General features: G+C 44.4%; 58 protein-coding genes (1 of these 58 running past the window's edge). All 58 read left to right on the forward strand.

The window, feature by feature from the left end:
• Positions 1-190: 190 nt before the first annotated feature.
• Complete coding sequence (rnhB, locus tag ACTSEZ_RS04910; RefSeq protein ID WP_369733093.1) at positions 191-976, forward strand: ribonuclease HII; 786 nt, start codon at positions 191-193, stop codon at positions 974-976.
• 215 nt (positions 977-1,191) lie between these two features.
• Positions 1,192-2,352: an ADP-forming succinate--CoA ligase subunit beta gene (gene sucC, locus ACTSEZ_RS04915; RefSeq protein ID WP_369733094.1), complete on the forward strand. Its 1,161-nt coding sequence runs from the start codon at positions 1,192-1,194 to the stop codon at positions 2,350-2,352.
• Between the two features lie 18 nt (positions 2,353-2,370).
• Positions 2,371-3,273 (forward strand): succinate--CoA ligase subunit alpha, encoded by a 903-nt coding sequence (gene sucD, locus ACTSEZ_RS04920; protein ID WP_029281365.1) that lies wholly within the window; start codon positions 2,371-2,373, stop codon positions 3,271-3,273.
• A 139-nt stretch (positions 3,274-3,412) separates the two neighbouring features.
• Complete coding sequence (dprA, locus tag ACTSEZ_RS04925) at positions 3,413-4,306, forward strand: DNA-processing protein DprA (RefSeq protein ID WP_369733095.1); 894 nt, start codon at positions 3,413-3,415, stop codon at positions 4,304-4,306.
• A 218-nt stretch (positions 4,307-4,524) separates the two neighbouring features.
• The gene (topA, locus tag ACTSEZ_RS04930) at positions 4,525-6,600 is read left to right on the forward strand and encodes a type I DNA topoisomerase (protein WP_369733096.1); all 2,076 of its coding nucleotides are present in this window, start codon (positions 4,525-4,527) and stop codon (positions 6,598-6,600) included.
• A gap of 53 nt (positions 6,601-6,653) precedes the next feature.
• On the forward strand, positions 6,654-7,958 hold the full coding sequence (gene trmFO / locus ACTSEZ_RS04935; RefSeq protein WP_369733097.1) for an FADH(2)-oxidizing methylenetetrahydrofolate--tRNA-(uracil(54)-C(5))-methyltransferase TrmFO: 1,305 nt from the start codon (positions 6,654-6,656) through the stop codon (positions 7,956-7,958).
• 66 nt (positions 7,959-8,024) lie between these two features.
• Positions 8,025-8,933 (forward strand): tyrosine recombinase XerC, encoded by a 909-nt coding sequence (gene xerC, locus ACTSEZ_RS04940; RefSeq protein ID WP_369733098.1) that lies wholly within the window; start codon positions 8,025-8,027, stop codon positions 8,931-8,933.
• Positions 8,934-8,984: 51 nt separating this feature from the next.
• Positions 8,985-9,527, forward strand: coding sequence for an ATP-dependent protease subunit HslV (hslV, locus tag ACTSEZ_RS04945; protein ID WP_369733099.1), 543 nt, complete (start codon positions 8,985-8,987; stop codon positions 9,525-9,527).
• Between the two features lie 18 nt (positions 9,528-9,545).
• Positions 9,546-10,946: an ATP-dependent protease ATPase subunit HslU gene (gene hslU, locus ACTSEZ_RS04950; RefSeq protein ID WP_369733100.1), complete on the forward strand. Its 1,401-nt coding sequence runs from the start codon at positions 9,546-9,548 to the stop codon at positions 10,944-10,946.
• Positions 10,947-10,973: 27 nt separating this feature from the next.
• Positions 10,974-11,753 (forward strand): GTP-sensing pleiotropic transcriptional regulator CodY, encoded by a 780-nt coding sequence (codY, locus tag ACTSEZ_RS04955; RefSeq protein ID WP_369733101.1) that lies wholly within the window; start codon positions 10,974-10,976, stop codon positions 11,751-11,753.
• Between the two features lie 284 nt (positions 11,754-12,037).
• Positions 12,038-12,430, forward strand: coding sequence for a flagellar basal body rod protein FlgB (flgB, locus tag ACTSEZ_RS04960; RefSeq protein ID WP_369733102.1), 393 nt, complete (start codon positions 12,038-12,040; stop codon positions 12,428-12,430).
• A complete protein-coding gene (flgC, locus tag ACTSEZ_RS04965; protein ID WP_369733103.1) occupies positions 12,430-12,879 on the forward strand; it encodes a flagellar basal body rod protein FlgC in 450 nt (149 codons plus the stop codon). The genes flgB and flgC overlap by 1 nt, the downstream gene beginning before the upstream one ends.
• A gap of 8 nt (positions 12,880-12,887) precedes the next feature.
• Positions 12,888-13,181: a flagellar hook-basal body complex protein FliE gene (gene fliE, locus ACTSEZ_RS04970; protein WP_369733104.1), complete on the forward strand. Its 294-nt coding sequence runs from the start codon at positions 12,888-12,890 to the stop codon at positions 13,179-13,181.
• Positions 13,182-13,248: 67 nt separating this feature from the next.
• Positions 13,249-14,841 (forward strand): flagellar basal-body MS-ring/collar protein FliF, encoded by a 1,593-nt coding sequence (gene fliF / locus ACTSEZ_RS04975; RefSeq protein WP_369733105.1) that lies wholly within the window; start codon positions 13,249-13,251, stop codon positions 14,839-14,841.
• 14 nt (positions 14,842-14,855) lie between these two features.
• On the forward strand, positions 14,856-15,869 hold the full coding sequence (fliG, locus tag ACTSEZ_RS04980) for a flagellar motor switch protein FliG (RefSeq protein WP_369733106.1): 1,014 nt from the start codon (positions 14,856-14,858) through the stop codon (positions 15,867-15,869).
• Complete coding sequence (fliH, locus tag ACTSEZ_RS04985) at positions 15,862-16,593, forward strand: flagellar assembly protein FliH (RefSeq protein ID WP_369733107.1); 732 nt, start codon at positions 15,862-15,864, stop codon at positions 16,591-16,593. The genes fliG and fliH overlap by 8 nt, the downstream gene beginning before the upstream one ends.
• Before the next feature lie 4 nt (positions 16,594-16,597).
• The gene (gene fliI, locus ACTSEZ_RS04990; protein WP_369733108.1) at positions 16,598-17,920 is read left to right on the forward strand and encodes a flagellar protein export ATPase FliI; all 1,323 of its coding nucleotides are present in this window, start codon (positions 16,598-16,600) and stop codon (positions 17,918-17,920) included.
• Positions 17,917-18,360, forward strand: coding sequence for a flagellar export protein FliJ (gene fliJ, locus ACTSEZ_RS04995; protein WP_369733109.1), 444 nt, complete (start codon positions 17,917-17,919; stop codon positions 18,358-18,360). The genes fliI and fliJ overlap by 4 nt, the downstream gene beginning before the upstream one ends.
• A gap of 13 nt (positions 18,361-18,373) precedes the next feature.
• The gene (locus ACTSEZ_RS05000; protein ID WP_369733110.1) at positions 18,374-18,943 is read left to right on the forward strand and encodes a MotE family protein; all 570 of its coding nucleotides are present in this window, start codon (positions 18,374-18,376) and stop codon (positions 18,941-18,943) included.
• Positions 18,944-18,969: 26 nt separating this feature from the next.
• Positions 18,970-20,904: a flagellar hook-length control protein FliK gene (locus ACTSEZ_RS05005; RefSeq protein ID WP_369733111.1), complete on the forward strand. Its 1,935-nt coding sequence runs from the start codon at positions 18,970-18,972 to the stop codon at positions 20,902-20,904.
• A 13-nt stretch (positions 20,905-20,917) separates the two neighbouring features.
• Complete coding sequence (flgD, locus tag ACTSEZ_RS05010; RefSeq protein ID WP_029565606.1) at positions 20,918-21,352, forward strand: flagellar hook assembly protein FlgD; 435 nt, start codon at positions 20,918-20,920, stop codon at positions 21,350-21,352.
• A 47-nt stretch (positions 21,353-21,399) separates the two neighbouring features.
• A complete protein-coding gene (gene flgG / locus ACTSEZ_RS05015) occupies positions 21,400-22,323 on the forward strand; it encodes a flagellar basal body rod protein FlgG (RefSeq protein ID WP_369733112.1) in 924 nt (307 codons plus the stop codon).
• A gap of 32 nt (positions 22,324-22,355) precedes the next feature.
• Positions 22,356-22,577, forward strand: coding sequence for a flagellar FlbD family protein (locus ACTSEZ_RS05020; RefSeq protein WP_369733113.1), 222 nt, complete (start codon positions 22,356-22,358; stop codon positions 22,575-22,577).
• Positions 22,570-23,001 (forward strand): flagellar basal body-associated protein FliL, encoded by a 432-nt coding sequence (gene fliL, locus ACTSEZ_RS05025; protein WP_029281318.1) that lies wholly within the window; start codon positions 22,570-22,572, stop codon positions 22,999-23,001. Before ACTSEZ_RS05020 ends, fliL begins: the two co-directional genes overlap by 8 nt.
• Before the next feature lie 35 nt (positions 23,002-23,036).
• Positions 23,037-24,035 carry a flagellar motor switch protein FliM gene (gene fliM / locus ACTSEZ_RS05030; RefSeq protein WP_369733114.1) on the forward strand — a complete coding sequence of 333 codons (999 nt, stop codon included), beginning with the start codon at positions 23,037-23,039 and terminating at the stop codon, positions 24,033-24,035.
• Positions 24,028-25,125: a flagellar motor switch phosphatase FliY gene (gene fliY / locus ACTSEZ_RS05035; protein ID WP_369733115.1), complete on the forward strand. Its 1,098-nt coding sequence runs from the start codon at positions 24,028-24,030 to the stop codon at positions 25,123-25,125. The genes fliM and fliY overlap by 8 nt, the downstream gene beginning before the upstream one ends.
• A gap of 19 nt (positions 25,126-25,144) precedes the next feature.
• Entirely contained in the window at positions 25,145-25,507 is a 363-nt protein-coding gene (cheY, locus tag ACTSEZ_RS05040) for a chemotaxis protein CheY (RefSeq protein ID WP_369733116.1), read from the forward strand.
• Positions 25,508-25,524: 17 nt separating this feature from the next.
• A complete protein-coding gene (locus ACTSEZ_RS05045) occupies positions 25,525-26,148 on the forward strand; it encodes a flagellar biosynthetic protein FliO (RefSeq protein ID WP_369733117.1) in 624 nt (207 codons plus the stop codon).
• Positions 26,145-26,810 carry a flagellar type III secretion system pore protein FliP gene (gene fliP / locus ACTSEZ_RS05050; protein ID WP_369733118.1) on the forward strand — a complete coding sequence of 222 codons (666 nt, stop codon included), beginning with the start codon at positions 26,145-26,147 and terminating at the stop codon, positions 26,808-26,810. The genes ACTSEZ_RS05045 and fliP overlap by 4 nt, the downstream gene beginning before the upstream one ends.
• A 14-nt stretch (positions 26,811-26,824) precedes the next feature.
• Positions 26,825-27,094 carry a flagellar biosynthesis protein FliQ gene (gene fliQ, locus ACTSEZ_RS05055; protein WP_369733119.1) on the forward strand — a complete coding sequence of 90 codons (270 nt, stop codon included), beginning with the start codon at positions 26,825-26,827 and terminating at the stop codon, positions 27,092-27,094.
• 4 nt (positions 27,095-27,098) lie between these two features.
• Positions 27,099-27,872, forward strand: coding sequence for a flagellar biosynthetic protein FliR (gene fliR / locus ACTSEZ_RS05060; protein WP_369733120.1), 774 nt, complete (start codon positions 27,099-27,101; stop codon positions 27,870-27,872).
• Between the two features lies 1 nt (position 27,873).
• Positions 27,874-28,956, forward strand: a complete 1,083-nt coding sequence (flhB, locus tag ACTSEZ_RS05065; RefSeq protein WP_369733121.1) for a flagellar biosynthesis protein FlhB — start codon at positions 27,874-27,876, stop codon at positions 28,954-28,956.
• Between the two features lie 42 nt (positions 28,957-28,998).
• Positions 28,999-31,032, forward strand: coding sequence for a flagellar biosynthesis protein FlhA (gene flhA / locus ACTSEZ_RS05070; RefSeq protein ID WP_369733122.1), 2,034 nt, complete (start codon positions 28,999-29,001; stop codon positions 31,030-31,032).
• On the forward strand, positions 31,029-32,099 hold the full coding sequence (gene flhF, locus ACTSEZ_RS05075; protein ID WP_369733123.1) for a flagellar biosynthesis GTPase FlhF: 1,071 nt from the start codon (positions 31,029-31,031) through the stop codon (positions 32,097-32,099). The genes flhA and flhF overlap by 4 nt, the downstream gene beginning before the upstream one ends.
• 3 nt (positions 32,100-32,102) lie before the next feature.
• The gene (locus tag ACTSEZ_RS05080; protein ID WP_369733124.1) at positions 32,103-32,966 is read left to right on the forward strand and encodes a MinD/ParA family protein; all 864 of its coding nucleotides are present in this window, start codon (positions 32,103-32,105) and stop codon (positions 32,964-32,966) included.
• The gene (locus ACTSEZ_RS05085) at positions 32,967-34,013 is read left to right on the forward strand and encodes a protein-glutamate methylesterase/protein-glutamine glutaminase (protein ID WP_369733125.1); all 1,047 of its coding nucleotides are present in this window, start codon (positions 32,967-32,969) and stop codon (positions 34,011-34,013) included.
• Between the two features lie 37 nt (positions 34,014-34,050).
• Positions 34,051-36,012, forward strand: coding sequence for a chemotaxis protein CheW (locus ACTSEZ_RS05090; protein WP_369733126.1), 1,962 nt, complete (start codon positions 34,051-34,053; stop codon positions 36,010-36,012).
• 41 nt (positions 36,013-36,053) lie between these two features.
• Entirely contained in the window at positions 36,054-36,506 is a 453-nt protein-coding gene (locus tag ACTSEZ_RS05095; RefSeq protein WP_369734052.1) for a chemotaxis protein CheW, read from the forward strand.
• A gap of 21 nt (positions 36,507-36,527) precedes the next feature.
• Positions 36,528-37,022: a chemotaxis protein CheD gene (locus ACTSEZ_RS05100; protein ID WP_369733127.1), complete on the forward strand. Its 495-nt coding sequence runs from the start codon at positions 36,528-36,530 to the stop codon at positions 37,020-37,022.
• A gap of 36 nt (positions 37,023-37,058) precedes the next feature.
• On the forward strand, positions 37,059-37,826 hold the full coding sequence (locus ACTSEZ_RS05105; protein ID WP_029281286.1) for a FliA/WhiG family RNA polymerase sigma factor: 768 nt from the start codon (positions 37,059-37,061) through the stop codon (positions 37,824-37,826).
• Between the two features lie 50 nt (positions 37,827-37,876).
• Complete coding sequence (locus ACTSEZ_RS05110) at positions 37,877-38,314, forward strand: DUF6115 domain-containing protein (RefSeq protein ID WP_369733128.1); 438 nt, start codon at positions 37,877-37,879, stop codon at positions 38,312-38,314.
• Positions 38,315-38,464: 150 nt separating this feature from the next.
• Positions 38,465-39,163 (forward strand): 30S ribosomal protein S2, encoded by a 699-nt coding sequence (gene rpsB, locus ACTSEZ_RS05115; RefSeq protein WP_029281282.1) that lies wholly within the window; start codon positions 38,465-38,467, stop codon positions 39,161-39,163.
• A 161-nt stretch (positions 39,164-39,324) separates the two neighbouring features.
• Positions 39,325-40,206: a translation elongation factor Ts gene (gene tsf, locus ACTSEZ_RS05120; protein WP_369733129.1), complete on the forward strand. Its 882-nt coding sequence runs from the start codon at positions 39,325-39,327 to the stop codon at positions 40,204-40,206.
• A 173-nt stretch (positions 40,207-40,379) separates the two neighbouring features.
• Positions 40,380-41,102 carry a UMP kinase gene (pyrH, locus tag ACTSEZ_RS05125; RefSeq protein WP_203290172.1) on the forward strand — a complete coding sequence of 241 codons (723 nt, stop codon included), beginning with the start codon at positions 40,380-40,382 and terminating at the stop codon, positions 41,100-41,102.
• 2 nt (positions 41,103-41,104) lie between these two features.
• Positions 41,105-41,662, forward strand: a complete 558-nt coding sequence (gene frr / locus ACTSEZ_RS05130) for a ribosome recycling factor (protein ID WP_029281276.1) — start codon at positions 41,105-41,107, stop codon at positions 41,660-41,662.
• Positions 41,663-41,792: 130 nt separating this feature from the next.
• Entirely contained in the window at positions 41,793-42,566 is a 774-nt protein-coding gene (gene uppS / locus ACTSEZ_RS05135) for an undecaprenyl pyrophosphate synthase (RefSeq protein WP_369733130.1), read from the forward strand.
• Positions 42,567-42,688: 122 nt separating this feature from the next.
• Positions 42,689-43,834 carry a 1-deoxy-D-xylulose-5-phosphate reductoisomerase gene (dxr, locus tag ACTSEZ_RS05140; protein ID WP_369733131.1) on the forward strand — a complete coding sequence of 382 codons (1,146 nt, stop codon included), beginning with the start codon at positions 42,689-42,691 and terminating at the stop codon, positions 43,832-43,834.
• Positions 43,835-43,849: 15 nt separating this feature from the next.
• Positions 43,850-45,112 carry an RIP metalloprotease RseP gene (gene rseP, locus ACTSEZ_RS05145; RefSeq protein ID WP_369733132.1) on the forward strand — a complete coding sequence of 421 codons (1,263 nt, stop codon included), beginning with the start codon at positions 43,850-43,852 and terminating at the stop codon, positions 45,110-45,112.
• 57 nt (positions 45,113-45,169) lie between these two features.
• On the forward strand, positions 45,170-46,873 hold the full coding sequence (locus ACTSEZ_RS05150) for a proline--tRNA ligase (protein ID WP_369733133.1): 1,704 nt from the start codon (positions 45,170-45,172) through the stop codon (positions 46,871-46,873).
• 130 nt (positions 46,874-47,003) lie between these two features.
• Entirely contained in the window at positions 47,004-51,311 is a 4,308-nt protein-coding gene (locus ACTSEZ_RS05155; protein ID WP_369733134.1) for a PolC-type DNA polymerase III, read from the forward strand.
• A 312-nt stretch (positions 51,312-51,623) separates the two neighbouring features.
• On the forward strand, positions 51,624-52,097 hold the full coding sequence (gene rimP / locus ACTSEZ_RS05160) for a ribosome maturation factor RimP (RefSeq protein ID WP_029281263.1): 474 nt from the start codon (positions 51,624-51,626) through the stop codon (positions 52,095-52,097).
• A gap of 69 nt (positions 52,098-52,166) precedes the next feature.
• Positions 52,167-53,300 (forward strand): transcription termination factor NusA, encoded by a 1,134-nt coding sequence (nusA, locus tag ACTSEZ_RS05165; RefSeq protein ID WP_369733135.1) that lies wholly within the window; start codon positions 52,167-52,169, stop codon positions 53,298-53,300.
• A gap of 13 nt (positions 53,301-53,313) precedes the next feature.
• The gene (rnpM, locus tag ACTSEZ_RS05170; RefSeq protein ID WP_029281259.1) at positions 53,314-53,589 is read left to right on the forward strand and encodes an RNase P modulator RnpM; all 276 of its coding nucleotides are present in this window, start codon (positions 53,314-53,316) and stop codon (positions 53,587-53,589) included.
• Complete coding sequence (locus tag ACTSEZ_RS05175; protein WP_369733136.1) at positions 53,589-53,891, forward strand: YlxQ family RNA-binding protein; 303 nt, start codon at positions 53,589-53,591, stop codon at positions 53,889-53,891. Before rnpM ends, ACTSEZ_RS05175 begins: the two co-directional genes overlap by 1 nt.
• A gap of 18 nt (positions 53,892-53,909) precedes the next feature.
• On the forward strand, positions 53,910-56,066 hold the full coding sequence (infB, locus tag ACTSEZ_RS05180) for a translation initiation factor IF-2 (RefSeq protein ID WP_369733137.1): 2,157 nt from the start codon (positions 53,910-53,912) through the stop codon (positions 56,064-56,066).
• Complete coding sequence (locus tag ACTSEZ_RS05185) at positions 56,063-56,341, forward strand: DUF503 domain-containing protein (protein ID WP_369733138.1); 279 nt, start codon at positions 56,063-56,065, stop codon at positions 56,339-56,341. Before infB ends, ACTSEZ_RS05185 begins: the two co-directional genes overlap by 4 nt.
• 19 nt (positions 56,342-56,360) lie before the next feature.
• Positions 56,361-56,717, forward strand: coding sequence for a 30S ribosome-binding factor RbfA (rbfA, locus tag ACTSEZ_RS05190; RefSeq protein ID WP_369733139.1), 357 nt, complete (start codon positions 56,361-56,363; stop codon positions 56,715-56,717).
• Between the two features lie 66 nt (positions 56,718-56,783).
• Positions 56,784-57,671 carry the 5' portion of a tRNA pseudouridine(55) synthase TruB gene (gene truB / locus ACTSEZ_RS05195; RefSeq protein WP_369733140.1) on the forward strand. The gene runs 24 nt beyond the window's last position, so the window shows 888 of its 912 coding nt (coding positions 1-888); it begins with the start codon at positions 56,784-56,786; its stop codon lies beyond the right edge, outside the window.

Below are 57,671 nucleotides of genomic sequence, written 5' to 3' on the forward strand. Positions count from 1 at the left end.
CGCTTCTCTTATTAAAGACGTTCAAAAAACGGTGTGCGGGAGGAACCTTGACAGTTTCGTTCATATCAGGAGGCTCCCGGGGCTCCCCGCGGAAAGCAAGTGACTGGAGCGCAAGGGAACGGGTATCAGAGCAAAACTTGCAACAACAATCATTCAATTTAAGAATACATAGAGAAATGGCAGTGAAACCATGAAAAAGCTGACAACGGAAGAAATCCGCTTAAAGCTTGCTGCAATAAGCAGCCCTGTTGATCCGTTTTTGCTTCAGTGCAGAAACGATGAGCGGAAAAGCGTAATAAAGCTTGCTGACAAGTGGACGAGAGACTATGAACAGCAGCTTGAAAAAAAGCAGAAGTTTGAAGAGATGACGATTTTCGAGAAGAAAGCAAGAGGAGAGGGCTATCACCTTCTTTGCGGGATCGATGAAGTAGGCAGAGGACCTCTGGCAGGACCGGTTGTCGCAGCTGCGGTGATCCTCCCGGAATCCTTTTACCTTCCCGGCCTGACAGATTCAAAAAAACTGACGGCTGCCAAAAGAGAATCCTTCTACGAATTCATCATAAAGGAAGCGATTGCTTTCGGAATCGGAATTGTATCACCGGCTGACATCGACAGGCTGAATATCTACCAGGCAACAAAGGAGGCAATGGTGCAGGCTGTGAAAGGGCTCCCAGTGGCCCCTGAGTACCTTCTCATTGATGCGATGGAGCTTTCCCTTCCCATTCCCCAGGAATCGCTAATTAAGGGAGATGCACGCAGTGTGAGCATTGCAGCGGCATCTGTCCTTGCGAAAGTAACCAGGGACAGGATGATGATGCAGCTTGCTGCCGAGTATCCGCAATATGGATTTGAACAGAATATGGGGTATGGAACAAAGCAGCACCTTGAAGCTTTGAATTTGTTCGGCGTGACAGAATGCCACAGAAGAAGTTTTTCTCCTGTGAAAGAGATGGCTGCAGAAGAAACGGTCAGCTGAAAGGACAAAGTCCGGCCTGCCCGCATGGAATAAGGGGACGGACTTTGCCGATTGATCACAAAATTTTATATTACTAGAAAAATAATTTTAGAGAAAAAATCAGAAAAAAATGAAGGATTCGACGAATTTCTGCAGAATAGTAGACAAGGAATCAACTATTTTATAAAATGAAAGCGCAGTCTATTTTTTTCGTACATAAGTTAGGAGGATGGGAAATGAATATCCATGAGTATCAAGGAAAAGAAATCCTTAGAAAATATGGAGTAGCAGTACCAAACGGCAAAGTGGCCTTTACAGTTGAAGAAGCTGTAGAAGCAGCAAAAGAACTGGGTACAGACGTAACAGTAGTTAAAGCACAGATTCATGCAGGCGGCCGCGGAAAAGCAGGCGGGGTAAAAGTTGCAAAGAATATTGGCGAAGTAGAAACTTATGCGAAAGAAATTCTCGGTAAAACACTGGTGACACACCAGACAGGTCCTGAAGGCAAAGAAGTAAAACGCTTACTTATCGAAGAGGGCTGCGATATTAAGAAAGAATATTATATCGGCCTTGTTCTTGACCGCGCTACATCTCGCGTTGTCCTGATGGCATCTGAAGAAGGCGGCACAGAAATCGAGGAAGTGGCAGAAGCAACTCCTGAGAAAATTTTCAAAGAAGTGATTGATCCTGCTGTAGGACTGCAGGCATACCAGGCCCGCAGAATCGCTTTTAATATTAATATTCAAAAAGAATTAGTCGGACAGGCTGTTAAATTTATGATGAGCCTGTACAATGCATTTGTTGAAAAAGACTGCTCTATTGCTGAAATCAATCCGCTTGTTGTAACAGGGGACGGCAAAGTAATGGCGCTTGATGCAAAATTGAACTTTGACTCAAATGCTCTTTACCGCAGAAAAGATATCCTTGAATACCGCGATCTTGACGAAGAAGATGCAAAAGAAATCGAAGCATCCAAATATGACCTGAGCTATATTTCCCTTGATGGAAATATCGGCTGTATGGTAAACGGCGCCGGCCTTGCTATGGCAACAATGGATATTATTAAATATTACGGCGGCGAACCGGCGAACTTCCTGGATGTCGGGGGCGGCGCGACAGCTGAAAAAGTAACGGAAGCATTTAAAATCATCCTTTCCGATCAAAATGTAAAAGGAATTTTCGTCAACATTTTCGGCGGAATTATGAAATGCGACATCATTGCACAGGGTGTAGTTGAAGCGACGAAACAGGTCGGCCTGCAAATTCCGCTGGTTGTCCGTTTGGAAGGAACAAATGTAGAGATCGGCAAGCAAATCTTGAACGAATCCGGTTTGAATATCACTTCTGCTGAATCTATGGCAGACGGCGCACAAAAAATCGTATCTTTAGTAGGGTAAGAAAGGCGGGGGACTGAAATGAGCGTATTTATTAACAAAGATACTAAGGTAATTGTACAGGGGATTACAGGATCTACGGCATTATTTCATACAAAGCAAATGCTTGAATACGGCACGAATATTGTAGGCGGGGTTACACCTGGAAAAGGCAATACGGAAGCTGAAGGAGTTCCTGTTTTTAACACAGTGGAAGATGCGGTAAAAGCAACAGGCGCAACAGCTTCTGTTATCTACGTGCCGGCACCGTTTGCTGCAGATGCCATCATGGAGGCGGTTGATGCTGAACTTGATCTTGCTATCTGCATCACTGAGCATATTCCGGTTCTTGACATGGTAAAAGTAAAACGTTACATGGAAGGAAAGAAAACCCGTCTTGTCGGCCCGAACTGCCCTGGCGTTATTACGCCTGATGAGTGTAAAATCGGCATTATGCCAGGCTACATTCATACGAAAGGCCACGTTGGCGTTGTATCCCGTTCAGGAACATTAACGTATGAAGCAGTACATCAGCTTACACAGGCAGGAATCGGCCAGTCTACAGCGGTAGGCATCGGCGGAGACCCGGTAAACGGCACAAACTTCATCGATGTTTTAAAGGCATTCAATGAAGATGAAGACACATATGCTGTGATTATGATTGGCGAAATCGGCGGAACAGCAGAAGAAGAAGCTGCTCTCTGGATCAAAGAAAACATGACAAAGCCTGTAGTGGGCTTTATCGGCGGACAAACTGCACCTCCCGGCAAACGCATGGGGCATGCCGGAGCCATCATTTCGGGCGGAAAAGGCACAGCCGCTGAGAAAATCAAAACGATGAATGAGTGCGGCATCAAAGTTGCTGATACTCCATCCGTTATGGGTGAAACACTTATTGAAGCACTTAAAGAAAACAACCTGCTTGAAAAGTGCAAAACACATTAATAAATCTATCGGGAACGGCGTTCACGCTGTTCCCTTCTTTACCATGTACCCCCGTTGCTCCTCCCATTCCTCCATTCGTCAAATCATGACAAAAACACTTATAATTAAAACTATATATAATAGTAGAAAGGGAACTAAAATGCACATAAAAGAGAAAGAACTTCTCCATTTATCCCATTGCAGAGGCATCACCCATGCGGCGCTGCTGAAGTGGCTGAAACTTGACCCTCCTATATCCGTCTACTCTCTAAACAGCAGTGAGCTGCAGCGGGCTTTCAGGCTGTCAGATGCCCTTATGCCCCATTTTCTCACTGACTTCTATTCATTTGATTGGGATGCCGCCATCTCACGCTTAAAAGCGAGTGATATTAAAGTCATATCACTTTGCCATGAAAACTACCCGCAGCTTTTGAAGGAAATCCACGATCCCCCTCCCGTTCTCTTCTGCAAAGGCAACACAGCCCTGCTTTCTTCCGGAAAAATGATCAGCATTGTCGGAACAAGAAACCCCACAAATTACGGCACCCATTCTTTAAAACGTGTGACAGATCCCCTTATATCTGCAGGCTGGACTGTCGTCAGCGGCCTGGCAAAAGGGATAGATGCTCTGGCCCACCAGAGAGCAATCGAAAGACAGGCTCCAACGATAGGTGTAATCGGAGGGGGACTTCATCATTTTTATCCGAAAGAAAATCTGCCTCTTTTCAACGAGATGACTGAACATCAATTAGTTCTCTCAGAGCATCCTCCAGACACCAAACCGCAAAAATGGCACTTTCCGATGCGCAACCGCATTATCAGCGGGCTGAGTCTTGGAACCGTTGTGATTCAGGCGAAATCAAAAAGCGGATCACTGATTACAGCAAGCACCGCACTCGACCAGGGCAGGCAGGTGTTTGCTGTGCCTGGATCCATTTTTGATGCAGCATCTGCAGGCGCCAATCAGCTGATTAAGCAGGGAGCGTACCTGGCAGAAGACGGACTGGATGTCCTGAATGACCTCTCCGTCCAGGTTGTATGGGCTGAAAATTAAGCCATCAATCCAAATACTGTTTGACAAACCGCATCACTATATTTAATAATAGTGGAGATTTAACCTGTTTAAGCAAGATTTTGATTATTGCCGGTATAAGCGCAGGCTCTTTTGGGCAGAATCGTCCCTTGAACATATAAAATGACACTAGTGGAAAAGAACTTGATGATGAAACTTGAAAATAAAGAGAGAGAATACCTCTTTTAGGAGGATGATGTATGTCGGATTTTTTAGTGATTGTTGAATCGCCTGCAAAAGCGAAGACAATCGAACGATATTTAGGGAAAAAATATAAGGTGAAGGCTTCAATGGGGCATGTCCGCGATCTGCCGAGAAGTCAGATTGGCGTTGACACTGAAGGGAATTTCGAACCGAAGTACATTACGATAAGGGGTAAAGGACCGGTTTTAAAAGAACTTAAAACAGCAGCGAAAAAAGCAAAAAAAGTCTATCTCGCAGCTGACCCCGACCGTGAAGGGGAAGCCATTGCATGGCACCTCGCACACAGTCTGGATGTAGATGTTCTTTCAGACTGCAGGGTTGTCTTTAATGAAATTACAAAAGATGCCATCAAGGAATCTTTTAAGCATCCCCGTCCAATTAACATGGATCTTGTGGATGCACAGCAGGCAAGAAGGATACTTGACCGCCTTGTCGGTTATAAAATCAGTCCGATTCTTTGGAAGAAAGTGAAAAAAGGACTGAGCGCAGGAAGAGTTCAATCTGTTGCAGTCCGCCTGATCATAGACCGCGAAAAAGAAATCAAAGCATTTATTCCGGAAGAGTACTGGACAATCGGCAGCCATTTCCTCAAAGGGAAAGACGAGTTCGAGGGAGCTTTTTACGGAATAAACGGTAAGAAGACAGAGCTGAATACAGAAGATGATGTGAAAGAAATTCAGAAAAAATTAAACGGCAACGAATTCTCCGTTACAAATGTGACAAAGAAGGAAAGAAAGCGCAATCCTGCGGTACCGTTTACAACTTCCACTCTTCAGCAGGAAGCAGCCCGCAAACTGAATTTCAGAGCTAAGAAGACAATGATGATCGCCCAGCAGCTTTATGAAGGAATGGACCTTGGAAAAGAAGGGACAGTCGGTCTGATTACATATATGCGTACAGATTCAACCCGCATATCTGAAACAGCCCAGCAGGAAGCCATGTCGTATATTGAGCAGAAGTACGGTCCTGAGTACAACAATCCTGCTAAAAAAGCCGCAAAGAAAAAGGCAAACACGCAGGATGCACATGAAGCGATTCGACCGACTTCAACGCTTAAAGATCCTGCTTCACTTAAAGAATATTTAAGCCGCGATCAGCTCCGGTTATACAAACTCATTTGGGAGCGCTTTGTTTCAAGCCAGATGGCACCGGCTGTTCTCGATACGATGAGCGTGGATCTTACAAATAATGACGTGACGTTCAGAGCAAACGGAAGCAAAGTGAAGTTTCCAGGATTCATGAAGGTGTATGTTGAAGGAAATGATGACGGCGTCGAAGAGAAAGACCGCATGCTTCCTGATCTTCAAACAGGAGATACGGTTTATTCAAAAGATATCGAACCGGCTCAGCATTTCACTCAGCCGCCTCCAAGGTACACAGAAGCCCGGCTTGTTAAAACGCTTGAAGAACTGGGAATAGGACGTCCGTCAACCTATGCGCCGACGCTTGATACCATTCAAAAGCGCGGATATGTAGCGCTGGATAACAAACGGTTTATACCGACAGAGCTCGGTGAAATTGTGCTTGAACTGATTATGGAGTTCTTCCCTGAAATCATTAATGTCGAGTTTACCGCCAAAATGGAGAACAGCCTGGATGAAATAGAAGACGGCCAGGTGCAATGGGTCAACATTATCGACGATTTTTATAAAGACTTTGCCAAACGGATTGAAGTGGCAGAAAATGAAATGGAAGAAATCGAAATAAAGGATGAGCCAGCAGGAATTGACTGTGAGGAATGCGGCAGCCCAATGGTCTTCAAAATGGGCCGTTACGGAAAGTTCATGGCGTGTTCGAATTTCCCGGATTGCCGGAACACAAAGCCGATTGTTAAAGAAATCGGTGTTCCGTGTCCGAAATGCGAAAAAGGAAACATTGTGGAAAGAAAGTCGAAGAAACGCCGTATTTTCTACGGCTGCGACCAGTTTCCTGAATGTGATTTCCTTTCATGGGATAAACCGATTGCAAGATCGTGTCCAAAGTGTGATAATATGCTAGTTGAGAAAAAACTCAAAAAAGGCATACAAGTACAATGTGTGCATTGTGATTATAAAGAAGAGCAGCAAAAGTAAAGGTGAGTGATCCTGCTCACCTTCTTTATTTGCTTAAAGCTGGAGGGTTCAACATGAATGAAAAAACAGTAAATGTCATTGGAGCAGGCCTTGCCGGAAGTGAAGCGGCCTGGCAGCTTGCGAGCCGCGGAATTTCCGTCAACCTATACGAAATGAGACCTGTGAAGCAGACGCCTGCCCATCATACAGATAAATTCGCCGAGCTTGTCTGCAGCAATTCACTGCGGGCAAACGGGCTGACAAATGCAGTCGGTGTACTTAAAGAAGAAATGAGAATGTTTGATTCTGTGATTATTAAATCTGCCGACGACTGCGCAGTGCCTGCAGGTGGCGCTCTTGCTGTAGACAGACATGAATTTGCCGGACTTGTAACAGAGAGGGTTAAAGGACACCCGAACGTTACAGTTATTACGGATGAAGTAACAGAAATCCCTGAAGGTCCTACAATCATTGCAACAGGGCCGCTGACATCAAAAGCACTTTCTGAGCAGCTGAAGCAGCTTACAGGCGAAGAATACCTCTATTTCTACGATGCAGCAGCTCCAATTCTTGAAAAAGACAGCATCGATATGGACAAAGTCTACCTGAAATCACGGTATGACAAAGGAGAGGCAGCCTACCTTAACTGTCCGATGACAGAGGAAGAGTTTGACCGTTTTTATGATGCATTGATTGAAGCGGAAACAGTTCCGCTGAAAGAATTTGAGAAAGAAATTTTCTTTGAAGGCTGCATGCCGATTGAGGTCATGGCAAAGCGCGGAAAAAAAACGATGCTTTTTGGACCAATGAAGCCGGTGGGCCTTGAAGATCCGAAAACAGGCAAGCGTCCATATGCTGTTGTTCAGCTTAGACAGGATGATGCTGCGGGCACTCTTTACAATATTGTTGGTTTTCAGACACATTTAAAATGGGGCCCTCAAAAAGAAGTGCTTAAGTTGATCCCTGGACTTGAAAACGCAGAGATTGTCAGATACGGCGTTATGCACCGCAACACATTCATCAACTCCCCAAAAATGTTGAAGCCGACGTATCAGTATAAAGAGCGGGAGGATCTGTTTTTTGCAGGGCAGATGACAGGTGTAGAAGGATATGTAGAATCCGCCGCATCAGGACTTTTAGCAGGCATCAACGCTGCTAAATACGTACTTGGAGAAGAACTCCTCGTGCTTCCTCATGAAACAGCAATGGGTAGCATGGCGCGCTATATTACAACAGCAAATCCGGATAATTTCCAGCCTATGAATGCAAACTTCGGCATTTTTGCAGAGCTTCCGGAACGCATCCGCAACAAGAAAGAGCGCTATGAAAAGTATGCAAACAGAGCGCTAGAAACAATTCAAAAAATTTCGAAAAAATAAGAGAAATAATTTGCAAGGGCTGCTGAATGTGTGATACCATTTAGTAGCCCTTGTGAGGTGTTATGCATGGAAAATGTTAAGAATTCTTTAAAGTTGTTCGTAGAATATTTACAGATTGAGAAAAACTATTCACAATATACAATTGTGAATTATGTTTCCGATATAGAAGATTTTTTTGTCTTTATGCAGGAGCAGTCACTAACTGATCTCCGTCTCATTACATATTCCGATACACGATTGTACTTAACTCAGCTTCATCAAAAAAATTTTGCCAGAAAAACGATTTCACGGAAGATTTCTTCTCTCAGAAGCTTTTACAGATTTCTGAACCGCGAAAAGCTCACTGATGAAAATCCGTTTTCAAGCGTTTCTCTGCCTAAAAAAGAGCACAGGCTGCCGCAATATCTGTTTGAAGAGGAGCTTCAGCTTCTCTTTGAACATTCAGATCTTTCAGCTCCTGCAGGCCAAAGAAACCAGGCGCTTCTCGAAATGCTCTACGGAACGGGTATACGGGTAAGCGAGCTCTGCATGATTAAATTGTCTGACCTTGATCTCCATATCGGCACTGTGCTCGTAAATGGAAAAGGCGGCAAACAGAGGTATGTTCCATTCGGAAGCTTTGCGCAGGATGCCGTAGAATTGTACATAGGTTCAGGCAGGAAAACACTGATGGAAAAAAGAAAACAGTCAGAGCACCATGAGCTTCTGTTTGTCAACCAGCGGGGCGGACCGCTCACGGCAACCGGCGTAAGGCATATTTTGAACGAGCTGATTCATAAAACCTCTCTGACGATGAAGATTACTCCTCATATGTTCAGGCATACGTTTGCCACGCATCTGTTAAATCAGGGAGCCGATATGCGGAGTGTCCAGGAGCTTTTGGGTCATGCGCATCTGTCTTCAACACAGGTTTATACGCATGTGTCGAAAGATCATCTGCGCAAGATCTATATGAATCATCATCCGCGCGCTTAAAGCTGGCTGCCGGAAAGTGCAGTACATAAAAATGATGTTGGAGGTGGCAGGATGTCTCAATTTCACGCAACAACGATCTTTGCTGTTCAGCATAACGGCAAGTGTGCAATGGCAGGCGACGGCCAGGTGACGTTTGGAAATGCGGTCGTTATGAAGCATACAGCCAAAAAAGTAAGAAAGCTTTTTAACGGCAAGGTAATTGCCGGCTTTGCGGGATCAGTAGCAGATGCCTTTACCTTGTTTGAAATGTTTGAGGGAAAGCTTGAGGAATACAATGGAAATCTGCAGCGTGCAGCTGTTGAGCTTGCAAAAGAATGGAGAAGCGATAAAGTCCTCAGAAAGCTTGAAGCTATGCTGATTGTCATGAATGAGGAAGATCTGCTTCTCATTTCAGGTACAGGTGAGGTTATTGAGCCTGATGACGGCATTCTTGCCATCGGTTCCGGAGGGAATTATGCCCTCTCAGCAGGAAGAGCGCTCAAACGCTACTCCGGGGAAACACTTTCAGCAAAAGAAATCGCCCAGGCTGCTCTTCAAATGGCAGGCGAAATCTGTGTTTATACAAACCTGAATATCATAGTCGAAGAACTATAAAGAGGGGAGTCCTGATCAATGAAAGAATTAACGCCAAGACAAACGGTTGAAAAACTGGATCAGTATATCGTTGGACAAAAGGACGCTAAGAAAGCTGTAGCAGTCGCACTGAGAAACCGCTACCGCAGAAGCAGACTGTCTGAAAATCTCCGCGATGAAGTTGTTCCGAAAAATATTCTGATGATTGGGCCGACGGGTGTCGGAAAAACCGAGATCGCAAGAAGAATTGCCAAACTTACAGGTGCTCCGTTCATTAAAGTGGAAGCGACCAAATTCACAGAAGTCGGATATGTGGGGCGTGATGTCGAATCGATGGTCCGTGACCTCGCCGAAACATCTGTGAGACTCGTAAAAGAAGAGAAAATGAATGAAGTAAAAGCACTTGCAGAAGAAAATGCCAACAAGCGGCTTGTCGAGCTTCTTGTTCCGGGAAAAAAGAAGCAGACTTCGTATAAGAACCCTCTGGAAATGCTTTTCGGCGGCGCTCAGGGACAGACTCAGGAGCAGGATGACTATTCTTCTGAAGAGCAGTCAACAGAAGAGAAAAGACGTAAAATGGCTCACCAGCTTGCACTTGGAGAGCTTGAAGATCATCACGTGACGGTTGAAGTTGAAGAGCAGAATGCGTCCATGTTTGATATGCTCCAGGGTTCGGGTATGGAACAAATGGGTATGAATATGCAGGATGCATTAAGCAGCTTTATGCCTAAAAAGAAGAAAAAACGCAGGCTTACTGTGCGTGAAGCAAGAAAAGTGCTGACGGGCGAAGAAGCACAGAAACTGATAGACATGGATGACGTTACGCAGGAAGCTGTGATGCGTGCCGAGCAGATGGGCATTATTTTCATCGATGAAATCGACAAAATTGCCAAAAAGAATCAGGGCGGAGGATCGGCAGATGTATCACGCGAAGGTGTACAGCGCGACATCCTTCCAATCGTTGAGGGCTCTACTGTTGTGACGAAATACGGCTCTGTGAAAACAGATCATGTCCTATTCATTGCAGCTGGTGCATTTCATATAGCAAAACCGTCTGACCTTATACCTGAGCTTCAGGGCAGATTTCCAATCCGCGTCGAGCTGACAAAGCTGACAGTTGAAGATTTCGTCCGTATTCTGACAGAACCAGATAATGCGCTTCTTAAACAATACACAGCATTATTGGAAACGGAAGGTATACAACTTGAATTTTCTGACGATGCTATTCGTAAGATTGCAGAAGTGGCATTTCAGGTGAATCAGGACACAGATAACATTGGTGCCAGAAGGCTTCACACAATTCTTGAGAGACTGCTTGAAGATCTTTCATTTGAAGCACCGGATATCACAATGGACAAAATTACAATAACCCCTCAATACGTTGAGGATAAACTGAGCAAAATTGCTAAAAACAAAGATTTAAGTCAATTCATCTTATAATTACATATTTCCAGGAGGAACAAACTAATGGCTTTATTGCAAAAAACAAGAAAAATCAACGCGATGCTTCAAAAGGCAGCCGGAAAACCGGTTAACTTTAAAGAAATGTCGGAAACACTCAGCGACGTTATTGAAGCAAACATTTTCGTGGTCAGCCGCCGCGGCAAACTTTTAGGCTTTGCCATCAATCAGCAGATTGAAAATGAGCGCATGATCCAAATGCTTGAGGACCGTCAGTTCCCTGAAGAATACACTAAGAATCTTTTCAACATCAACGAAACATCATCAAACCTTGATGTTTTCAGTGAATACACTGCTTTCCCTGTTGAAAACCGTGAATTGTTTAAGAATGGCTTAACAACAATTGTTCCGATTATTGGCGGAGGAGAGCGTCTTGGCACACTTATTCTTGCGAGACTTCAGGAACAGTTTGAAGATGATGACCTGATCCTTGCCGAATACGGCGCAACTGTTGTCGGAATGGAAATTCTTCGCGAGAAAGCGGAGGAAATCGAGGACGAAGCAAGAAGCAAAGCAGTTGTACAAATGGCAATCAGCTCATTGTCATACAGTGAGCTTGAAGCAATTGAACATATTTTTGAAGAACTTAACGGAACCGAAGGGCTGCTTGTTGCAAGTAAAATTGCTGACAGAGTCGGCATCACAAGATCAGTTATCGTAAATGCACTGCGCAAACTTGAAAGTGCAGGTGTTATTGAATCTCGTTCCCTTGGAATGAAAGGAACATACATTAAAGTTCTTAATGACAAGTTCCTCTTTGAACTTGAAAAATTAAAAACGAATTAATAAATTCTTTACAAAAAAGCACTTCTAAGCGAAGTGCTTTTTTGTTTTGGAAAAATTTATAATTTTGCATGTGAACAAAATCCTATTACGAAGAACCTCCGCTGTTAAATAGTGTTAATTAACTAGGTATAATTAACCTATTTTAAAATAGATACAAAATCCGACCTTTTTTTACATAACCTTCATAGACTTTAAGCCTATTATTTCTTACAATTGCAGTATGCATTTAACATAATTCGACAATATACCATTCGAAAGGTATGAGTCTTTTGTGAGGGGACAAAATGAATTTTTTTTCTGGAACGATTCATTCTCTGGAACAGGCAGTCAATCGGACAGCTCTCCAGCAAAAAATGATCAGTCACAATATAGCCAATACCGATACTCCCGGTTATAAAGCGAAGGGAATCAGCTTTAAGGAGTCACTTGATTCAGAGCGGACAAAGTTTGAAGCAATCAGGACAGATGCACGCCATCTTTCTTTTGGCAGGGGTCATGAAGCCTATAATGTGATACAAAAAAACGGATCTGCCTATCACGCAAACGGAAACAATGTCGACATAGATAGAGAAATGTCAGAACTTGCTGAAAATCAAATCTACTATAATGCGGTTATTGAACGCCTTGGAAGCAAGTTCAATTCTCTTAAAACCGTCATAAAAGGAGGCAACGGATAATGAGTATATTCAGTCAGCTCAATACAACAGCATCTGCCTTGACGGCGCAGAGACTCAGAATGGATGTGATTTCATCCAATATGGCTAATATAGACACAGCCAGGGCAGAACTGGTCGACGGGAAATGGCAGCCGTACCGCAGAAAAACCGTTGCTTTACAGCAGGATGGAAGTTCTTTTCTCGCTCATCTTCATCAGGCGCAGGGGAAACCTGATTCACTGAACGGAGTTAAAGTTTCCGGAATCAGAGAAGATCAAAGCCCGTTTAAACTGGTTTTTGACCCGGAACATCCAGATGCAAACGATCAGGGCTATGTACAGATGCCAAATGTGGACCCGCTGAAGGAAATGGTTGATCTGATCAGCAGCACCCGGTCATATGAAGCAAACGTCACAGTCTTTAATGCATCCAAAGAGATGCTGATGAAAACACTCCAGCTAGGAAAGTAGGATAACAAATGATACAGGCAATTACCTCACTTCAGCCGCTTCAAACAGCTTCACCTGCAGCACAGCTGCAGCAGACTCAGGAAATCGGCTTTTCCGAAATGCTTAAGCAGTCAATCAATCAGGTGAATGCGATGCAGGTAAAATCAGACGGAATGACAGCAGCGCTTGCAGAGGGTAAAAATGTGCAGCTGCAGGATGTCATGATAACAGCCGAAAAAGCGAGCGTGGCCATGCTGACAGCCATTGAAATCAGAAACAAAGCTGTTGAAGCCTATCAGGAAGCAATGAGAATGCAAATCTAATCATACATAACCAGCAATGTAGCCGGTCTGCTGCACGCAAGCTGTCTTTATCGGGGGATTTCAACGAATGAATCAAAAAGTAACAGAATTCAGAATGAAAACCAGACAATTTTGGAATGAAAGGTCAAAAGCGCAAAAAGGTTTTATGATTGGCGGTGCGGCAGCTTTGCTGCTTTTTGCGGTGATTGCAGGCTATATGGCAGCAAATCCGCGGCTTGTGCCGCTGTACAGGGACTTATCACCCAATGAGACAGGCCAGATCAAAGAAACGCTTGACTCACAGGGCATACAATCAAAAATTACGGACAATGGCTCGACCATCATGGTGCCTGCCGAAATGACCGACACGCTGAAAGTGGAGCTTGCAGCAGAGGGCATACCAAACAGCGGGGTCATTGATTATTCCTTTTTCGGACAGAACATTGGATTTGGGATGACCGATAATGAATTTGATGTTTTAAAACTGAAGGCGACTCAGACAGAGCTTTCGAACCTGATGAAGGGGATAGAGGGGGTTGATGATGCAAAGGTCATGATCAATCTTCCGAAAGAATCAGTTTTTGTCAGTGAGGACAACGGTACAGCCACTGCATCTATTGTGCTCAATACAAAGCCTGGAGTTCAGCTCGATCAGGCCAACGTGAATGCTTTGTACCATTTAGTATCAAAGAGTGTTCCGGGATTATCCACTGATAATATCGTCATCATGGATCAGAATTTTGAGTATTTTGATTTGAAAAGTGATGAAAATATGCCGCTTACAGAAAACATTAGTTCTCAGCACGAACTGAAGTCGAAGATTGAAAAAGACATACAGCGGCAAGTTCAGAAAATGCTCGGAACGATGATGGGCCAGGATAAAGTTGTGGTTTCGGTCACTGCAGATCTTGATTTCACTCAGGAAAAGCGGGAAGAAAATCTTGTCGAAGCAGCTGATGAAGAGAACAATGAAGGTTTGGCCGTGAGCGTTGAACGGATTACAGAAACCTACAGCGGAGAGGGTGCCGGTGCAGGCGGAGTAACCGGGACGGGAGAAGATGATGTTCCAGGATATGAAGCCGTTCAGGGCGAAGGTTCAGGAGATTATGAAAAAGTAGAAGAACGAATCAATAATGAAGTCAATCGTGTAAAAAGAGAAATTACAGAAAGTCCATACAGAATCAGGGATCTGGGCATACAGGTCATGGTTGAACCGCCTGCTGCAGATGACCCAGCCTCTCTGCCTGCACAAAGCATCGCAGACATCCAGCAGCTTCTTGGATCAATTGTCCGGACCTCCATCGACAAGGATCCTCAGGCTGAGCCATTAACTGCTGAACAAATAGAGGAAAAGATTTCTGTATCTGTTCAGCCATTTGCCGGAAAACAGACAATCGATGCTGAAACGGCCCGTTCAATCCCGTTATGGCTATATATCGCAGGAGGCGTAATGCTCCTTGTCATTGCGATTCTGCTGGTTTTACTGTTTAGAAGAAATAGAAAAGAACCAGCCGAACCGGAAGAAGAGGAAATTTTCTATCAGGAGAAAATGATTCTTCCTGATGTAAATGATGCACCTGATAGCGAAGGGGATGTCCGAAGAAAGCAGCTTGAAAAAATGGCGCGGGATAAACCGGAGGACTTTGCCAAACTGCTCAGATCATGGCTGACGGAAGAATAGGAGGTTACTCATAAATGGTTAAACGAGCAAACAAACTGACAGGCAGGCAAAAAGCCGCCCTCCTTCTGATTTCTCTAGGTCCTGACGCAGCCGCATCGGTTTACAAGCATCTTTCTGAAGAAGAAATTGAAAAGCTTACATTAGAGATTTCGAGTGTGAGAAATGTAGATTCTCAGAATAAAGAAGGAATCATTGAAGAGTTCCATCAAATCGCAATGGCGCAGGAATTCATTTCCCAGGGCGGCATCTCATATGCGAAACAAATTCTTGAAAAAGCGCTTGGAGAAGAGCGGGCTTCAAGCATTATCCACCGGCTTACATCTTCCTTGCAGGTAAAGCCGTTTGATTTTGCGAGAAAAGCTGATCCGGCCCAAATCTTTAATTTTATTCAGGGAGAGCACCCCCAAACGATTGCGCTCATACTTTCCTACCTTGATCCGGTACAGTCAGGACAGATCCTGTCAGGTCTGCCGCATCAGCAGCAGGCAGATATTGCAATAAGGATTGCCAAAATGGACAGGACCTCACCGGAAATCATCAATGAAGTGGAACAGGTCCTTGAGAGAAAGCTGTCTTCTGCTGTCACACAGGATTATACGCAGACAGGCGGAGTGGAAGCGGTAGTTGAAGTGCTGAACGGTGTTGACCGCAGTACAGAAAAGACCATCCTTGATTCTCTTGAAATTAAGGATCCTGAGCTTGCAGAAGAAATCAAAAAACGGATGTTTGTTTTTGAGGATATTGTCACACTCGACAGCAGGGCAATTCAGCGCGTCATCAGAGATGTAGAAAACGAAGATCTGATGCTGTCGCTTAAAGTCGCAAGCGAAGAAGTGAAGGAAATTGTGTTCAAGAACATGTCCAAGAGAATGGCAGACACGTTTAAAGAAGAAATGGAGTTTATGGGTCCAGTCAGACTTCGGGATGTAGAAGAAGCACAATCACGCATTGTCTCTGTTATCCGCAGACTTGAGGATGCTGGAGAAATCGTCATTGCCCGCGGGGGGGGGGATGATATCATTGTCTAATTTAATTAAATCAGACCGAGCCGCTGCAGAACAGGGCAAAAAAGCCATAATTCTAAGAACGGTCCTGTCCGCACCAGCTGAGAAAATAAATCCCGAGATGGTCATGCATCAGGCAAAAGCAGACGCTGATCAACTGCTGGAACATGCCAGAGTTCAGGCAGACAGAATTCTAAAGCAGGCGCAAGACGAGCAGGAAAAATGGATCAGTGAAAAAAAACAGCAAGAACTAGAGGCAAGAGAGGAAGGGTTTCAAGCCGGTTTTGAGGCGGGCAGACAGGAATCCCTGCATCAATACAGCTCTTTTCTCTCAGAGGCAAAAACCATTGTGGATCAGGCAAAAGAGGATTACATAGAAAAAGTGTCCCAATCAGAAGAGACCATTATTAATCTGGCTGTGAAGCTTTCTGAAAAAATCTTATTCATCAAGCTTGAAGAGCATCCTGCCTGCTTTGCCGAATTAGTTAAAAAAGCTTTGCATGAAGTCAGAGAACATTCGGAAATAAAAGTGTTCGTTAACCCTCTTTATTACAGCCGGCTTCTCAAGCAAAAAAGCGAGCTTGAAGATGTGCTGCTTTCCAGGGCTGATCTGTTCATTTATCCTGACGAAAGTCTTCAGGAAGGAAGCTGCGTAATTGAATCTCCTGCCGGCACAATGGATGCCGGCGTTGATGCACAGCTGAATCAGCTGAAAAAAAGCATGCTTCAGCTGATTGGGGAGGATTGACGGTTTGAACGCAGCAGACTTGCTTCTAAAGATAGATTCAATGGATTCATTTAAAAGATATGGAAAAGTAAGCAAGGTAATCGGGCTGATGATTGAATCAAAAGGTCCGGAAAGCTCAATTGGCGACCTTTGCTACATTCATGCGGGTGCTTCTAAGGAAATGAAAATAGCTGCAGAAGTAGTGGGTTTCAGAGATGAATATGTCCTGTTGATGCCGTTTGAGCATGTGAATCAAATCTCACCCGGAAGCCTTGTTGAAGCAACAAACGAGCCTCTGAAGATCAAAGCGGGAATGGGGCTGATCGGCCAGACAGTTGACGCATTCGGTCTTCCCTTTAATCAATCGCCGCTGCCAAAAGGCCTGACGCCAATATCAGCTGAACGAAATCCGCCAAACCCTATGAACCGTCCGCCAATTAATGAGACGATGGAAGTTGGGGTCAGAGTCATTGACAGTCTATTGACAGTAGGAAAAGGACAGCGAGTCGGTATTTTTGCAGGAAGCGGTGTAGGAAAAAGCACGCTTCTCGGAATGATTGCAAGAAACACAAAAGCAGACCTGAATGTCATTGCCCTCATAGGCGAGCGCGGGCGGGAAGTTCGTGAATTTATTGAAAAAGACCTTGGTGAAGAAGGACTCAAAAGGTCCATTATTGTGGCGGCTACATCTGATCAGCCTGCCCTGATGAGACTGAAGGCTTCATATACAGCTACTGCAATCGCAGAATATTTTAGAGATAAAGGGTTAAATGTGATGCTGATGATGGATTCTGTCACCCGTGTTGCCATGGCGCAAAGGGAAATTGGGCTTGCAGCTGGAGAGCCTCCGACCACAAAAGGTTACACGCCGAGTGTCTTTGCCGTCCTCCCGAAGCTTCTTGAACGGACCGGAACAAATGAACATGGCTCCATTACCGCTTTTTATACTGTATTGGTTGACGGGGATGATCTGAATGAGCCGATTTCAGACACGGTAAGAGGAATTCTTGACGGCCACATCGTTCTTGACAGAAATCTTGCAAATAAAGGGCAATTTCCTGCAGTCAATGTGCTGAAAAGCATCAGCCGTGTGATGAGCCAGATTGTTCCTGCTAAACAAAAGAAAAACGCTTCAAAGCTAAGGGATCTGCTTGCTGTCTATTTAAACTCTGAGGACTTAATTAACATAGGCGCATACAAGCGCGGAACCAGCAGAGAAATTGACGAAGCGATCAGGTATTATCCGAAGATCCTTTCTTTTCTGAAGCAGGATGTGCACGAAAAAATCTCATTTGAACAAAGTGCGGAATACCTGCAATCACTGATTGAAATAGGAGATAACACGTGAAAAACGCTTACAGGTTTCAAAAAATTCTTGAACTTAAAGAAATGGAAAAAGATCAGTCTCTTGAAGCTTATCAGTTATCGGTAGCAGACTTTGAGAAGGCTGCTGAAAAGCTTTATACATGCCTGAAGAAAAAAGAAGTGCTTGAAGAAAAAACGCTCTTTCAGCTGAATTCGGGCATGCCGGTTAAGGAAATCCGGCACTTTCAGCAGTTTGTATCAAATCTTGAAAAAACAATTTCACACTATCAGAATCTCACAGCAGCAGCAAGAGAGAGAATGAATGAAAAGCAGCAAGTTCTCACAGAAAAAAATATAGAAGTAAAAAAGTATGAAAAAATGAAAGAAAAACACCGCGAAGTCTATGTGCGCTGGGTGAAAGACACTGAAATCAAGAGGATGGACGATCTTTCTGTCCAGTCTTATGCCGTGCGGGGGAATTAGGTGAAAAGCGAAAGTGAAAAACGATGAAAAAGAAACTGGAAAGTTCCAATGGCTGCTCTTTGTTGTCATCATCCCTTTCTTTTTTACGGTAACCTTCATTGCGGTCATTTTAACTGTTGCGGGAATTGACGTAACTGGAAAACTAAAAGAAACTGCCGCGCTGCTGCCGGGGATTCCGGCAGAACAGAAAACATCCGGTCATGCAGAGTCTTCTGCAGAAAAGGAACTCAAGGAAGAAAATGAGCTTCAAAAATCGGAAATAAAACGACAGCAGCAGGATATAGCTGCCCTTGAAAATGACAGGGACTTAAAAGAGAAAGAGATTCAGCGGCTGAGCCAGGAAATTAGATCCATGGAAGAACAGCTGAAAGCGGCAGCAGCCGAAGGGGAAAAAGGACGGGACATCGCCAAACTTTACGATAAAATGACAAGCAAAAAAGCCGCGGCGATCATTCCGCTGCTTTCTGATGAAGAAGCAATAAAGATTCTAAAAGCTATTGGTGATGATCAAGTTATTTCTGTTTTGGAAAAAATGAGTCCGGAAGACGCCGCTAGATATACAAATATGCTTTCAGATTCCTAGTTTGCAAGAGACAAGGGGGATGCAGGTTGAAAATTACGTTTTCCGCAGGGCCGGTTTCGGTCATGAACATTGACGGCAAGACGGGTTCAGGGGTTCAGGTTTCTTTTTCATCTTTACTGCTCGGTTCTGCCGGGGCGGCAGGAAGTACTGAGACAGGCGGACAAATTGACTCGTTTTACGAGAAAACTGAATACGCGGATCCCGAATTGGCAGATGCATTCAAAGAGCTTATCAAAGAACTGGCAGTAAATGAAGCCGTCATGCCAGAAGGAACTGTAAATGGCCTGCAGACGCTTACGCCGGCTGCGGAACACACGATTTCTGAACAGACTAAAACCGGGTTAGGCAGGTTTTTGATAAAAGAAACAGAAACTGCGGCTGAGCAGGCTGATTATCCTGAAAAAACAGCAGTAAAGGTTCAAAGCGGAGCAGGTGAAATCATTGGACCTGAAAGCAAGGAAGGTTTTGCAGGAGGGCATGCTCCAAAACATCAAGCTGAAACAGGCGGGATAACAAAAAGATTAATTAGTACGAAACCCGCTTCAGAAGTTGATAAAAAACATGAGGTTCAAATGATTGATGCATTTCAAATTGAAACGCAAAAAGCAATCATTGCACACACCGTGCAACAGATTGAAAACACCAGTGAAGCATACTTAAAAAAACAGGGAGGTTTTCCTGCAGGCAGGACTAACACTCCTCCACCTGATGGTAGAGATAAGGATGTTGACCAGCTAAAGTCTCAATTAATAAAGAGCATCAGCCACCCAGGGGATATCATGGACGTATTCAGCGGTAAAGCACTTCGAACATTTTCTGCAGGCGGTACATCAATTGATGAATCATCTGAAGCTGAAACTTTTAATGACAAGATCTTAGCTGCCATTAAGCAAGCAATAAACGAGGTTTTGAAAGCAGGACCTTCACAAAAAAACAGTCTGATCATTGAGAACATGAACCTTAACAATCAGCCGGACAGAACCATTGTAAACAAGAATGCAATTGATAAACTTACGGCTATTTTAAAGCCTCTGCACCGTATTTTTTCTGCAGGCGGAGAACAGGGTCTTGCCCGACTTATTGAAGAGATAAGTGCTGCAGTAAGGACAGACTCGGATAGAACGATATCTTCACTGAAAAATCTGCAGTCTCAACTCGAAGGGGATCAACTCCTTCAAGTCCTTCAAAAAGCCAGTTATACAGAACAGCCTGCCATCGGCCGTCTTCCGCTGAAAAAAGAAATAGAAGCAGGCGGGGGAAAACAGGAGGCTGTCCATCAGCTTCTGAGTAAAGGCTATTTCAGACCGACTGCAGCTGAAGGCAGCAATGGGACCAGGCCGCAGGCTCCTGATTCCATAGGTAATTTTCAGGCAGACCTCAAACAATTGGAGGTAAATGTGACGGAGAATCACATGCGCAGTCCAGGCTTAACGGAAATGAAGAATGAATGGCAGCAATTGTTCAACAAGGACGGGAACAGTACTGTGCATCAGCCTGCACCTGGACTTACAGAGGTAAAGCTGAGTGCTTCCCCTGAACTAAAAGAGCATCAGGACGAGCCGGTTAAACGGGAATTTTCAGCCCAGATCACCGAGGTGTTTAAAAGAGCAAAGCCTGCTTTTGCATTAAACGGATTTTCCCAAATGACAATCAGACTTGCACCTGAGCATCTTGGCCTTCTGACAGTAAAGCTTCAAAGACTGAACGGGGAAACGACGGCAAAAATTATTACCTCAACCTCTTCTGCAAAAGAGCTTGTAGAACATAGCATTCAGCATCTCAAAGCAGCCCTTCCTGCGTTTCAAATTGCTGTAGACAGATTTGATATATACGGGGAGCAGCCAGACTCGTTCCGCGATCGCGATCAAGACGAAAGGCAGCCGGAAAAAGAACAGGGTGAGGAAAAAGACCGCCCTGAAGAGCCGGATTCATTTAAAGATCATCTGAACATGCTTACATAAAAGGAGATAAACAATGGCTCAAAATACGATTGACTCGGGACTTTTCCTTTCTTCAACTGCAGCAGTCAGAACTGGAGGGAAATCAAGTCTCGGAAAAGATGATTTCCTGAAAATACTCATTGCACAGCTGCAAAACCAGGATCCTCTAAATCCAATGGAAGACAAAGAATTTATATCTCAAATGGCAAGCTTTTCATCACTGGAGCAGATGACCAACTTGAATACACAAATGAGCAGCTTCATACAGGTTCAGGTGAATGACGGCATCTTGAAATACTCTGAGATGATCGGGAAGCAGATTGACTGGAAAACAGAAGACGGTGAAGCAAAAACAGGAATTGTTAAATCCATTAAACAATCGGGACCGGATATTATTCTTGAGATGCAAAACGGAGACGAAGTGCCAAGTGCTTTCGTCACAAAAGTAACGGAAGCATCCGCTTCCTAAAGCGTGCAAATAGGTCAAAACGATAAAAAACCAGGGAGAGATTATATATGTTGCGTTCATTGTACTCAGGAGTAAGCGGAATGAAAAACTTCCAAACAAAGCTTGATGTGATCGGAAATAACATCGCAAACGTCAATACGTACGGATTCAAAAAAGGCCGTGTGACTTACAAAGATCTAATGAGCCAGCAAATGGCAGGTGCAAGTGCTTCAACTGCCAACACAAGCGGCATGAACGCTAAGCAGGTTGGTCTTGGATCGGCACTTAGTTCAATTGATACGATTCACACCGGGGGAGCTAACCAATCAACAGGACGGACTCTTGACCTTGCGCTTGCAGGTGACGGATTTTTTGCGGTTGGGACGATTAAGGGAAGTGTTGATTTTACTACAAATAGGATTACCGGACCTATTGAAGATGCTGTTGATTTAAGTTACACAAGAGCAGGTAACTTCTACCTTGATGATCAGGGTTACCTTGTTACTGCAGACGGATACTACTTAATTGGTGAAGCAGGTCAAAAAACAAATACTGGCTTTGGAACAGGTACAAGTAATTCTGCAGGACTTATTCAAATTCCTTTGGATGCAAAGAGCTTCAATATTGGCCCTGACGGAACTGTTTCTTTTGTTGATTCAGGTGGTCAATTACGAGTCAGCGGCCAAATACGTGTAGCGAATTTTGCGAACGACGGAGGGCTTGAAAAAGTTGGTGGAAATCTTTATAAAGAGTCAAGCAACTCAGGAACTATCGATAAAAATAGCAATAATACATGGGAATTAGCTGAACTTGATATCCCTGGCCAAAACGGTTCAGCAACAATCATGACTGGATTTTTGGAAATGTCCAACGTAGATCTCGCAGAGGAATTTACAGACATGATCGTTGCACAGCGCGGTTTCCAGTCCAATACAAAAGTGATCACCACTTCAGATGAAATACTTCAGGAACTGATGAACTTAAAACGATAGGTTAGGGGGCAGGGGGCTGTACCCCGAATAATTTGATTTTACTGACAAGATTAAACGGCAAACCGTTTAGACTGAATGCCATTTATATGGAACAGATAGAGTCCTTTCCCGATACAACCATCACACTGACAAATGGAAAGAAATTTGTAGTGAAGGAATCTGAAGCAGAGGTTGCAGAGAGAATCAAGAAGTTTTACCGGGAGATTCATATCATGCATGCAGCTGCTTCTGCGGAGGTGAAGGAAGATGAATAAAAAACTAATGACGATCATGCTTGTCATTATTACGTCGATCACGCTTGTAGGGGTGACAGCACTTGTTATCGTAACAAATTTCATGGGTACTGCTGAAGCAAAAGAAAAAGGACCATCCATTGATGATGTCATTGCTCAATCATATGATCTTCCCGAAATCACGACCAATCTCTCAAGCGATAATATTGTCCGGCTTTCCTTTAAGCTTGAAACGGACAGCAAAAAAGCGAAGGAAGAGCTTGAAAAAAGAGAATTTCAAGTAAGAGATATCATTATTTCTGAGCTTTCAAGCATAACAGCTGAAGAACTCGATGGAAAAGAAGGCATGAACGCATTTAAAAAGACGGTACAAAAACAAGTGAATGAATTACTGCAAAAGGGCGAAATCAAGAAGGTATACACAACCTCCTATATTATCCAGTAATCTTGCAAACATTCTGTGCAGAGGAGGTGTGAATGATGTCAAGCGAGATACTGTCCCAGAGTGAAATAGATGCCCTGCTGTCTGCAATCTCTTCTGGAGAGATGGATGCAGATGAACTGAAAAAAGAAGAAACGGAAAAGAAAGTAAAAGTTTACGATTTTAAAAGAGCGCTGCGCTTTTCAAAAGACCAAATCAGAAGCTTAACTAGAATTCATGAAAATTTTGCAAGGCTTTTGACGACGTATTTTTCCGCTCAGCTCCGCACGTACGTTCAAATTACCGCCGGAGCCGTTGACCAGCTGCCTTATGAAGAATTTATCCGTTCAATCCCAAAGATGACTGTTTTAAACGTATTTGAAGCAAGGCCGCTGAATGGCAGAGTCCTAATGGAAGTAAACCGGAACATCGCCTATGCCATGATGGACAGGTTGATGGGCGGCCATGGTACTGGAATAAGCCACTCGACTTCATTGACTGAGATTGAGACGAAAATTATGACAAACCTGTTTGAAAAATCTCTCGATAATTACAGAGAGGCCTGGGGCTCTGTGTATGATATTGAACCAGCGGGTATGAAGCTTGAGGTTAATCCGCAGTTTCTCCAATTGGTATCGCCAAATGAAACTGTCGTTGTTATCTCATTAAACACGCAGATTGGCGATACCAGCGGGATGATAAATATTTGCATACCTCATGTCGTTCTTGAGCCGATCATGCCAAGGCTGAGCGTTCATTTTTGGATGCAATCCGAGCGGAAAGAGCCAAAAGAAGCTGAAGTGAACGCTCTTGAGAAGAAAATTCATGGTGCTGAACTTGAGGTAACAGCGGAGCTCGGACAATCAGAGATAACCGTACAGGAGTTTTTGGATATTTCGGCAGGAGATGTCATTCAGCTTGAAACGTCAATAGATCAGCCTTTAATCATTAAAATTGGAGACCAGCCAAAATTCACCGGGCAACCCGGAAAATTAAAGCGCAAATCGGCTGTGCAAGTATTGGGACAATACCAAGGGGGGCAAAAAGAAAGTGAGTAACGGGATGTTATCTCAGGATGAAATCGATGCCCTGCTGAATGGCAGCGGGAGCAGCGACTACGATTCTGACAATTTAATAGAAGATTACCTTACATTAATGGAGCAGGACACAATTGGCGAAATCGGAAATATTTCGTTTGGAAGTTCTGCAACAGCGCTGTCGACTCTTCTTCAGCAAAAAGTGGATATCACAACACCGACAGTGTCAGTCATTCAAAGACAAAAGCTTGCGGATGAATTTCCGCATCCATATGTCGCGATCGAAGTGAATTACACAGAAGGCTTTACAGGAAGCAACTTGCTTGTGATTAAACAGAGTGATGCAGCCATCATCGCTGATTTAATGATCGGCGGAAATGGTGAAATTACGGATACTGAGCTAAACGACATCATGATCAGCGCTGTGCAGGAAGCTATGAATCAGATGATGGGTTCTGCAGCTACATCTATGTCGACGATTTTTAATAAAAAAGTCGATATATCTCCTCCATCCATTGAATTGCTGGATTTAAAAGGCGGAGAAGGGACTGGAGCGCTTCCCCAGGATGATCCTTTTTTGAAGGTTGCATTCAGAATCAAAGTAGGAACTCTGATCGATTCCGAAATCATGCAGCTGCTTCCCCTCCATTTTGCTAAGGGGCTTGTAGATGAACTGATGAATCCCCCAGAACCGGCAGCAGCAATTGAGACGATGCCTAATACGGCTTATCAGCAGGCTCCAGCTCAAAAGCCTGTTCAGGAGGAACAAATCCAGTACAAACCTAGTCCAGTGGAAGTAAAACCAGCAGAATTTTCTTCATTTGACGGGGGGGCTGCTCCTAAAAACGACATGAAAAATCTTGATATGCTGCTTGATATTCCGCTTAAAGTAACGGTTGAACTTGGCAGAACGAAGCGTTCAGTGAAAGAGATTCTTGAACTGTCCGCAGGGTCTATTATTGAACTTGATAAACTTGCAGGAGAGCCTGTAGATATACTGATCAACAATAAAATTGTTGCACAGGGAGAAGTTGTAGTAATCGAGGAAAACTTCGGAGTGAGGGTGACAGATATCCTTAGCCAGTCCGAACGCTTGCACAGATTAAAGTAATTTTTAGGGAGAGACGAACATGGCACATAAAATTATGATTGTGGATGACGCAGCTTTTATGAGAATGATGATCAAAGATATTTTGACAAAGAACGGGTTTGATGTTGTTGCAGAGGCTTCTGACGGGGCGCAGGCAGTAGAAAAATACAAAGAACACCATCCTGATCTTGTCACAATGGATATCACAATGCCCGAGATGGACGGAATAACGGCTTTAAAAGAAATTAAAAAAATGAATCCTCATGCGCGGGTTATCATGTGTTCGGCCATGGGCCAGCAGGCGATGGTTATTGATGCGATTCAGGCGGGCGCGAAGGATTTTATCGTGAAGCCGTTCCAGGCAGACCGGGTGCTTGAAGCAATCAATAAAACATTAAGCTAAAGGGAGAATACCAGCACGTGAATACAAAATGGCTATGGTTTTTGCTGTTCTTCTGTCTCTGTCTGCTTGTAAATGAGCCCGTTCAAGTTTTCGCCGGCCAGGAATCAGGAACCGTTTCTGACTGGGTGAAAAATGACCGGCCTTCAGGTCCTGAAGCCCAGACGGATGACGCGGCTGCTCCCGGTGTATCAGCATGGGATTTTATTAAAATGATTCTTGCTACTGGTTTTGTCCTTTTCTTAATTTATATGCTTATCAAGTTTACAGCAGGAAAAAACAGGCTGAACGCTTCATCCAAATACATAGAGAATCTCGGCGGAACAAATGTGGGGCAGAACCGGAGTGTACAGCTGGTGAAAGTCGGCGGCAGTATTCTTGTCGTCGGGGTTTCAGACAGTGTTCAGCTGCTGAAGGAAATAGATGACGAAGAAGAATGCAAAGAAATTGTCCGGCTCCATGAAGAAAAGTTTATGCAGCACAGGGTTCAGCCGGATTGGGTTAAAAACCTGTCCGGATTGGCCGGGGCATCCGGCTCCCGGGAAGAAAAACCTTTGGCTTCATTTAAAGATCAGCTTCTTCAACTGAGAAAAGACCGGCAATCTGCTCTGAAAGACATAAAGAGAAAGGACAGCATAGAATGAACGAATTTATGGAAATATTCAGCTCAAGCGATGCTGCGAATGTAAGCACATCTGTCAAGCTGCTGCTTTTGCTGACTGTCCTTTCTCTCGCTCCAAGCATTCTGATTTTGATGACATGTTTCACAAGAATCATCATCGTGCTTTCATTTGTCAGAACGTCGCTTGCCACTCAGCAGATGCCTCCTAATCAGATCTTGATCGGAATTGCTTTGTTTTTAACTTTTTTTATCATGGCCCCGGTTTTTTCTGATATCAATCAGCAGGCGCTGACACCTTTATTCAATGAAGAAATAGGTCTTGAAGAGGCATATGATAAAGCTTCACTTCCGCTCAAGGAATTTATGAGCAAACATACAAGGCAGAAAGACCTTGCGCTGTTTCTTCAATATGCCAATCTTGAAAAGCCCAAGTCAGTTGAAGATATCCCTTTGACTGCACTTGTTCCTGCATTTGCAATAAGTGAGATCAAGACAGCCTTTCAAATTGGATTTATGATTTTCATTCCTTTTTTGGTCATTGATATGGTTGTAGCAAGTATTTTGATGTCTATGGGGATGATGATGCTTCCTCCCGTGATGATTTCTCTGCCATTTAAAATCCTTCTGTTCGTTCTTGTGGATGGGTGGTACCTGGTTGTGAAATCATTGCTTCAAAGCTTTTGAACAGGAGATATAAGATGAGTTCTGAATTTGTTATTTCTATAGCAGAAAAAGCGATATATACAACACTTATTATTTGCGGGCCGCTGCTTGCCATTGCACTGATTATTGGACTTGCAGTAAGTATCTTTCAGGCCACAACTCAAATACAGGAACAAACGCTTGCGTTTGTTCCGAAAATTGTCGGGGTTCTTGTCGGGCTGATTTTTTTCGGTCCATGGATGCTGTCTACAATCATTTCGTACGCACAGGACATTTTCGGCAACCTTGACCGGTTTGTAGGATAAGAGAATGGATGTCATTGAGTATTTTCCGGCATTTTTGCTTATTTTTGCAAGAATGAGCGCTTTTTTTGTCACAATGCCGCTGTTTTCCTACAGAACGATTCCGCAGCAGCACAAAATTGGTTTTTCATTCTTTTTATCAGTCATTGTTTTTTCATCTGTTCAGCCGGACCCTGTAGTAATAGGCGGAGAATTTGTGTTGCTGGTGCTGAAAGAAGTGCTTATTGGCCTCTTGATCGGGTTTTCTGCTTACCTGATGCTCGCGGCTGTCCAAATCGCCGGAAGTTTAATTGATTTTCAGACGGGCTTTGCTATTGCAAACATTATTGATCCGCAGACAGGGTCTCAAAGTCCGCTGATCGGGCAGTTTCTGAATGTCATGGCGCTATTGTTCATGCTGAGCATAAATGCTCATCATTTGCTTTTGGACGGCGTGTTTTACAGCTATCAATTTATTCCTCTTAGAGGAGAATTGTTTCCTCTCGGTGATGGAAGTGCTGCACTATTAATTACGAAAGCATTCAGCGCAATGTTTCTGATCGCATTCCAAATGTCCTTTCCGGTCGCTGCGTCTCTTTTTTTGGTGGACCTTGCCCTTGGAATTACTGCCCGGACTGTTCCGCAGCTGAATATTTTCGTCGTAGGCCTGCCTCTTAAGATCGGAGTCAGCTTTGTAATGCTTATTCTCGTTATGGGATCTATTTTTATGCTCATTCAGCATGTGATGGAAATGATGATTGAAACGATGAGAAATTTGATGCAACTTTTTGCCGGAGGCTGACATGGAATTTATAAAACTGGACCTGCAATTCTTTTCAGGAGAAAAAACAGAAAAAGCCACCCCGAGAAAACGCGAAGACGTCAGAAAAAAGGGGCAGGTTGCAAAGAGTGCAGATGTAAATACAGCCATCGGTCTCCTCGCTGTATTCCTTGCCTTTCTGTTTATTGGACCATATATGATGAAGCAGCTTCTCGCACTGATGAAATCTTCGCTGCAGGAGACCTTGCTGCTTCAATTGTCGGAGAAAAATGTACATGAATTAATGATCCAGATTGCTGTTCAGTCTGCGTATATGGCAGGACCGATTATGGGGGTTGCCCTGGTTGCGGGAGTTGCAGCGAATTACATGCAGGTCGGGTTTTTGTTTTCAACTGAAGCGGTGCAGATGAAACTGGAAAAAATCAATCCAATTCAAGGGTTTAAGCGGATCTACTCGCTCAGAGCTGTTGTTGAACTGCTGAAATCCATTTTAAAAATATCGTTTGTCGGGGCTGTCACTTTTTCCGTCATTTGGTTTCAGATGGACGGGATTTTGTCCCTTTCAAAGCTGTCGGTTGAAAAAGCGTTTCTTTTTGTTTCGAAGCTAGCCTTTCAGATGGGGCTGTTCGCATCCATTGCCCTGCTTTTTCTCTCGCTTCTCGATTATTTTTATCAAAAATATGATTTCGAGAAAAATATCCGGATGTCAAAACAGGATTTAAAGGACGAGTTTAAAAAATCCGAGGGAGATCCGCTGATCAAGTCGAGAATTAAGCAAAAGCAAAGGGAAATGGCAACACGCAGAATGATGCAGGATGTACCTGGGGCAGATGTCGTGATTACAAATCCGACTCATTACGCAATTGCCCTTAAATATGACGAAGATAAAATGGATGCACCGTTCGTTGTTGCTAAAGGAGTCGATTTTGTCGCTCAGAAAATCAAAGAAACGGCGAAAACAAACAATGTGACGATGATTGAAAATCGTCCTTTAGCCAGAGCGTTATACGATCAGGTTGATATCGGCAGGGCTGTGCCGGAAGAATTTTTTAAAGCGATAGCTGAAATTCTGGCTTACGTGTATCAGCTGAAAAATAAGGGGTAAGAACCTGCAATGCCTGCGTTTTCATAGAAAGAGAGGTACCTGATGCAAGCAAAAGATCTGACTGTATTGCTTAGTGTTATTTTAATAGTTGCGATGCTCATTATTCCGTTCCCTACATGGCTGTTAAGCTTGCTGATCATGCTTAATATTACACTTGCTCTTCTTGTGCTGCTGACATCCATGAACATGAGGGAGCCGCTGGATTTTGCCATTTTTCCATCCCTGCTTCTGCTCTTGACATTGTTCAGACTCGGACTGAATGTATCGACAACCCGCGCGATTCTTTCTCATGGGGAAGCCGGGGGAGTTGTTGAAACATTCGGAACCTTCGTTGTAGGCGGAAATGTCATTGTTGGATTTGTTGTGTTTCTTATTCTTATTATCATTCAATTTGTCGTCATTACAAAGGGTTCTGAGCGTGTCTCAGAGGTTGCTGCCCGCTTTACGCTTGATGCGATGCCGGGAAAGCAGATGAGTATTGATGCAGATCTCAACGCCGGTGTCATTTCCGAACAGCAGGCAAGATCACGCCGCGAAAAAGTATCCAGAGAAGCAGATTTCTACGGAGCAATGGATGGTGCGAGCAAGTTCGTAAAGGGAGATGCGATTGCCGGCATTATCATTGTCATCATCAACATGATTTTCGGAATCATTATCGGCATGATGCAGCTTGGCATGGGTTTTGGCGACGCTGCATCCCACTTTACAATGCTCACAGTCGGAGACGGGATTGTCAGCCAGATTCCTGCACTGCTTATCTCGACTGCAACCGGTATTGTCGTAACAAGAGCAGCTTCAGACGGAAATCTGGGATCGGATATAACAAGCCAGCTTTTCGCCTATCCGAAAATGATGTATGTAGCTGCAGGAACGATTTTGCTTCTTGGACTGTTTACACCAATCGGATTATTTGTGACAGTCCCGATCGCTGCCGCTTTTGGCGCAGGCGGATACATCATTTCAAAATCAAAAGAGAAACTCCCTGAAACAGAAGAAGCTGCTGAGGAAGAGATCGAACTGGATGAAATGAAATCACCGGAAAGTGTCGTGCAACTGCTGAATGTGGATCCAATTGAGTTTGAATTTGGCTATGGCCTTATTCCGCTTGCAGATGCAAATCAGGGCGGAGACCTGCTTGACCGGATTGTCATGATCAGAAGGCAGCTTGCCATTGAACTCGGGCTTGTTATTCCTGTTGTCCGCATCCGTGACAACATTCAGCTTCAGCCGAATGAATACAGACTTAAGCTGAAAGGGACCGAGGTCGCGAAGGGTGAAATTCTTCTCGATCATTTCCTCGCAATGGCCCCAGGTATTGAAGATGATTCAATTGAAGGAATCGATACAATTGAACCTTCATTCGGCCTGCCTGCAAAATGGATCACGGAAGAAAACAAAGATGCGGCGGAAATGTTCAGTTATACAGTTGTTGATCCTCCGTCCGTTGTATCGACTCATATGACAGAAACGATTAAAAGACATGCGCACGAGCTGCTTGGAAGACAGGAAACGAAACAGCTGCTGGATCATCTGCGGGAAACGTATCCTATCCTTGCTGAAGAGGTTACGCCTTCCCCGCTTTCTATTGGCGACATTCAGAAGGTGCTTTCCAAGCTTTTAAAAGAAAAAGTATCCATCCGCAATCTGCCGGTTATCTTTGAAGCACTTGCGGACTACGGGAAATTGACATCAGATCCTGATCTGCTCTGCGAGTATACGAGACAGGCACTTGCAAAGCAAATTACGGGACAGTATACAGCCGGAGATACTTTAAAAGTAGTCACTCTGTCAGGGAAAGTCGAAAAAGCAGTCGCTGACGGTGTTCAGCAGACCGAGCACGGGAATTATCTGGCAATGGATCCGGATCTTTCCCAGGCCATTATTGAATCTATTGCTAAAGAAGTAGAACAGCTTTCCCTGCAGGAGCAAACACCGATTCTTCTCTGTTCTCCTGCAGTAAGGATGTATGTAAGGCAGCTGATTGACCGTTACTTTCCTCAGCTTCCTGTGCTTTCTTACAATGAGCTTGAGGCAAATGTTGAAGTTCAGAGCGTTGGGTTGGTGAATATTGCATGAAGGTGAAAAAATTTCTTGCATCAAATATGCAGGAAGCCATGCAGCAAATTAAAAATGATCTTGGCAAGGATGCTGTTATTTTAAGCTCCAAGCATGTTTATAAAGGAGGAATACTCGGTTTCTTTGCCCAAAAAAAGGTTGAAGTCATCGCAGGGCATGATCCGGATCCTGTCTTCAGGACAATGCCGGCACCTAAGAAAGAGCCGGCGCAGGAAATCTTTTCAGAAACCTCTCTGCTGAGCGAAATGAGAGAAGTTAAGAGTCTTGTAAAATCGCTCCGTGAACAAGAAGAAGCGTCCAATCTGCCTCAAGAGCTGAAAGATCTTGAACGGCTTCTGGCCGAAAAGGAAGTGCAGGGGAGAGCAGACATTCTCTCTGAACTTAGAGAAATGGAAGGGGAACAATCCTTGCAGGACTGGGTGCAAAAAGCATCAGAAATCATGGCTGAGAAACTGGCCGCCTTCCCATTTAACGGGATTTCTCATGAGAAAAAATATATTTTAGCCGCCGGTCCTACTGGAGTGGGGAAAACTACAACGCTCGCAAAGCTTGCAGCTGAAAGCATGTTAAAAGAAAAGAAAAAAATTGCCTTTATCACAACTGATACATACAGAATTGCAGCGATTGATCAGATCAGGACCTATGCAGGTATTTTAAATGCTCCGCTCAAAGTCTGCTATACCCCTGAAGATGTGAAGGAAGCAAAAGAAGCTTTTGCTGAAATGGATGCCGTATTTATTGATACGGCCGGAAGAAACTACAGGAACAAATTGTTCGTTCAGGAATTAAAGGATCTGCTTGGAGCAAATGATGACACAGAAACCTATCTTGTGCTCTCGGCTGCTTCCAAGTACAGCGACATGCAGGAGATCTACCTAAATTTCAGTGCAATGAATCCGGAAAAGCTGATCTTTACAAAGATTGATGAAACAGCTGCTAAAGGTTCACTTTATGATTTCGTTCAGTTTGCCGGGCTTGGCGTTTCATACTTTTCTAATGGCCAGAACGTTCCTGATGACATCATGCCGGCTTCCGCAAAAATGATGGCAGAGGAGATTATGAGGTAGAAAATGGATCAGGCAGAGCAGTTAAGAAGACAGATATTTAAGACAGAAAACAAAACCTCCAAAGCAATTGCCGTGCTGAGCGGAAAAGGAGGAGTCGGAAAATCAGGCTTCACCGTAAATCTTGCAGCACAGCTTTGCGGACGGGGAAAGAGGGCGCTCATTTTAGATCTTGATATCGGTTACGGGAACATCGATCTCTTGATTGGGGAATCCAGCAGACATTCCATGATTGATTTTTTTCAGGGAGAAAAGAAGCTGAGTGAGATTATCTGCAAAAGCAGTGCGGGTTTTGACTACATTTCAGGAGGTACAGGACTTTCGCATGTAGTTTCCCTTAATGACATGCAGCTTTCGGCCTTTTCGCAAGAGCTTGACCAGGCATTTTGCACGTACGATTATCTGCTCCTTGATCTTGGTGCAGGAATGACATCTGACAGTTTAAAGTTTGCCATGAGTGCTGATGAGCTGGCGGTTGTGACGACACCTGAGCCGACTGCGATAACAGATGCTTACTCAGCGATCAAGGTCATAAGTTTCCATGAAAAATCCATACCTGTTTCCATTGTTGTCAATAAAGCCGATGACGAAAAAACAGCCCAATTAACATTTGCCAGAATGCAGTCGGCTGTCACCCGTTTTCTTGACAGGGAGGTATCTTTTGCCGGCTGGATGCCCCAGGATGCACTCGTATCAGAAGCCGTAAAAAGGCAGGTGCCATTCAGCATCCTGTTTCCTAAATGCCCGGCTTCGCGCGGTATTTGCCGGATTGCTGACAGCATGGTCTCTGCACCCGGTTCAGAGGCACCGCCTCAAAAAACATCATTTTTTTCCAGAGTGTCACAGCTCTTCAGGGGAGGCGGAGATTAAATGAATAAAACGTCTGTTCTAGTTGTGGATGATTCTGCATTTATGCGGAAACTGATTGCCGGTTTCCTGAATGAAAGCGGTACGTGCTATGCTGCAGGCACAGCAAGAAACGGAGAGGATGCCCTCGAAAAAATGAAGGCGCTGAATCCGGACGTGGTGACGCTGGATATAGAAATGCCCGGTATGGACGGACTTCAGACACTGAAGCGAATCATGGAGGGCACGCCAAAGCCGGTTATCATGTTTTCAGGCATGACGCAGCGGGGAGCGGATCTCACAATACAATCTCTTCAAATGGGAGCGGTTGATTTTATACCGAAGCCTTCCGGGGCAATCTCACTTGATCTGCATAAAGTAAAGGACGACCTGATCCGAAAGGTTGAGATGGCTGGCCAGCTGAAAATGGAAACCATCACTGCTGGCGGAAGGAACAGACCTTTTAACGAAAGGAAAACGTCCAGACTGAACAGCAGCAGGAAAGTCATCTGCATTGGCACATCAACAGGAGGACCAAGAGCGCTGCAGCAGGTTCTGCCGAAGCTTCCGGGGGATTTGAACGCACCTGTTTTTGTTGTGCAGCATATGCCGGAGGGGTTTACCGCTTCGCTTGCAGCGCGGCTTGACACGTTATCGCATCTTACTGTCAAAGAGGCAGAAGACGGGGAACTTGTCAAAAAGGCCACAGCCTACCTCGCACCGGGAGGAACTCACATGAAGGTGGAGGAATCAATGTCCGGGCTTGTGATCAGGCTTACCAAGGAAAGCCTTAATACGGCTCACAGACCATCTGTTGATGTATTGTTTGAATCGCTCAGCCGGATCAAAAATGTGCACAAAATAGCTGTGATCATGACCGGTATGGGTTCAGACGGATCCGAAGGGCTGAAAAAATTAAAACAATCCGGATCCCTTCATGCCATATCAGAATCCGAAAAAACATCCGTTGTATTCGGAATGCCCAAAATGGCAGTTGAGACGAATGCAGTTGATGCAGTTGAACATCTGGAGGATATTGCTGATGCGATTCTTAAATCAGTTCAATCATAAGCCGGAAATATTTGCAGTCTAAGGGGAGTAAGTCAAAATGGATATGAATCAATATTTAGATGTCTTTATTGAAGAAAGCAAAGAGCATCTGCAGTCCTGCAGCCAAAAGCTCCTGGAACTTGAGAAAAACCCTGAAGATTCAGCGATTGTAAGTGAAATTTTCAGGTCAGCACACACGTTAAAAGGCATGAGTGCAACGATGGGTTATACGGACCTTGCAAACCTGACTCACCATATGGAAAATGTGCTTGATGCGATCCGTCACGGAAAACTGTCTGTTCAGCCTGCTGTTCTTGATGCCGCATTTGAAGCTGTTGACCTACTTGAAGAAATGGTTCTTTCCATTGCAGGCGGAGGAAACGGAAAAAAAGACGTGCTCCAAATGATTGAAACGTTTAAAAAGCTCGAAGGCGCTGAAGACCAGGCTGTGATTCCTGTTCCGTCCGAAACGATGATCCTTGATGATTTTGAACGCACCGTTATCCAGCAGGGGGCAGAGCAGGGGTATCAGCCTTACGAAATTACTGTTTTTCTTAGAGAGGACTGTCTTTTAAAAGCAGCGAGGGTTTTCATGATTTTTGAGCTTGGTGAAAAACTTGGCGATATCATTAAATCTGTTCCGGCAGCGGACATGCTTGAGGAGGAAAAGTTCGATTCAACATTCCGTTTGATTTTCGTTTCAAAAGAGCAGCCGGAAGACATTCAGTCGCAGATGATGAAAGTTTCAGAGGTCGAGAGAGTCGAAATCAGCCCGCTCGCACTTGATCAGTCCGTCTTCATTGAAAAGGACGCCGGGATTGTAATGGATTCCGAGGCAGAAGCTGAGACGGCTGCTGCAAAGGTTTCAGGAAGTTCAAAGACGATCCGTGTGAACATTGAGAGACTGGACAGCCTGATGAACCTGTTTGAAGAGCTTGTCATAGACAGGGGCCGACTTGAACAGATTTCAAAAGAATTAAAAAACAGCGAACTCAATGAAACTGTGGAACATATGAGCCGCATTTCCGGAGATTTGCAGACCATTATTTTAAACATGAGAATGGTGCCAGTTGAAACAGTTTTTAATCGATTTCCAAGAATGGTTCGCCAGCTGGCGAAAGACCTGAATAAAAAAATTCATTTGTCTGTTACCGGCGCTGAAACAGAACTTGACAGAACAGTCATTGATGAAATCGGCGATCCACTCGTCCATTTATTAAGAAATGCGCTTGATCACGGGATTGAAACACCTGAACAGCGGAGGATGAACGGTAAACCTGAAGAAGGAAACGTCGCCTTAAAAGCCTATCACAGCGGTAATTATGTCTTTATTGATATAGAAGATGACGGGGCCGGCATAAGCAGGCAGAGGATCTTGAAAAAGGCAATAGAGCGCGGGCTTGTCACTGAAAGAGATGGCGCAGACTTGTCTGATGAACAGGTTTATGACTTCATGTTTTCATCAGGATTTTCTACGGCCACCACCATCTCAGATGTTTCAGGCAGAGGCGTGGGTCTTGATGTTGTCAAAAATACGATTGAATCACTTGGAGGCAGCATAACCATTCAGTCAAGGGAAGGATTTGGCTCACTGTTTTCCATCCAGCTTCCGCTGACTTTATCCATTATCTCCGTGCTGCTTGTGAAGCTTGCAAACGAAACATTTGCGATTCCGATTTCCTCTATTATTGAAACAGCGGTAATCAGAAGAGATGAAATCTTGAACGCGCACAATCAGAAAGTCATCGATTACAGGGGGAAAATTGTTCCGCTTGTTTCACTGAAGGAAATCTTAGAGGTCCCATGCGAACCATATGATGACTCGCACCTGGCGATCGTCATTGTCAAAAAAGGCGACCGGCTGGCGGCTCTGATGGTAGATTCTTTCATTGGCCAGCAGGAGATTGTGCTCAAACCCCTCGGAAACTACTTGAATTCTGTTTTTGCTGTATCAGGAGCTACGATTTTAGGTGACGGACAAGTAGCCCTTATTATCGACTGCAACGCCCTGATTAAATAGCCGGAAGGGAGAGAAGAAACGTGAATGATACGCTTGAGAAAATGATTGTTTTTCAGCTTAATAACAAAGAATACGGCATTGCTGTCGGAAAAGTGAGATCAATAGAAAAAATGCAGACGATCACGCGTGTGCCCGGAACAGATTCTTTTGTAAAAGGGGTCATGAACTTGAGGGGGATCGTCACTCCTGTGATCGATCTGAGAACGCGATTTGGGCTTTTGCAGGAAGAATTGACCGAAAGCAGCCGGATTATTGTCGCGGCTCTTGATTCATATGAAGTCGGTTTTATCGTCGATTCAGCAAATGATGTCATTGATCTGTCTCCTGAAGAGCGTGAGCCTGCACCTGAAGTTGCAGGAGCAGAAGAGGCGGAATACATTGTCGGCGTTGCAAAATCCGGCAAACGCCTGATCATTCTTCTGGATCTGAATAAGGTTTTAGCAGACACATCACATTCCCCTGCCATTAACAAACGGAATGTTCAGCTTGCATAATCCGGGATGGAAGCCTTTGGAATGGACAAACAGGAGCGAATGATCAAGGTTGGAATTGCTGAAAAAAACATTGTTTCACAGCCATATTTGATAAGAACATCCGGACTTGGCTCATGTGTAGGGCTTGTTCTGTTCGACGAGGAACATAAAACAGCCGGCCTCGTGCACATCATGCTGCCTGATTCCTCTTTGTCCCGCACAGGAGATTACAATCCTTCCAAATATGCGGATACAGCTGTAAAGGACCTGGCTGATAAATTGGCAGAAAGAGGGTGCAGAAAGGGTGCTTTGAAAGCAAAGTTTGCAGGTGGAGCACAAATGTTCCCATTTCAGCCTTCGGGGATGCTCAACATTGGAGCAAGGAATGTGGCCGCTGTTTTAAAGCAGCTGGATATAATGAAAATTCCTGTCATCAGCATGGATACCGGGGGAAGCAGCGGGAGAACAATCGAGTTTAATCCCGCAACAGGAAAGCTTTCTATTTTTACAGTCAATCAATCTGCAAAAACGATCTGACAGACACCGAAAATATCACAGCAGAAGGGGAGAAAAATGGAACAAGCTGCAAAACTCGAAGAACAAGAATATTGGAATAAATGGATTCACTGCCGTGACCATGAAGCTTGCAATGCGCTGATTCACCGCTATTTGCCCCTTGTCAGCTATCATGTACAGCGTATTTCAGTCAGTCTGCCCAAATCTGTCAATAAAGAAGATTTAAAAAGCATAGGCATGGTCGGTCTCTACGATGCTCTTGAAAAGTTTGACTACACACGCGACCTGAAATTTGAAACTTATGCTTCTTTCAGGATCAGAGGAGCGATCCTTGACGGACTGAGAAAAGAAGACTGGCTGCCCCGCAGTTCAAGAGAAAAAGCAAAAAAAGTGGATGCCGCCATTGAACGGCTGGAACAAAAATATTTGAGGAATGTTCAACCAAAAGAAGTCGCCGCGGACCTTGAAATGTCGGAAAATGAAGTTATTTCGATCATGAACGAAGGCTTCTTTGCCAATGTTCTTTCCATTGATGATCAAAATCATGAGCATGATGAACAGGACCATCAGAAATTTGTTATCCGGGATGAAAAAGCTGAAATGCCTGAAGAGAAAATGGTAAAGGATGAACTGATCGGACAGCTTGCAGAAGTCATTGTCAATCTGACAGAAAAAGAGCAGCAGGTCATCAGCTTATTTTATAAAGAGGAACTGACGCTGACTGAAATAGGACAGGTCTTAAGTCTTTCTACATCACGTATTTCGCAGATTCATTCAAAAGCTCTGTTTAAGCTGAAGCATCTTCTTGAAAAAATTAATTCTTGACGGGCAGCTTTTGTAAACAGGCGATATAAAAAGGTCAGGTGAAACGGTATATGACAGCAGCACTCCTGGCATTAAGCCTTATTCTGCACGCTGCATCACTTTATTTGATTGCACTTTTATTTTTACGTTATAAAAATGTGCTGCAGGCTGAAGAGAGGCAGGCCGCCATGCTTGAAGAAACAGAACAGGCGCTTGCTGCCTGCATGCTTGAGATGAGAGAAGAGAATGAAAAGCTTCTGGCTGCGCTTGACCGTTCTTTTATAACGGGCGAAAGTTCCGCAGATTCTCATGACGGCGGAGGGGTTCAGCAGAAAGAGCTTTCTCATGAGGAGGCACCTGAAACCCCTCATGAAAAAGACCAGTCGGATCAATTCCGTCTGGATGTATTAAATCTTTATCAAAATGGCTATACAATAGAAGAAATAGCAAAAAAGCTTGATAAAGGAAAAACAGAAATCTCCCTTATGCTGAAATTCCGCCAATTCTAGTCGAATTTTGCTTGCGAATGATTTTTCATTGTGATATATTAATTTTTGGTGTTAATACACACGCCATAGATTCGGGCATTGGTGCTGTTTAGACAGTTTTGCCTGAAGATGATATGTGCGGAGGAGAAAAAACCATTAGGAGGAAATACCATGTCAGTCATTTCAATGAAACAACTACTTGAAGCAGGTGTTCATTTCGGCCATCAAACACGCCGCTGGAACCCTAAGATGAAGCGTTACATCTTCACTGAGCGTAACGGCATCTACATCATCGACCTTCAAAAAACAGTTAAGAAGGTTGAAGAAGCTTACCAGTTCACGAAAGAACTAGCTGCAAACGGCGGCACAATTCTTTTCGTAGGAACTAAAAAACAAGCTCAGGATTCAGTTAAAGAAGAAGCTGAGCGTTCAGGAATGTACTTCGTTAACCAACGCTGGTTGGGCGGAACGCTTACAAACTTTGAAACGATTCAAAAGCGCATCAAACGTCTGAAAGACATCGAAAAAATGCAAGAAGACGGCACTTTCGAAGTTCTTCCAAAGAAAGAAGTTGTTCAGCTTAACAAAGAGCTTGAGCGTCTTGAGAAATTCTTGGGCGGAATCAAAGACATGAAAGGTCTTCCTGATGCACTATTCATCATTGACCCTCGCAAAGAGCGCATTGCCGTTGCTGAAGCACGCAAATTGAACATTCCAATCGTTGGTATCGTTGATACAAACTGCGATCCGGATGAAATTGATTACGTAATTCCTGCAAATGATGATGCAATCCGTGCAGTTAAGCTTTTAACTTCTAAAATTGCTGATGCAATTCTTGAAACAAAACAAGGTGAAGAAACAACTGCTTAATCAAGTAAAGGTGATAAGAGGGGAATGCCTTTTATCACCTTTTTTAAAGAGGCTTTTTCCTGACGGGGAAAGCCCCCTTTAACAAAACGAAAAACATTCTGGTTCAGAATGAAACCAATACATAATGGCGGAACGGCCGAAAATTAAGGAGGAAAACTCTCATGGCAATTACAGCTCAAATGGTAAAAGAATTACGCGAAAAAACTGGTGCAGGTATGATGGACTGCAAAAAAGCACTTACAGCAACAGAAGGCGATATGGAAAAAGCGATTGATTTCCTTCGTGAAAAAGGAATCGCTTCTGCTTCTAAAAAAGCGGACCGCGTAGCTGCTGAAGGACTTGCTCTTGTTAAAGCTGAAGGAAACGAAGCCGTTATCCTTGAAGTGAACTCTGAAACTGATTTCGTAGCTAAAAACGAAGGATTCAAGGAGCTTCTTGATACACTTGCTTCACACCTTCTTGCTAAAAAGCCTGCTGACCTTGAAGCTGCTCTTGCATCTGAAATGGACAATGGCACAACTGTAAATGACTACATCAACTCTGCAATCGCTAAAATCGGTGAGAAAATCACTCTTCGCCGCTTTGATATCGTATCAAAAACAGACAGCGATGCATTCGGTTCTTACCTTCACATGGGCGGCCGCATTGCCGTTCTTGCTGTTCTTGAAGGAACAACTGACGAAGATACAGCTAAAGACGTTGCGATGCACGTAGCTGCTGTTAACCCTAAATACATCGGCCGTGACGCTGTAAGCGAAGAAGAAGTAACTCGCGAGCGCGAAGTTCTTTCTCAGCAGGCTCTAAACGAAGGCAAGCCTGCTAACATCGTTGAAAAAATGGTTGAAGGCCGTCTTGGCAAATTCTTCGAAGAGATCTGCCTTCTTGAGCAGAACTTCGTTAAAAACCCTGATCTTAAGGTAAAACAATTTGTTGAGTCTAAAGGCGCAACAGTAAAAAGCTTTACTCGCTTTGAAGTAGGCGAAGGCATTGAAAAACGCCAGGATAACTTTGCTGAAGAAGTTATGAACCAAGTCAAAAAATAATTCAGTCCGACGTAAGAGAAAACAGCTGTTTTCCTTAATGAAGACGAGTAAATGAAAGACAGGGAACACACTTCTGTGTTCCCTCTTTTTGAAAAAGCCTGTTTCCCCGCGGGGTGAATACAGCTTGAATCATTTACATGCATCGATTTACCCGAAAAGACTTGGAGGTCATTATGAGCAAACCTAAATATAATCGTATCGTACTTAAATTGAGCGGAGAAGCGTTAGCAGGAACGGACAGCTTCGGCATTAAGCCTGCTGTCATTCAGTCCATTGCCAAGCAAGTGAAAGAAATTGCAGAGCTTGGTGTTGAAGTGGCTGTAGTTGTAGGCGGCGGCAACATCTGGCGCGGCAAAATCGGCAGTGAAATGGGCATGGACCGTGCAACTGCCGACTATATGGGAATGCTTGCTACCGTGATGAATTCACTTGCTCTGCAGGACAGCCTTGAAACGTTCGGCATTCAGACCCGCGTTCAGACTTCCATTGAAATGAGACAAGTTGCAGAGCCGTACATCAGAAGAAAAGCAATCAGACACCTTGAGAAAAAACGAGTTGTCATTTTTGCTGCAGGTACGGGAAATCCTTACTTCTCCACTGATACAACAGCGGCGCTCCGGGCAGCAGAAATTGAAGCAGATGTCATTCTGATGGCAAAAAACAATGTTGACGGCGTCTATACAGCAGATCCAAAGAAAGACGCAGCCGCTGTAAAATACGAAACACTGTCTTACCTTGACGTATTGAAAGAAGGTCTGGAAGTGATGGATTCTACTGCTTCATCACTTTGCATGGACAATGATATCCCGCTGATTGTCTTCTCTGTTATGGAAGAAGGCAACATTAAACGTGCAGTACTCGGCGAAAATATCGGAACAATTGTAAGGGGGAAATAATGATGGCTAAACAAGTTCTTGCACAAGCAAAAGATAAAATGGAAAAAGCGGTATCTGCCTATAACAGAGAGCTTTCAACCGTACGCGCAGGCCGTGCAAATGCATCTCTTCTTGATAAAATTGTCGTAGATTACTACGGTGCGCCTACACCGGTCAACCAGCTTGCTTCTATTAACACACCTGAAGCAAGACTGCTAGTGATTCAGCCTTATGACAAAACGGTACTCGGCGAAATCGAAAAAGCGATCCTTAAATCAGATCTTGGATTAAATCCTACAAACGACGGATCTTTAATCCGGCTTGCTATTCCGGCCCTTACTGAAGAGCGCCGCAAAGAGCTTGCTAAACTTGTAAAGAAATATGCTGAAGAAGCAAAAGTTGCAGTCCGCAATGTGCGCCGTGACGCAAACGACGATTTGAAAAAGCTTGAGAAAAATGGCGAAATCACAGAAGATGAGCTTCGCACAAACAATGATCAAGTTCAAAAAACGACGGATGAGTTCATCAGCAAAATTGACGCTATTGCAAAAGATAAAGAAAAAGAAATCATGGAAGTTTAAGTTAAAAATCTGTACAATGGAATTGTGCTCAAAAGACCCTCTTATGTTTACAGGGGGTTTTTTTGTTAATACTGTTAACACCGCTGCAGTATATGAGACCGCAGAATGTTACGGGTGATGGAGGAATCACATGCTGGGCAAACTGAAAAATTGGAGAAATCCTAACCGGGAACTGTCTGTTACCTCAAAAGATGACTTGATCAAACGGGGAATACCTGAACATATTGCCATTATTATGGACGGAAATGGGAGATGGGCCAAAAAACGCGCACTTCCAAGGATTGCCGGACACCATGAAGGCATGAAGACAGTAAGAAAAATCACAAAGCTTTCCAATGAGCTCGGTGTAAAGGCTCTTACTCTATATGCTTTTTCAACTGAAAACTGGAAACGCCCAAAGTCTGAAGTCGATTACCTGATGAAGCTGCCTGAAGAGTTTCTCGGAACCTTTCTGCCTGAGCTGATCGAGGAAAATGTACAGGTCAGAATTATTGGCGACGAATCCAAAATACCGGCGCATACGCTTCGCGCTGTGCAAAAAGCAAAAGAGGAAACAGGATCCAATAACGGACTTATTTTAAATTTTGCCTTAAATTACGGAAGCCGGGCGGAGATGATTCATGCTGTCCGCGGCATTGTTGAAGATGCAGAAAACGGCGAATTAAAGATTGAAGACATAAGCGAAGAGCTGTTTTCAAGTTATTTAATGACAAGCGGAATGAAAGATCCTGATTTGCTGATCCGGACAAGCGGGGAAATCAGGCTGAGCAACTTCATGCTATGGCAGCTTGCCTACTCGGAATTCGTCTTTACGGATGTTCTCTGGCCTGATTTCAGCGAAGGTCACCTTCTTTCAGCCATTGATGAGTATCAGCACAGAGGAAGAAGGTTTGGAGGATTGTAAAGGCAATCTCCCTGGTTTATCATCCAGGGATTATACATAACTTGAGTGGTGCAGGGATTCGCACGTTATTTGCATAATCCAGATATACAGAGATCTGCAGCAGACGAATGGGGAGTGACATGGTGAAGAGAATCAGTTTATTGGGTGCAACAGGTTCGATCGGACAGCAGACACTTGATGTCATTAAGGCTCATCCGGAACAATTTCAGCTAGTTTCCATGTCATTTGGAAGCAACCTTACTTTAGGCAGAAAAGCAATTATTGAGTTTTCGCCCCGTTTAGTGGCTGTAAATGACTTTGATGCCTATTCACAGCTGAAAAGTGAATTTCCGGACGTGTCCTTTGCTTTTGGCGAAGAAGGCCTGATTGAAGCTGCCGTTTTGCCTGAAGCAGACATCCTGGTTAATGCTGTTATGGGGAGCGTCGGTCTTCTGCCGACATTAAAAGCAATTGAATGCAAAAAAACGATCGCCATTGCCAATAAAGAAACACTTGTAACGGCAGGCCATCTTGTAACGGCTCATGCAAAAACATACAATGTGGAGCTCCTGCCTGTAGACAGCGAGCATTCAGCTATTTTTCAATGTCTTCAGGGTGAGAATCCCAAATCTTTGGAGCGGCTTATTATTACTGCTTCTGGAGGGAGCTTCCGCGACAGGAAGCGGGAGGACCTTGAAAATGTCACGGTGGAAGAAGCCCTTAACCATCCGAACTGGTCGATGGGAGCTAAAATCACGATTGACTCTGCAACAATGATGAACAAAGGTCTTGAAGTCATTGAAGCGCACTGGCTGTTTGACCTGCCGTATGAAAAGATCGATGTGCTGCTGCACAAAGAAAGCATTATCCATTCCATGGCTGAATTTCATGACCGCAGCGTCATTGCCCAGCTTGGAACACCTGATATGAGAGTGCCGATTCAATATGCCCTGTCTTATCCTGAACGGTTGCCGATGCCCGATACGAAACAGCTGAATTTATGGGAGGCGGGCAAGCTCCACTTTGAAAAAGCTGATTTTGAACGATACCGCTGCTTACAATTTGCTTATGATTCAGGTAAAATTGGAGGAACGATGCCGACTGTCCTGAACGCTGCAAATGAAGAAGCTGTGGCCGCTTTTCTGAAAGGGAAAATTAAGTTTCTTCAAATCGAAAACCTGATTGAGAGGGCACTTTCAAAACATTGTGTGATAACAGACCCGAATCTGAATATCATTCAAGAAGTGGACAAAGAGACAAGAGAATTTGTTCAATCATTCTATTCATAAAGGTGGTCATGAAACGTGAATACCGTTTTGGCGTTTGTTGTTATTTTTGGGGCGCTCGTTTTCTTTCATGAGCTTGGACATCTCGTTTTAGCTAAACGTGCGGGTATTCTTTGCCGTGAGTTTGCGATTGGATTCGGCCCGAAAATCTTTTCTTTTACAAAAAATGAGACGGTCTATACGATCAGACTTCTTCCTTTGGGCGGATTTGTCCGGATGGCCGGCGAAGACCCTGAAATGATAGAGGTTAAGCCCGGATATAACGTCGGACTGCTCTTTAACAAACAGGATCAAGTTGAAAAAATTATTCTCAATAATAAAGAAAAATACCCCCGTGCAAGAGTCATAGAAGTTGAACAGGCAGACCTTGAGCACAAAATGTTCATTTCAGGGTATGAACAGGGCGAAGAAGATGAAGTGCTTAAGCATTTTGATGTCAGTGAGCGTTCATTCTTTATCGTAGATGGTTCAGAAGTGCAAATTGCGCCTTTTAACCGCCAGTTCGGATCAAAAACACTCGGCCAGAGAACGGCTGCGATTATTGCAGGCCCGCTGATGAACTTTATCCTTGCGTTTGTCCTGCTTTTCTCTCTTGGTTTTATTCAGGGGGCTCCAATAGACGAGCCTATCCTTGGGAAATTGACAGAAGACGGCTCTGCCGCTGAATCAGGCTTAAAAGAGGGAGATGAGATCACGGCCATTGAGGGCAAAGTGATGTCTTCATGGAAGCAGGTTGTATCTGTTATTCAGTCAAACCCTGAACAGGAGCTTACCTTCAGCGTAAATCGCGGCGGGCAGGATCTTGAAATCGAGGTCATCCCTGAAGCGAGCAAAGTCGGTGAGGAAACCATCGGCAGAATCGGAGCCTATAATCCGGTTGAGAAATCGTTTATCGGTTCATTAACTTACGGTGTCACAGAAACATTTAACTGGACAAAAGAAATTGTCCTCGGACTTGGCAAGCTGATCACAGGCCAGTTTTCCATTGATATGCTTTCAGGTCCTGTCGGCATTTATGACATGACAGATCAAGTAGCAAAAACGGGCGTCATTAATTTGATGAGCTGGGCTGCGATCCTGAGCATTAATCTCGGTATCGTCAACCTTCTTCCAATTCCGGCTCTTGACGGCGGAAGACTGCTCTTTTTCCTTGTTGAAGCGCTTAGAGGGAAACCGATTGACCGCCAGAAAGAGGGCGTTGTCCATTTTATCGGGTTTGCGCTGCTGATGCTCCTGATGCTTGTCGTAACGTGGAATGACATTCAGCGATTCTTTTTATAAAATGCCTGCAGACAGCTGAAAATGCGAATTTTGAATACTTAAATAGAGGTGCTTTAGATGAAACAGAGTATGACGTTTATTCCTACTTTAAGAGAAGTGCCTGCAGATGCGGATATTAAAAGCCACCAGCTTTTGCTCCGGGCAGGCTACATGCGGCAAAATGCGAGCGGAATCTACAGTTATTTGCCGCTTGCCTCTATTGTTCTTAAAAAAATTGAGCAGATTGTACGCGAAGAGATGAACCGTGCAGGCTCAGCCGAACTGCTTATGCCTGCACTCCAGCAGTCAGAACTTTGGCAGGAATCCGGCAGATGGTACACATACGGCCCTGAGCTTATGAGAATGAAAGACAGGCACAGCCGTGAATTTGCGCTTGGCGCCACACATGAAGAGGTTATTACATCTCTTGTGCGCGACGAAGTTAAGTCCTACAAAAGACTTCCTTTGAATCTGTATCAGATTCAGTCGAAATTCAGGGATGAAAAGCGTCCCCGTTTTGGACTTCTGCGCGGCCGCGAGTTCATTATGAAAGATGCCTATTCTTTCCATGCTTCGTTTGAAAGTCTTGATGAAGTGTATGAAAAGATGTTTCAGGCGTACAGCAATGTGTTTTCACGCTGCGGCCTGAACTACCGGGCAGTTATTGCTGATTCTGGTGCCATGGGCGGAAAAGATACCCATGAGTTCATGGTTTTGTCTGACGTCGGCGAAGATACAATTGCCTATTCAGACACATCGTCCTATGCTGCCAATGTAGAGATGGCTCCTGTTATTACTCAATATGAGAAAAGCAGTGAAGAACAGCAGGACCTTGTAAAAACAGAAACACCAAATCAAAGAACGATTGAAGAAGTAGCGGATTACCTGAACGTTGAAAAAGAGAAGCTGATTAAATCTCTTGTTTTTAAAGTGGACGAGAAATTTGTGATGGTGCTTGCACGCGGCGATCACGAAATTAACGATATAAAAATCAAAAACCTTTACGGGGCATCAGTTGTCGAACTTGCGACACCTGAAGAAACGAAGCAGGCGGCAGGTGTTCTGCCAGGTTTTGTCGGCCCTGTGGGAGCAGATTCTGCAATTGACATTATTGCCGATCATGCGGTTCAGTCCGTTGTAAACGGCGTTTGCGGCGCAGGTGAAGAAAACTATCATTATACAGGCGTTAATCTCGACCGTGACGCCACTGTCAGCCAGTATGCTGACCTTCGTTTCATTGAAGAGGGAGACGCTTCACCGGACGGAGAAGGAACGATTCAGTTTGCCAAAGGAATTGAAGTGGGACATGTATTCAAACTTGGAACCCGCTACAGTGAAGCAATGAATGCGACGTTCCTTGATGAAAACGGCAGAGCGCAGCCGATGATTATGGGCTGTTACGGCATTGGCGTTTCAAGAACATTAGCTGCTATTGTTGAGCAGTATAATGACGATAAGGGTATTGTCTGGCCGGCTGCTGTTGCGCCGTTCCAAGTCCACCTGATCACAGCAAATGCAAAACAGGATGCGCAATCTTCTCTTGGCGAAAAACTGTATGCTGAGCTTTTAGAGGCTGGATTTGAAGTTCTTTATGATGACAGAATCGAACGCGCAGGGGTTAAATTTGCCGACTCTGATCTGATTGGCATTCCTGTGAGAATTGTAGTTGGAAAACAGGCCGAAGACGGCATCGTGGAAGTAAAAGAGCGGAAAACAGGAGAGGGTATGGACGTATCTCTCGCAGATCTGCATGAAACGATTTCAAGGCTGCTTCAGAAGTAAAAACCAGTGATGCCAAAAGTTCATCTATGGTATGATAGAGTAAGTGAATAACAAATTGACAAGGTACCCCGCTTCGTGCGAGGTACCTTCAATTATGATGGACAAAATTTCAAGGAGGGAAAAATCAGACATGCAAGAAGAGCGTCTCAAGGCTCAAAAAGAACGATTTCACCTTCTGCTTCAGCAAATCGGGCTGACAGAAGATACGGTTTATCCGTTTTTCTCTGAAGGTGCCATTACAAAACTGACTGTTTTAAAACAGCAGAAAAAATGGGAGTTTCAGTTTTCCTTTCAAAAAATCCTCCCATTTGATGCATACCGCCTTTTTCAGGCAAAGCTGACAAAAGCATTTTCTCATATTGCAGATGTAACCTTTCAGCTGACGGTACAAGATCAGTCGTTCAATGATAAACTCGTTGCAGACTACTGGTCGGTTTGTGTTCAGGAGCTGGAGGGCATCTCTCCTCCCATGCTGTCCCTTTTAAATGAACAGACTCCTGAAGTGCAGGGGGTCAAACTGATCATTAAAACGAAAAATGAAACAGAAGCAATGGCCATTAAGAAAAAATATACGCCGCTGCTTCAGGACAGCTTTTCGCAGTACGGGTTTCCGTCCCTCCAATTCGATACGGTGACGACTATTTCGAAAGAAGAAATCGCACAATTCCAGGAGAAGAAAAAACTCGAGGATCAGGAAAAAGTCATGCTCGCCATCACGGAAATGGAGAAGAAAGACAAAGAGCAGGATGAAGCTCCGCAAGGTCCGCTGATGATCGGATATGCCATAAAAAATGACGAAGAAATCAAGCAGATTGATACAATCGAAGATGAAGAGCGCCGCATCACCGTTCAAGGCTATGTGTTTGACGCAGAAACAAGAGAACTAAGAAGCGGCAGAACGCTCAGCACCTTTAAAATAACAGACTACACAAACTCCATTCTCGTGAAAATGTTTGCCCGTGATAAAGAGGATGCGGCACTGCTTCAAACATTGAAAAAGGGCATGTGGGTAAAAGTGCGCGGAAGCATCCAGAACGATACGTTTGTAAGAGATCTTGTCATGATTGCAAATGATATCAACGAGATCAAACCTGAAGTCAGACAGGATACTTCGGAAGAAAAGCGGATCGAACTTCATCTTCACAGTCCGATGAGCCAGATGGACGCCGTGTCATCAGTCAGCTCACTTGTCGGACAGGCTAAAAAGTGGGGCCATCCGGCAATTGCGATCACAGATCATGCAGTGGCGCAGTCTTTTCCTGAAGCCTATTCGGCAGGAAAGAAAAACGGCATCAAGATTCTTTATGGTGTGGAAATCAATCTGGTGGATGACGGAGTTCCGATTGCCTACAACCCGCAGGACCGCTTATTGCCTGAAGCAACCTATGTTGTATTTGACGTTGAGACGACAGGTCTTTCCGCTGTTTATGACACAATTATTGAACTCGCTGCGGTCAAAATCAGAAACGGTGAAATTATTGACCGGTTTGAGTCATTCGCCAATCCCCATCACCGGCTGTCGGCTACTACGATTGATCTGACGGGGATCACCGATGATATGGTGGCAAACGCCCCGGATGTGGATGAGGTGCTTCGCCGGTTTAAAGAGTGGACCGGTGACGACATACTCGTTGCACACAATGCAAGCTTTGATATGGGCTTTTTGAATGTAGGCTACAAAAAGCTGCTTGGCAGCGGGAAGGCTGCAAACCCAGTCATAGATACGCTTGAACTTGGACGCTTCCTTTATCCCGAGATGAAAAGCCACAGGCTGAATACACTTGCCAAGAAATTTGACATTGAACTTACCCAGCATCACCGCGCCATTTATGATGCTGAAGCAACCGGATATCTTCTTTTGCGAATGCTTAAGGATGCAGCTGAAAAGGGAATTGAAAATCACCTGCAGCTGAATGACAATATGGGCCAAGGAAATGCTTACCAGCGGGCTCGTCCGTATCATGCCATTCTTCTTGCCCAGAATGAAACGGGACTGAAAAACCTGTTTAAACTCGTTTCCATGTCCCATATAGATTATTTTTACAGAGTTGCGCGCATCCCGAGATCACAGCTTGTCAAACACCGGGAAGGGATCATTGTCGGATCCGCATGCGACCGTGGTGAAGTATTTGAGGGTATGATGCAAAAATCCCCTGAAGAAGTGGAAGACATTGCAGCATTTTATGACTACATCGAAGTTCAGCCGCCTGAGGTATACCGTCATTTAATCCAGATGGAATATATAAGGGATGAAATGGCGCTGAAAGAAATTATCTCAAATCTTGTCAGTCTTGGCGAAAAGCTTGAAAAGCCTGTTGTTGCAACCGGAAACGTGCATTATCTTCAGCCGGAGGACAAGATTTACCGGAAAATTCTCGTAAGTTCGCAGGGCGGGGCAAATCCGCTTAACCGCCATGAGCTTCCGAATGTGCATTTCCGTTCAACGAACGAAATGCTTGACTGCTTTGATTTTCTAGGAAAAGAAAAAGCCCGTGAAATTGTCATTGACAACACTCATAGAGTGTCGGCTATGATCGATGACATTAAACCGATCAAGGACGACCTGTATACGCCTAAAATTGAAGGTGCAGACCAGGAAATCCGCGATATGAGCTACGGCATGGCGAGAAGCATTTACGGGGACAATCTCCCGGAAATTGTGGAAGCAAGACTTGAAAAAGAATTAAAGAGCATCATCGGCCATGGGTTTGCGGTTATTTACCTCATTTCCCATAAGCTTGTTAAAAAGTCGCTTGATGACGGCTATTTAGTAGGTTCAAGGGGTTCCGTCGGATCGTCGCTCGTTGCAACGATGACAGAGATTACCGAAGTGAATCCTCTGCCGCCGCATTATGTATGCCCTGACTGCAAGCACTCGGAATTTTTCAACGACGGATCTGTCGGATCGGGTTTTGACCTTCCGAACAAGGATTGCCCGGAATGCGGGGCAAAATACCACAAAGACGGCCATGACATCCCGTTTGAAACGTTCCTTGGATTTAAAGGAGATAAAGTTCCTGATATCGATTTGAACTTTTCGGGAGAATACCAGCCAAGAGCCCATAACTACACAAAAGAGCTGTTTGGCGAAGATAATGTATACCGTGCAGGAACAATCGGCACCGTGGCAGAGAAAACGGCTTACGGCTATGTCAAGGGATATGCGGGAGATAATAACCTCATGCTCCGGAATGCAGAAGTTGACCGTCTCGTGCAGGGCTGCACAGGTGTAAAACGAAGCACGGGGCAGCATCCGGGCGGTATTATCGTCGTTCCTGACTATATGGACATTTACGATTTTTCGCCGATTCAGTTTCCGGCAGATGCCACCGGTGCGGAATGGAAAACAACTCACTTCGACTTCCATTCCATTCACGATAATCTTCTGAAGCTAGATATCCTCGGACACGATGATCCGACGGTCATCAGGATGCTTCAGGACTTAAGCGGAATAGATCCCAAAACGATTCCGACAGACGACAAAGAAGTTATGAAGATCTTCAGCGGGACAGAATCACTCGGCGTAACGGAAGAGCAGATCATGTGTAAAACCGGTACCCTCGGCATTCCCGAATTCGGAACGAGATTTGTCCGCCAGATGCTTGAAGATACGAAACCGACAACCTTCTCAGAGCTTGTCCAGATATCCGGCCTTTCTCATGGAACAGATGTATGGCTCGGCAATGCGCAGGAGCTGATCCATGACAATACATGCACGCTGAGTGAGGTAATCGGATGCCGTGATGATATTATGGTTTATTTGATTTATCAGGGGCTTGAGCCATCATTCGCCTTTAAAATTATGGAATCTGTCCGTAAAGGAAAAGGCCTGACGCCTGAGATGGTTGAAGAGATGAAAAAAAATAATGTGCCTGACTGGTACATTGGGTCCTGCCTGAAAATCAAATATATGTTCCCGAAGGCCCACGCAGCTGCCTATGTATTAATGGCAGTCCGCATCGCCTACTTTAAAGTCCATCATGCGCTTCTTTATTATTCTGCGTATTTTACCGTCCGCGCAGATGATTTTGACGTAGAAAGCATGGCAAAGGGCTCTGCAGCAATCAGAGCGCGAATTGAGGAGATTAACCAGAAAGGGCTTGAAGCATCTCCTAAGGAAAAAAGTTTGCTGACTGTCCTTGAACTGGCACTTGAAATGTGCGAACGGGGGTACTCCTTCCAGAAGGTTGACCTTTACCGCTCAAGTGCAACAGATTTCCTGATCGACGGCAATTCGCTCATCCCGCCTTTCAATTCAATTCCGGGACTTGGGACAAATGCGGCCATTAACATTGTAAAAGCAAGAGAAGAAGGGGAGTTTCTTTCAAAAGAAGACCTTCAGCAGCGCGGAAAAGTATCCAAGACGATTATTGAATACCTGACGAACCAGGGATGTCTGGAGTCGCTACCTGACCAGAATCAGCTTTCGCTGTTTTAATGACCGGCCTGAAACAGGAGAAAATTACCGGTGCCGTACCGGCGTTTTTTTCTTGCAATTTGGCTCAGAACCTTGAACGGTCTATGATTTTAATTTGCAATAAATGGCCGGTTATGTTATATTCTTTATGGAAATGCTAACGATAGTTAGAGGCAGAGAGTGGGGAAACCCACTCTTTCGTATTGAGTAGAGATATTTTGTGTCTCTTCATTCGGATCGCGTGTTTAGTACATACATTCCCTGCTCAATATGAAGCAGGGTTTTTCAGCAGCTAAAAGCTATATTTGCTTCTATTTCACAAGGAGGAACGGGATGAGCAAAAAAGTTACTGAAATCGTTGCCGAACTAGTGACGCCGATTTTAGATGAATTAACATTGGAATTAGTGGATATTGAATTTGTTAAAGAAGGAAAAGAATGGTTTCTTCGCGTATTCATAGACTCAAGCGATGGAATTGATATTGAGCATTGTGCGATTGTCAGCGAAAAGCTCAGTGAAAAGCTGGATGAAACAGATCCGATCGAACAAAATTATTTCCTCGAAGTTTCATCTCCCGGTGCTGAACGCCCGCTTAAAAAAGAAGCTGACTTCGAAAAATCGATTGGGAAAAATGTGTACATCAAAACATATGAACCTTTCGAAGGCTCAAAAGTTTTTGAAGGCGAGCTGACTGGATTTGACGGAGAACACGTCGTTGTAACGGTCACAATTAAGACCCGGAAAAAACAAATTCAGATTCCATACGAAAAAGTTGCCAGCGCAAGACTTGCTGTCACCTTCAATTAACTTGTTTTTATGAAATGAAAAGCAGGATGCAAGTATTTCTGCTATATGGATAAGGGGGAAACCGTTAAAATGAGTAATGAATTACTGGATGCCTTAACCATCCTTGAAAAAGAAAAGGGCATCAGCAAAGAAGTGATCATTGAAGCAATTGAAGCTGCTTTGATCTCGGCTTATAAACGAAATTTCAATCAGGCGCAGAATGTGCGCGTGGATCTTAACCGCGACACAGGATCGATGAGAGTCTTTGCAAGAAAAGATGTCGTGGATGAAGTATATGATCCAAGACTTGAAGTTTCTGTTGAAGAAGCCCAAAGCGTCAATCCGAGCTATCAGGTAAATGATGTGATGGAAATGGAAGTAACACCAAAGGATTTCGGCCGCATAGCAGCCCAAACAGCGAAGCAGGTTGTCACTCAGCGCGTGCGCGAAGCAGAACGCGGAGTCATTTACTCTGAATTCGTTGACCGCGAAGAGGATATTATGACAGGAATCGTGCAGCGCATCGATTCTAAGTTCATCTACGTCAGCCTGGGCAAAATCGAAGCGCTTCTTCCTGTAAGCGAACAAATGCCGAACGAAAAATACAAGCCCCATGACCGCATTAAAGTTTTTATCACGAAAGTGGAAAAAACAACAAAGGGTCCCCAAATTTTCGTTTCGCGCACTCATCCGGGCCTGCTGAAGCGTTTATTTGAAATTGAAGTTCCCGAGATCTATGACGGAACCGTTGAAATTAAATCTGTAGCCCGTGAAGCAGGCGACCGTTCGAAAATCTCTGTTTACTCGGAGAATTCCGAGGTTGATCCAGTCGGCTCATGTGTTGGACCTAAAGGCCAGCGTGTTCAGGCGATTGTAAACGAGCTGAAGGGTGAAAAAATCGACATCGTCAACTGGTCGAATGATCCGGTCGAATTTGTTGCCAATGCCTTAAGCCCTTCCAAAGTTCTTGACGTCAATGTAAACGAGGAAGAAAAGGCGACAACAGTTGTTGTGCCTGATTACCAGCTTTCCCTTGCAATTGGAAAAAGAGGCCAGAATGCCCGCCTTGCAGCCAAACTGACAAACTGGAAAATTGATATTAAGAGTGAATCAGATGCTGTTCAAATGGGTATCTACCCTCGTGCCGGAGCAAATGTCCCGCTTGAAGACAGCGAAGATGACGAGCCGCTTTTTTCCTTCAGTGATGACGAACTAGACAAGTAAGAGGTGAGGCAATGTGAACAATCAAAGAAAAGTTCCGCTCCGCAAATGCGTGGCAACTGGAGAAATGAAACCTAAAAAAGAACTTGTTCGTATTGTCCGTTCAAAAGAAGGCGAAGTCTCCGTCGATCCCACCGGGAAGAAAAACGGGCGGGGAGCATACCTCTCTCTTGATAAAGACGCTATTTTGCAGGCGAAGAAGAAAAATGTCCTCGCAAACCACCTGCAAGTGAAAATTGAAGACAGCATCTATGAAGAATTGCTTCAGCTGGCTGAAAAGGAGAACCATTAATGTCAAAACAGCAATGGATGTCCTTACTGGGCCTTGCAAATCGGGCAAGAAAAATTGTTTCGGGGGAAGAGCTTGTCATTAAAGAAGTGCGGCAGTCCCGCGCGAAACTCGTTCTTCTCTCTCTGGATGCATCAGAAAATACGGCCAAAAAGGTACATGACAAATGCAGCTATTATCGTATTCCTGTTGTTTCGGTCCCGGACCGGCATATGCTGGGCCAGGCGATCGGCAAAGATGCCCGGGTCGTTGTGGCAATCGTCGACTCAGGCTTTGCCTCTAAAATGAAAACCTTGCTCGATTAATTTCCTGGGGGTGACCATGTGACGAAAATGAGAGTATACGAATATGCAAAAAAACAGAACATCTCTAGCAAGGATGTCATAACAGCCCTGCAGAGCATGAATGTAGAAGTCAGCAACCACATGTCAACGATTGACGATCATGTTATTGTTAAACTGGACGGAAAATACAAGGCAGATAAAAAAGAACCATCTAAAACAATTTCTGTCAAACAAAGGGAAGATCACAAAACGCCTATGCAAAAACAAGAGAATACTAACAACAAACCAGCTAATACAAATAAACCAGCAAACAAAGGCGGCAACAAGCCTTTCAATAAAGGAAAAACAAACAATCAAGCAAAAAAACCCGGCGGCGGCAATAAGCGCGGCGGCAATCAGCGCAGACCACAGGGAGCAGCTCCGGTTCAGCCTAAAAAAGAACTGCCGAGCAAAATTACGTTTACTGGCAGCCTGACAGTAGGCGAACTTGCTTCAAAGCTTCATAAGGAGCCTTCAGAAATCATTAAAAAGCTCTTTATGCTTGGAGTAATGGCCACAATCAACCAGGATCTTGACAAAGATTCTATTGAGCTGATTGCGGGTGAATACGGTGTAGAAGTTGAAGAAATCATCGTTTTTGACGTGACAGAATTTGAAGGCTATGAAACTGAGGATCAGGAAGAACAGCTTCAAATCCGTCCTCCTGTTGTAACGATCATGGGTCACGTTGACCACGGTAAAACAACGCTTCTTGACTCGATCCGAAACACGAAGGTAACAGCAGGCGAGGCTGGCGGAATCACGCAGCATATCGGTGCATACCAGGTTGTTGTCAACGATAAGAAAATTACCTTCCTTGATACACCGGGACATGCGGCGTTTACAACGATGCGTGCACGCGGAGCTCAAGTAACGGACATCACTATTCTTGTTGTTGCAGCTGACGACGGTGTTATGCCTCAGACAGTTGAAGCAATCAGCCATGCAAAAGCAGCTGAAGTGCCGATTATCGTAGCAGTCAACAAAATGGATAAAGAAGCAGCAAATCCTGACCGCGTGATGCAGGAGCTGACTGAATACGGTCTTGTTGCTGAAGCATGGGGCGGAGATACCATTTTTGTTCCGCTGTCAGCACTTTCCGGTGACGGTATTGAAGAACTGCTTGAGATGATTCTTCTTGTAAGTGAAGTAGAAGAGTGGAAAGCAAATCCAAACCGTTCTGCAACAGGTACGGTTATTGAAGCGCAGCTTGATAAAGGCCGCGGTTCTGTTGCCACTCTGCTTGTCCAAAACGGCACACTCCGCGTCGGGGATTCCATTGTAGTCGGCAACACATACGGACGCGTCCGTGCGATGGTCAATGATCTTGGAAGACGCGTGAAAGAAGTCGGTCCGTCAACTCCTGTAGAAATTACCGGATTGAACGATGTTCCTCAGGCAGGCGACCAGTTCATGGTATTTGCTGATGAGAAAAAAGCGCGCCAGGTCGGTGAAGCCCGTGCGAGCAAACAAATCGACGAACAGCGCAGAGAAGGCGCAAAACTAAGCCTTGACGACTTGTTTGAGCAAATCAAGCAGGGAGATATTAAAGATATCAACCTGATTGTTAAAGCTGACGTACAAGGTTCTGCCGAAGCACTTGCAGCATCTCTAAATAAAATTGATGTTGAAGGCGTAAAAGTGAAAATCATCATGACCGGAGTCGGTGCGATTACCGAATCTGATGTCATCCTTGCATCGGCATCAAATGCCATCATCATCGGATTTAATGTCCGCCCTGATGGAAATGCTAAGAGAACGGCTGATGCCGAAAATGTTGACATTCGCCTTCACCGCATCATTTATAAAGTCATCGAAGAAATTGAAGCTGCCATGAAGGGTATGCTTGATCCGGAATTCGAAGAAAAAGTAATCGGTCAGGTTGAAGTCCGCCAGACGATTAAAGTTTCTAAAATCGGCACCATCGCCGGTTCATATGTAACGGACGGCAAAATCACACGTGACAGCAGCATCCGCGTAATCCGCGACGGCATCGTCGTGTTTGAAGGCGAAGTGGATGCCCTGAAACGCTTCAAAGATGATGTAAAAGAAGTAGCACAGAACTACGAGTGCGGTATTACCATTAAAAACTTCAATGACATTAAAGAAGGAGACGTCATTGAAGCTTACGTAATGGAAGAGATCGAACGCAAGTGATTGGATATGCGGAGTGCGAATGCATCATTTATGACGCACGCTCGCTGAAAGACAAACGGGCCGTTTTACAGCGTGTTTTAATGAGACTGAAGCAGAGACTGAATGTCTCTGTTTCAGAAATTGATTTTCAGGATACATGGCAGAGGACAAAGATTGGTATAGCTGCCGTGACATCAAGTAAAGTTCATACGGAAAAAGAAATTCACAAGGCTCTTGCCATGATTGATTCGTTTCCGGAAATTGAGCGCACTGTAACCTCGTTTGATTGGTTTTAACGGTGAGGTGAAAGAAAGCATGAGTTTAAGAGCAAACAGAGTCGGCGAGCAAATGAAAAAAGAGCTTGGTGAGATCATCAGCCGCAAAATCAAGGACCCGCGCATCGGTTTCGTAACAGTAACTGATGTTAGAGTTTCGGGAGACCTTCAAATTGCAAAAGTCTATATTTCAGTTCTTGGTGACGCGGAAAAGAGAGAAGACACTCTGAAAGGCCTCGCAAAAGCCAAAGGGTTTATCCGTTCTGAAATCGGACAGCGCATCAGGCTCAGAAAGACACCTGAGATTCTATTTGAATTTGATGAATCGGTTGACTACGGCAACCGGATCGAAACGCTGATTCACGAAATCAACCAGGAAAACAAGCAGGAAGACTAAAAGAAAGGATAGACATCTGTCTATCCTTTTCGTTTAGCCTGCAGACAGAAAGGCGGAACATGTTCCATGGAAGGTGTTTTATTAATACATAAGCCTGCAGGAATGACATCCCACGACTGTGTCGCGAAAATGAGAAGAATTGCTAAAACGAAAAAGGTGGGTCATACCGGCACGCTTGACCCGGATGTAACGGGTGTTTTGCCTGTGTGTCTTGGCCGCGCAACAAAGATCGTCGAGTATTTAACGGCAGAGTCAAAAACCTATGAGGCAGAAGTGACCATCGGCATATCAACCGAAACAGAGGATGCGTCCGGTGAAATAGTTGAAAAAAAAGCCGTCAATGAAACGATTACAGATGAAATGGCCCTTGAGGCCCTCAGAAGCCTGACGGGTGAGATTGATCAAGTGCCGCCTATGTACTCTGCTGTCAAAATCGGAGGCAAAAAGCTGTATGAATACGCACGCGCAGGACAGACAATTGAGCGTCCTTCAAGAAAGATCACCGTTCATGAGATGACATTGCTGTCAAGTGTGCAGTCCGGCGGAGAAACAGCCTCTTTCCGCTTCAGAGTTTCATGTTCTAAAGGAACGTATGTGAGGACGCTTGCTGTCATGATCGGTGAATACCTCGGTTATCCGGCCCACATGTCCCATCTCGTACGGACAGGTTCCGGCGCGTTTACCATTGACCAGTGCCATACCTTTGAAGAAGTTGAAAGGGCGGCAGAAGAAAACCGTCTGCAGGAGCTTTTGATTCCGATTGGAACAGCTTTAAATCATTTGCCGAAACTTTCAATAAATGATACATTAGCAAAGAAAGTGAAAAACGGCGCACTGCTTGAGGTTCCGGCAGGTTTAAACCCCGGTTCGGAATCCATAGCCGTGTACGGCGAAGACGGGACATGTCTTGCTATTTACAGGCAGCATCCTGAAAAACCTCACTTCCTAAAACCT

The organism is Metabacillus mesotrionivorans (assembly GCF_052171315.1).
In the GTDB taxonomy this organism is placed as follows: domain Bacteria; phylum Bacillota; class Bacilli; order Bacillales; family Bacillaceae; genus Bacillus_P.

Coding starts and splice junctions, on each gene's coding strand:
- rnhB (WP_369733093.1), top strand. CDS start 191: ATGAAAAAGCTGACAACGGAAGAAATCCGCTTAAAGCTTGCTGCAATA.
- sucC (WP_369733094.1), top strand. CDS start 1,192: ATGAATATCCATGAGTATCAAGGAAAAGAAATCCTTAGAAAATATGGA.
- sucD (WP_029281365.1), top strand. CDS start 2,371: ATGAGCGTATTTATTAACAAAGATACTAAGGTAATTGTACAGGGGATT.
- dprA (WP_369733095.1), top strand. CDS start 3,413: ATGCACATAAAAGAGAAAGAACTTCTCCATTTATCCCATTGCAGAGGC.
- topA (WP_369733096.1), top strand. CDS start 4,525: ATGTCGGATTTTTTAGTGATTGTTGAATCGCCTGCAAAAGCGAAGACA.
- trmFO (WP_369733097.1), top strand. CDS start 6,654: ATGAATGAAAAAACAGTAAATGTCATTGGAGCAGGCCTTGCCGGAAGT.
- xerC (WP_369733098.1), top strand. CDS start 8,025: ATGGAAAATGTTAAGAATTCTTTAAAGTTGTTCGTAGAATATTTACAG.
- hslV (WP_369733099.1), top strand. CDS start 8,985: ATGTCTCAATTTCACGCAACAACGATCTTTGCTGTTCAGCATAACGGC.
- hslU (WP_369733100.1), top strand. CDS start 9,546: ATGAAAGAATTAACGCCAAGACAAACGGTTGAAAAACTGGATCAGTAT.
- codY (WP_369733101.1), top strand. CDS start 10,974: ATGGCTTTATTGCAAAAAACAAGAAAAATCAACGCGATGCTTCAAAAG.
- flgB (WP_369733102.1), top strand. CDS start 12,038: ATGAATTTTTTTTCTGGAACGATTCATTCTCTGGAACAGGCAGTCAAT.
- flgC (WP_369733103.1), top strand. CDS start 12,430: ATGAGTATATTCAGTCAGCTCAATACAACAGCATCTGCCTTGACGGCG.
- fliE (WP_369733104.1), top strand. CDS start 12,888: ATGATACAGGCAATTACCTCACTTCAGCCGCTTCAAACAGCTTCACCT.
- fliF (WP_369733105.1), top strand. CDS start 13,249: ATGAATCAAAAAGTAACAGAATTCAGAATGAAAACCAGACAATTTTGG.
- fliG (WP_369733106.1), top strand. CDS start 14,856: ATGGTTAAACGAGCAAACAAACTGACAGGCAGGCAAAAAGCCGCCCTC.
- flgD (WP_029565606.1), top strand. CDS start 20,918: ATGGCTCAAAATACGATTGACTCGGGACTTTTCCTTTCTTCAACTGCA.
- flgG (WP_369733112.1), top strand. CDS start 21,400: ATGTTGCGTTCATTGTACTCAGGAGTAAGCGGAATGAAAAACTTCCAA.
- fliL (WP_029281318.1), top strand. CDS start 22,570: ATGAATAAAAAACTAATGACGATCATGCTTGTCATTATTACGTCGATC.
- fliM (WP_369733114.1), top strand. CDS start 23,037: ATGTCAAGCGAGATACTGTCCCAGAGTGAAATAGATGCCCTGCTGTCT.
- cheY (WP_369733116.1), top strand. CDS start 25,145: ATGGCACATAAAATTATGATTGTGGATGACGCAGCTTTTATGAGAATG.
- fliP (WP_369733118.1), top strand. CDS start 26,145: ATGAACGAATTTATGGAAATATTCAGCTCAAGCGATGCTGCGAATGTA.
- fliQ (WP_369733119.1), top strand. CDS start 26,825: ATGAGTTCTGAATTTGTTATTTCTATAGCAGAAAAAGCGATATATACA.
- fliR (WP_369733120.1), top strand. CDS start 27,099: ATGGATGTCATTGAGTATTTTCCGGCATTTTTGCTTATTTTTGCAAGA.
- flhB (WP_369733121.1), top strand. CDS start 27,874: ATGGAATTTATAAAACTGGACCTGCAATTCTTTTCAGGAGAAAAAACA.
- flhA (WP_369733122.1), top strand. CDS start 28,999: ATGCAAGCAAAAGATCTGACTGTATTGCTTAGTGTTATTTTAATAGTT.
- flhF (WP_369733123.1), top strand. CDS start 31,029: ATGAAGGTGAAAAAATTTCTTGCATCAAATATGCAGGAAGCCATGCAG.
- ACTSEZ_RS05080 (WP_369733124.1), top strand. CDS start 32,103: ATGGATCAGGCAGAGCAGTTAAGAAGACAGATATTTAAGACAGAAAAC.
- ACTSEZ_RS05085 (WP_369733125.1), top strand. CDS start 32,967: ATGAATAAAACGTCTGTTCTAGTTGTGGATGATTCTGCATTTATGCGG.
- ACTSEZ_RS05090 (WP_369733126.1), top strand. CDS start 34,051: ATGGATATGAATCAATATTTAGATGTCTTTATTGAAGAAAGCAAAGAG.
- ACTSEZ_RS05095 (WP_369734052.1), top strand. CDS start 36,054: ATGATTGTTTTTCAGCTTAATAACAAAGAATACGGCATTGCTGTCGGA.
- ACTSEZ_RS05100 (WP_369733127.1), top strand. CDS start 36,528: ATGGACAAACAGGAGCGAATGATCAAGGTTGGAATTGCTGAAAAAAAC.
- ACTSEZ_RS05105 (WP_029281286.1), top strand. CDS start 37,059: ATGGAACAAGCTGCAAAACTCGAAGAACAAGAATATTGGAATAAATGG.
- ACTSEZ_RS05110 (WP_369733128.1), top strand. CDS start 37,877: ATGACAGCAGCACTCCTGGCATTAAGCCTTATTCTGCACGCTGCATCA.
- rpsB (WP_029281282.1), top strand. CDS start 38,465: ATGTCAGTCATTTCAATGAAACAACTACTTGAAGCAGGTGTTCATTTC.
- tsf (WP_369733129.1), top strand. CDS start 39,325: ATGGCAATTACAGCTCAAATGGTAAAAGAATTACGCGAAAAAACTGGT.
- pyrH (WP_203290172.1), top strand. CDS start 40,380: ATGAGCAAACCTAAATATAATCGTATCGTACTTAAATTGAGCGGAGAA.
- frr (WP_029281276.1), top strand. CDS start 41,105: ATGGCTAAACAAGTTCTTGCACAAGCAAAAGATAAAATGGAAAAAGCG.
- uppS (WP_369733130.1), top strand. CDS start 41,793: ATGCTGGGCAAACTGAAAAATTGGAGAAATCCTAACCGGGAACTGTCT.
- ACTSEZ_RS05150 (WP_369733133.1), top strand. CDS start 45,170: ATGAAACAGAGTATGACGTTTATTCCTACTTTAAGAGAAGTGCCTGCA.
- ACTSEZ_RS05155 (WP_369733134.1), top strand. CDS start 47,004: ATGCAAGAAGAGCGTCTCAAGGCTCAAAAAGAACGATTTCACCTTCTG.
- rimP (WP_029281263.1), top strand. CDS start 51,624: ATGAGCAAAAAAGTTACTGAAATCGTTGCCGAACTAGTGACGCCGATT.
- nusA (WP_369733135.1), top strand. CDS start 52,167: ATGAGTAATGAATTACTGGATGCCTTAACCATCCTTGAAAAAGAAAAG.
- ACTSEZ_RS05175 (WP_369733136.1), top strand. CDS start 53,589: ATGTCAAAACAGCAATGGATGTCCTTACTGGGCCTTGCAAATCGGGCA.
- rbfA (WP_369733139.1), top strand. CDS start 56,361: ATGAGTTTAAGAGCAAACAGAGTCGGCGAGCAAATGAAAAAAGAGCTT.